Raw genomic sequence first — 57,671 nt, 5'->3', positions numbered from 1 at the left:
GGGAGCAGTAGCTCCTCCGTGGTGATCGGGATGTCCGACGACGTCCTGGCCACCGACCCAGCTTCCGGCTACGACCCAGGATCGTGGCTGCTGTTCAACAACGTCTTCCAGTCGCTGTTGAGCTTTCCCAAGGGCGGAACCGAGCCCGAGCCGGAAGCGGCCAAGGAGTGCGCGTTCACCGACACCGGCACCAAGGTGTACAAATGCACGCTGCAGGACGGTCTGAAGTTCAGCAACGGTGACGCGCTCACCTCGGCGGACGTGAAGTTCTCCTTCGACCGTACGCTGAAGATCAACGACGCTGCCGGTCCGGCGATCATGTTCCCCATGCTCGACCGGGTCGTCACGCCGGACGCCCAGACCGTCGTCTTCCACCTCAAGTACGCCGACGCCACCTTCCCGAGCAAGATCGCCTCCGGCGCCGGCTCGATCGTGGACCACCAGCAGTACGCCACGAACGCGCTCCGCAAGGACAACGAGGCCGTCGGTTCCGGCCCGTACAAGCTCGACTCGTTCAGCCACGACAAGGCCGTCTTCTCGGTCAACCCGAGCTACAAGGGCACCGCCAAGGCCAAGAACACCGGCATCACGCTGCAGTTCTTCCACGGCGACCAGGCGGCCCTGAAGAACTCCCTGCTGAACAAGCAGATCGACGTCGCCTACCGAGGCCTCGCCGCCGACGACATCGCGGAGATCCAGAACGCCTCCGCGAGCAACAGCGGCATCAACGTCGTCGAGGGAACCAGCGCCGAAGTCCAGCACATGGTCTTCAACATGGACGACCCGGTGGCCGGCAAGCCCGGCGTCCGCAAGGCCATCGCCTACCTCCTGGACCGCGACGCCCTCGTCGGCGACGTCTACCAGGACACCGCGACCCCGCTGTACTCGATCGTCCCCTCCGGCGTCACCGGGCACAGCACGTCCTTCTTCGACACCTACGGTGCCCACCCCTCGCGGTCCAAGGCCGCGGCCGCGCTGCGCGCCGAGGGCATCACCGGCAAGGTGAAGCTCACCCTCTGGTCGACCCCGTCGCGCTACGGTCCCGCCACGGACCAGGAGTTCAAGGCGATCGCCAAGCAGCTCAACGCCAGCGGACTGTTCGACGCGAACGTGAAGTCCGTCGCCTACGGCCAGTACGAGCAGGACGTCACCGCCGGCAAGTACGGCGTGTACGTGAAGGGCTGGGTGCCCGACTACCCGGACCCGGACAACTTCACGGCCCCGTTCTTCGGCAAGGGCAACGTGCTGAGCAACAACTACACCAACAGCACGATCACCGGCACCCTCATCCCGAAGACGGCCGCCCAGAGCGACCGCGCCTCGACCGAGGCCGCATACGGCAAGCTCCAGGACCTGGTCGCAGCCGACGTGCCCGTCCTGCCGATCTGGCAGGCCAAGCAGTACGCCGTCGCGCGCGACGGCGTCTACGGCCTCGAGAACTGCCTCGACGCCTCGACCGTGTTCCGCTTCTGGGAGATCTACAAGGGCTGACCGAGCACCGCTCGTGGACGCCGTACGCGAAGGGCGCCCGTTCCTCACCGGAACGGGCGCCCTTCGCGCTGCCTGAAGTGAACCGGTCCAGGACCGGCCCCGAGAACCGGCGCCGCTTACTGCGCCCCGGGACGCACCAGCCCGCTCTCGTACGCGTACACCGCGGCCTGTACCCGGTCACGCAGCCCCAGCTTCGTCAGGACATGCCCCACATGCGTCTTGACCGTCGTCTCACTCACGAACAGATCCGCCGCGATCTCCGCGTTCGACAACCCGCGCGCCACCAGCTTCAGCACCTCGACCTCACGGTCGGTCAGCGTGTGCAACGTGTCCGGAACCGGATCGTCGCCGGACGGCAGATGACCCGCGTACTTGTCGAGCAGCCGGCGCGTGATGCTCGGCGCGAGCATCGCCTCACCCGCCGCGACCACCCGGATCGCCTGCACCAGCTCATTGGCGGGCGCGTCCTTGAGAAGGAAACCACTGGCGCCCGCGCGGAGCGCCTCCACCACGTACTCGTCGAGGTCGAACGTCGTCAGGACGAGGACCTTCGCCGGACCGTCCCGGCCGGGGCCGGTGATCTGCCGGGTCGCCTCGACACCGTCCATCCGCGGCATACGGATGTCCATCAGAACCACATCGGGCTGCAGCGCACGAACCTGATCGAGTGCCTGGAGACCGTCACCGGCCTCGCCGACGACCGCCAGATCCTGCTCCGCCTCCAGAATCATCCGGAAGCCGGTGCGCAGCAGCGGCTGGTCGTCGACCAGTAGGACGCGGATGGCCACGTAAGTCTCCTTCGCTAGTCCGGCCCCATTCTGCCCTGCTCCTAGGCGCCCGACCCGGGCGCCCTGACCGGGAGCGGATATGCCGGGGGAGTACCACCGAATTCCGGACACACGGCCTGGTGGTCGCACCAGCCGCACAGTTTGGTGGGGCGCGGCCGCCACTCACCCGTCTCCGTCGCCTCCCGGATCGCCTCCCACAGAGCGAGCAGCTTGCGCTCCACGCGCTCCAGGTCCGCGATCTCCGGGTCGTACGTCAGTACGTCACCGCTGCCGAGATAGACGAGCTGAAGACGGCGCGGGACCACCCGCTTCAGCCGCCACACCACCAGGGCGTAGAACTTCATCTGGAACAGCGCACCCTCGGCGTACTCGGGCCGGGGCGCCTTCCCCGTCTTGTAGTCGACGATCCGGACCTCGCCCGACGGGGCCACGTCGACCCGGTCGATGATGCCGCGCAGCGTGAGCCCGGAATCCAGCCGCGCCTCGACGAACAGCTCCCGCTCGGCCGGCTCCAGCCGCGTCGGGTCCTCCAGCGTGAACCAGCGCTCCACCAGCCGCTCCGCCTCGGTAAGCCAGCGCGCGAGCCGCTCGCCCTCCGGGTCGTCGGCGAACAGCTCCACGACCTCCGGCTTCGTCTCCCGCAACCGGTCCCACTGGGCGGGAATCAGCGACTTGGCGCGCGGCGCGGTCCGGTCCACGGCCGGGGCGTCGAAGAGCCGCTCGAGAACCGCGTGCACCAGCGTCCCTCTGGTCGCCGCCTCACTCGGCTTCTCGGGCAGCTTGTCGATCACCCGGAACCGGTACAGCAAAGGACACTGCATGAAGTCACTGGCACGCGAGGGCGACAGCGAGGCGGGCGCGCGCGCCACCGCGGGGGCCGGTCCGTCGGCGGCGGCCGCGCCGGCTCCGGCGGCCACGGCCACTTCTTCGGGTACGGCGCCCTCGGTGCTGGTTTCCATGACAACAGACCTTACGGCCCACCACCGACAGTGAACCGGTCCCGGCGGGGCGACGGCACGGAAAACAGGGGGGTGCCGGGGCGGAACGCGCCGCGATGGCCGCATACCATCGACCCCAGACCCTCCTGCTCCGCATGAACCGGGGGCGGGGGACGCTTCGAACGAGGGGACATCGTGGACGAGAGCGGCGGGAGCGGGCAGCCGCGGTCCGGTACGGGCGAGGCGACCGAGCACCACGAGAGGCCCCCGGCCTCCGCGGGTCCGGCCTCCGGCGCACGCCCCGAACCGGCCGGGCCCGAGACCACCACCGGGCCGGCGCCCACGGCCCCCGAACACGACTCCCGGACCGAGACGGACCCCGACGGGGACACCGGCACCCGGACCGAGGCACGGACCCCCGCCCGCCCCGAGGCGGATCACCGCACAGACACTGAGCCGGACGCACACGCGGACGCCGAGGCCGATTCCCACGCGGCGTCCGGGCCCCACGACGCCACCACGCCTCAGGACCTGACCGGTTCCGAGACGCACCCCACGCCCGCTCCGCAGTCCGTGACCCGCACCGGAACCTCCCGCGACCCGCTGACGAAGGCCCCCGCCTCCACCGAGCGCACCGATCACACCACGGGTCACGCCACCGATCGCACAGCCGATCACACCGAGGAGACCGCAGCCCACGGCGGGCCCGCCGAGCCGTCCGACAGCCGGGCCGAGACCCACGGCGAGGAGCCGTCCCTCACCGACCACGACGAACTCCACGGCGCCCACCGGACCCGCGCCCGCACGGGCACCGCCAAGGGACGGCCGCCGCGCCGCGCCAAGGAACCCGGCGGCGGACTGCTCATGGGCCGGCCGTTCGGCGTGCCCGTGTACGTCGCGCCCAGCTGGTTCCTCGTCGCCGCCCTCATCACCTGGGTGTTCGGCGACCAGCTCGACCGCGTCCTGCCCGAACTCGGCGCCGCCCGCTACCTGGTCTCCCTCTTCTTCGCCGTCGCCTTCTACGCCTCCGTACTCGTCCACGAACTCGCCCACACCGTCGCGGCCCTGCGCTTCAAACTGCCGGTCCGCCGGATCCAGCTCCAGTTCTTCGGCGGCGTCTCGGAGATCGAGAAGGAGGCCGAGACCCCCGGCCGGGAGTTCGTCCTCGCCTTCGTCGGCCCGCTGCTCTCCCTCGTCCTGTCCGGCCTCTTCTACCTCGCCATGCTGCCCGTCGAACCCGGCACCGTCCCCGGCGTCCTCCTCGCCGGCCTGATGGTCTCCAACCTCATCGTCGCCGCCTTCAACCTGCTGCCCGGCCTGCCCCTCGACGGCGGCCGGATGCTCCGAGCCGTCGTCTGGAAGATCACCGGCCGGGCGATGAGCGGCACCGTCGCCGCCGCCTGGGTCGGCCGCGCCCTCGCCGTCTGCGTACTGATCGGGCTCCCCCTGCTCACCCAGTCCCAGGCACTCGGCGCCGCCCCCGACAACGTCGGCGGCATGGACACCATCACCGACGCCCTCCTCGCCGCCATCCTCGCGGCCATCATCTGGACCGGCGCCGGCAACAGCCTCCGCATGGCCCGGCTGCGCGAACACCTCCCGGAACTGCGCGCCCGCTCACTCACCCGGCGCGCGGTCCCCGTCGAGACCAGCACCCCGCTCTCCGAAGCCCTGCGCCGCGCCAACGACGTCGGCGCCCGCGCACTGGTCGTCGTCGACGCCGACGGCGAACCACTCTCCCTCGTCCGCGAGGCCGCCATCGTCGGCGTACCCGAGCACCGCCGCCCCTGGGTCGCCGTCAGCGGCCTCGCCCAGGACCTCACCGACGGCATGCGGGTCTCCGCCGAACTCGCCGGCGAGGACCTCCTCGACGCCCTGCGCGCCAGCCCCGCCACCGAGTACCTGGTGGTGGAGGACTCCGGCGAGATCTACGGCGTCCTGTCCGCCGCGGACGTGGAGCGCGCCTTCGTGAAGGCCATGGCCCGGCCCTCCTGACCGTGGTCGGCGGCCCTGCCCGGGACCGGTAGGCTGTTCACATGTCCGAACCGACCGGTGCCGCCCGCAGGCGCGGGCCCTTCAAGGTCGGGGACCAGGTTCAGCTGACCGACCCCAAGGGCCGCCACTACACGTTCACGCTCGAGGCCGGGAAGAACTTTCACACCCACAAGGGTTCCTTCCCCCACGACGAGCTGATCGGTGCTCCCGAGGGCAGCGTTGTCCGCACCACGGGGAACGTCGCCTATCTCGCGCTGCGCCCCCTGCTCCCCGACTACGTCCTGTCCATGCCCCGCGGCGCCGCCGTGGTCTACCCCAAGGACGCGGGGCAGATCCTGGCCTTCGCCGACATCTTCCCCGGCGCCCGCGTCGTGGAAGCGGGAGTCGGCTCCGGCTCGCTCAGCAGCTTCCTGCTGCGCGCCATCGGCGACCAGGGCATGCTGCACTCCTACGAGCGCCGCGAGGACTTCGCCGAGATCGCCCAGCAGAACGTGGAGCGCTACTTCGGCGGACCGCACCCCGCCTGGCAGCTCACCGTCGGCGACCTCCAGGACAACCTGAACGACGCCGACGTCGACCGCGTCATCCTCGACATGCTCGCTCCCTGGGAGTGCCTGGAGGCCGTCTCCAAGGCGCTGGTCCCCGGCGGCATCCTCTGCTGCTACGTGGCGACCACCACCCAGCTCGCGCGGACCGTCGAGTCGATCCGCGAGATCGGCTGCTTCAACGAGCCCACCGCCTGGGAATCGATGATCCGCAACTGGCACATCGAGGGCCTGGCCGTCCGCCCGGACCACCGGATGATCGGCCACACCGGCTTCCTGCTCACCGCCCGCCGCCTCGCGGACGGTGTCGAGCCGCCCATGCGCCGCCGCCGCCCCTCCAAGGGCTCGTACGGCGAGGACTACTCCGGCCCGAACGCCGACGGCGGCACCGCCCGCTGACGTACCCAACGCACCACGACTGTGGCCGAGTTCCCCGAACGTCCCGGGAACTCGGCCACAGTGCTTCTCCGTTGACGCATCATCAGAACCGGTGGACGAACCTGCCCGGCCTGCCGCGGCTCCGGCCGGCAGCCCCGCCGAGTCCGTCGGCAGGCCGCTCGCAAGGCTCCTGACGGGTCATCCGAAAGTCTTCGCGCGATCCCCAGTGCGCGCCGGCAGGCGGCCCGAAGGGTGACAGGCAGGGAGCCGGAGGGTTTGCCGGGAGCCCGCCCGGCGCGCGCCCGCCGTGCAGGCCGAGAGGCCGCAGGGAACACTTCCGGTACGGGTCCGCCAGGAGGAGGGTCCGGGTCCGCCGAGTGCCGCCGGCAGGTGGCCCGGACGTCGGTCGACGGGACTGTCGGCAGTCCCGCTCGCACGCCTGGCGTGCGCCCGGACAGGTCGCGCGGAAGGCAGTCGCAGGGTCTGCCGCGAACCTCCACCGACGCGCCTGCCGAGTGCGCCGGTGGACCGCACGGAAGCCCCCGAAGAGTCCGCCCCGAGCCCGGCAGCAGGTCCGCCCGGCCCACCGGGAAGAGGTACGGAAGGCGGCCTGCGGGCCGACTGAGGAGCAGGGCGCCGCGTCCTCCAGGACTGCCCCCGGCAGCGCTCCCCGCGACCCGGCAGCCCGCCGGGAAGCGGGTACGGAAGATGGTCTGCGGGCCGACCGGGGAGCCGGGCGCCCACCGTCCCCCAGGGCAGGGCTGCCACCCGGCAGCCTTCCCGGTGGTCCAGCAGCCCGCCGGGGGCGGCCTGTGACGGACCGTGGAGCCGGACTCCGTGTCCCCTAGGACTGCCCCAGGCAGCCCAGCAGCACGCCGGAAAGCGGGTACGGAAGGCGGTCTGCGAACGGACCGAGAAGCAGGGCGCTGCGCGTCCTCCAGGACTGCCACCCGGCAGCCCAGCAGCCAGCCCGGAGGCGGGTACGGAAGGCGGACTGCGGATAGGCCGCCGGGAGCCGGGCTCCGCGTCCTCCAGGACCGGCTCCCGGCGGCCCTCCCGGCGGCCCTCCCGGCGGCCCGGACGGGGCCGTGCCAGGATCGTGCCGGAAACTCCGCCGGCACTCTTCACGAGTCCGGACCCCGCCGTTCCACCAGGCTGTGACGTGTGGCACCATGCGGGTCACCCCCACCCCCACCGGCACAGCCCTCGCGGGAGACACTCCTAGTGCAGCAATCCGTTGTCCCGGAACTGGCGCACACGCAGACCAGCCCCATCCAGTGGGTCGCCACGGCCACCGCCATCGCCGGAGTCGTGGCGCTGTCGTCCGTCCTTCACCCCGATCCGGCGAGGGCGGCCCAGCCCGGTGCCGGCCAGAAACCGGCGACGGCCCCGGTGGCCGCCCCCGACCCGACCGGCGTGGACTTCCCGATCACCTGCGGACCCACCAAGGTGCTCGTGCAGAAGAAAGCCTCCGGAGACCTGGACGGCGACGGCCGCCCGGAGACCGTGGCCGTCGTCCGCTGCGACGCCGGCTCGGGCACCCCGCCCAACGGCGTCTACGTCCTCACCCAGGCCGAGGGAGCCAAGCAGCCCCGGGTCGTGGCGACCCTGGTCGATCCCAAGGACCGGCTGAGCGTCACGGACTTCGCGGTGCGCGACGGAGCCGTCACCGCCACTCTCCTCGGCTACTCCTCGGCCGACGTACCCAGTTGCTGCCCGGACCTGAAGGACAACGCCAAGTGGCAGTGGAAGAACGGCGCGTTCATCCGCTCGACACCGTCCGAAGCACGGAGTGTGTGAGCGCGCCCCCGGCGCGAGACCCCGACAAAAGAAAACACCCTCCGCGGCGCGGAGGGTGTGAGGAACCAGGCATCGGGTGACGCGGAGTGCCCGGAAGGTCACTCCGCGTCGGGGCCGAAGACCTCGACCTTGTCCGAAACGCGACGGACGTGGATGCAGTCCCCCGGACACTCCTTCGCCGAGTCCGTCACATCGCGCAGAAGCGGCAGCGGTACGGGCGTTGTGGCGCCCACGGTTTGTAGGAGCTCGTCGTCGGGGCTCTTCACATAGGCCAGGCCGTCAATGTCCAGCTCAAAGACCTCGGGCGCGTACTGGACGCAGATCCCGTCGCCGGTACAGAGATCCTGGTCGATCCAGACCTCAAGCGCCTCGCCGTCGACTCCGGCCTCCTGCTGCACGGTCATTTCTCCTGCCTTTTTCTGCGTCGAGCGGACCGAAGACTGGGGAATCGGGCCAGCTCTGACGGGTGTTGAACACTTCGACCCTACCTCCGCCCGCTTCCCAATCATGTTCGGTGGGTATTCCCCTGGCGTGAGGGAGAGCGCAAGGGTGAAGATCGGACACACCCCGACAGTCTTTGTGATCTAGGGGTTTCAATCGACACCCACCCAGGTAGGGTCTGGAAGCGTCCAGCTCCCCTTGGAGGAGGTGAGGACCGTGGCAGCCCACGACGACGACATGAACCGCGGCATCCGCCCGGGACGAGGGTCCGATGACCCCGCCGGGCAGATTGCCTACCTTGAGCAGGAGATCGCCGTCCTGCGACGCAAGCTCGCCGACTCTCCGCGGCACACGAGGATTCTCGAAGAGCGGATCGTCGAGTTGCAGACGAACCTGGCAGGCGTGTCCGCACAGAACGAGCGGCTCGCCAACACACTCCGTGAGGCCCGCGACCAGATCGTGGCCCTCAAGGAAGAAGTCGACCGGCTCGCACAGCCGCCGGCCGGCTTCGGTGTCTTCCTCACGGCGAACGAGGACGGCACGGCGGACATCTTCACCGGGGGCCGCAAGCTCCGGGTGAACGTCAGCCCCAGCGTGGAGCTCGACGAGCTCAGGCGCGGCCAGGAAGTGATGCTCAACGAAGCTCTCAACGTGGTCGAGGCCATGGAGTACGAGAGCTTGGGCGAGATCGTCACCCTCAAGGAGATCCTGGAGGACGGCGAGCGCGCCCTCGTGCAGGGGCACACCGACGAGGAACGGGTGGTACGGCTCGCAGAGCCGCTCCTGGACGTCAATATCCGTCCCGGGGACGCCCTGCTCCTCGAACCCCGTTCCGGCTATGTCTACGAGATCGTTCCGAAGAGCGAGGTCGAGGAACTCGTCCTCGAAGAGGTCCCGGACATCGGCTACGAGCAGATCGGCGGTCTGGGCGGCCAGATCGAGATGATCCGCGACGCGGTCGAGCTCCCGTACCTCTACCCCGACCTCTTCAAGGAGCACGAACTGCGGCCGCCCAAGGGTGTCCTGCTGTACGGGCCCCCCGGATGCGGAAAGACGCTCATCGCCAAGGCCGTGGCCAACTCGCTGGCCAAGAAGGTCGCCGAAGTGACCGGACAGGCCACCGGCAAGAGCTTCTTCCTCAACATCAAGGGCCCCGAGCTCCTGAACAAGTACGTCGGTGAGACCGAGCGGCAGATCCGGCTCATCTTCCAGCGCGCACGGGAGAAGGCTAGCGAGGGCACCCCCGTCATCGTCTTCTTCGACGAGATGGAGTCCCTCTTCCGCACCCGTGGATCGGGCGTCAGCTCGGACGTGGAGAACACCATCGTCCCGCAGCTGCTCGCCGAGATCGACGGCGTGGAGGGCCTGCAGAACGTGGTGGTGATCGGCGCCTCGAACCGCGAGGACATGATCGACCCCGCCATCCTGCGGCCCGGACGGCTCGACGTGAAGATCAAGATCGAGCGCCCCGACGCCGAAGCGGCGAAGGACATCTTCCAGAAGTACCTCACCGAGCGTCTCCCGCTGCACCCGGAGGACGTGGGAGAGCACGGCGGCGACAGGGCGGCCACCGTCCACGGCATGATCCAGACAGCCGTGGAGCAGATGTACGCCGAATCCGAGGAGAACCGCTTCCTGGAGGTCACCTACGCCAACGGTGACAAGGAAGTCCTTTACTTCAAGGACTTCAATTCCGGCGCCATGATCGAGAACATCGTGGGCCGCGCCAAGAAGATGGCCATCAAGGACTTCCTGGAGCACAGTCAGAAGGGCCTCCGGGTCTCCCACCTCCTCCAGGCATGCGTGGACGAGTTCAAGGAGAACGAGGACCTGCCGAACACAACCAACCCGGACGACTGGGCCAGGATCTCCGGAAAGAAGGGTGAACGGATCGTCTATATCCGTACGCTCATCACCGGAAAGCAGGGCGCGGACACCGGACGCTCCATCGACACGGTGGCCAACACCGGTCAGTACCTGTAAAAGACAGGGCGGCTGCGGGTCCCCTTCACGGGTACCCGCAGCCGACTGCTTTTCAGGACAGGGCTGGACGACAGCAATGACGCAAATGATCTCCCCACCAGTGCAAAGGCGCTCTAGGCTCTTTCGTACCGCCGAGTCGCGCAGTGCGGGGACGGGCACCGCACACGCACCGGAGCGCCAGCGGTACTTGAGCAGCGCCCCCGACCGAGGGCGCCGCCGGGCAAGGAGGGCCGCATGACCGTACGGCGAGTAATGGGCATCGAGACGGAGTACGGGATCTCCGTCCCCGGTCACCCCAACGCCAATGCCATGCTCACCTCGTCCCAGATCGTCAACGCCTACGCGGCGGCGATGCACCGGGCGCGCCGCGCCCGCTGGGACTTCGAGGAGGAGAACCCGCTGCGGGACGCGCGAGGCTTCGACCTCGCCCGGGAGACCGCCGACTCCAGCCAGCTCACCGACGAGGACATCGGCCTGGCCAATGTCATCCTCACCAACGGGGCACGGCTGTACGTCGACCACGCACACCCGGAATACAGCTCCCCCGAAGTCACCAACCCGCGGGACGCCGTCCTGTGGGACAAGGCCGGCGAACGCATCATGGCGGAGGCCGCCGAGCGAGCGGCCCAGCTCCCGGGCGCCCAGCCGATCCACCTCTACAAGAACAACACCGACAACAAGGGCGCCTCGTACGGCACGCACGAGAACTATCTGATGAAGCGGGAGACCCCCTTCTCGGACATCGTGCGGCACCTGACACCGTTCTTCGTCTCACGCCAGGTCGTCACCGGAGCGGGCCGCGTCGGTATCGGCCAGGACGGACACGAGCACGGCTTCCAGCTCAGCCAGCGCGCCGACTACTTCGAGGTCGAGGTGGGCCTGGAGACCACACTCAAGCGCCCCATCATCAACACCCGTGACGAGCCGCACGCCGACGCCGAGAAGTACCGCCGGCTGCACGTGATCATCGGGGACGCGAACCTCTCCGAGATCTCGACCTATCTCAAGCTCGGCACGACGGCGCTGGTCCTCTCCATGATCGAGGACGGCTTCATCGCCGTCGACCTGGCCGTCGACCAGCCCGTACGCACCCTCCACCAGGTCTCCCACGACCCGACCCTCAAGCGACTGGTCACACTCCGCAGCGGACGCACGCTCACCGCGGTCCAGCTCCAGATGGAGTACTTCGAGCTGTCCCGCAAGTACGTCGAGGAGCGCTTCGGGGCGGACGCCGACGAGCAGACCAAGGACGTCCTGCTGCGCTGGGAGGACACCCTGAACCGCCTGGAGAACGACCCGATGAGCCTCTCCGGGGAGCTCGACTGGGTCGCCAAGCGGGAGCTGATGGAGGGCTACCGGCGCCGTGACGGCCTCGACTGGGACGCCGCCCGGCTGCACCTCGTCGACCTCCAGTACGCCGACGTGCGCGCCGAGAAGGGCCTCTACAACCGTCTCGCGGCCCGGGGCAAGATCAAGCGCCTGCTGGACGAGAGCGAGGTCGAGCGGGCCCGCACGACGCCGCCCGAGGACACCCGCGCCTACTTCCGCGGACGCTGCCTGGAACAGTACGCGGACGACGTGGCGGCGGCCTCCTGGGACTCGGTGATCTTCGATCTGCCGGGCCGGGACTCGCTCCAGCGCGTCCCAACCCTGGAGCCGCTTCGCGGAACGCGTAATCACGTCAAGGAGCTCCTGGACCGCTGCCGTACGGCCGAGGACCTGGTCAGGGTCCTGTCGGGCAACTGAGCTTCCGCCCGGACGGCACCGGCCGGACGGGGTGGAATACCGGCGTTACGGGAATCATCGAGGTGGTCCCCGTACGTTGTGGCAACTGCGGGGCCGATGTCGGACCCTGCTTGTAGGGTCTGATCAAGAACGTCGAACCGAGCGGGGTGAGGGTTATGGCGACCAAGGACACCGGCGGCGGACAGCAGAAGGCGACGCGTTCCACCGAGGAGGTCGAGGAACAGTCGCAGGACGCGAAGACGACCGACGACCTCAAGGAACGCCAGGAGAAGCTGAGCGACGACGTCGACTCGGTTCTTGACGAAATTGACGATGTACTCGAGGAAAATGCCGAGGACTTCGTCCGTAGCTTCGTTCAGAAGGGCGGCGAGTAGCCTTCGAATCCGAGGTAGCGGGGGCTTCGGTGTTGGGGAACGAAGAAGGCGTGAAGCGCTGCGTGCGGTGCGGTGAAACCAAGCCGCACGCAGACTTCGCTCGGAAGCGGTCCAATCTGGACGGTCTGCAGCACCGCTGTCGAGATTGCGCGTCTGAGTGTGACCGGAAGCGTCAGCTGAGTCTCGGGCGCAAAGTGCGCCCGCAGATGGAGGTGCCCGAGGGGCACAAGCTCTGCGTCAAACGCGGTGAGGTCAAGCCGTGGAGTGAGTGGCATCGCCATGCAACGGCTTCGGACGGGCTGTCGAAGCGCTGCAAGGTGTGCCGAGCCGCCGATGGCCGCGCGGGACATCTGAAGCGCAGCTACGGCCTCACCGAGGCCCGGCGCGACGAGATGGTCGCCTCTCAAAAGGGGCTCTGCGTGATCTGCTTGAAAGCTCCCGCCATTCATGTGGATCACTGCCACAAGACGGGTAGTGTCCGTGGCGTACTGTGCTTCAACTGCAATTCGGCCATCGGCAAGTTGGGAGATGATCCCGACGCAGTTCGTCGGGCTGCCGCCTACTTGGAAGGATCCCCGTGGAAGCCAACACTCGTAGCACCGGGCGTCTACCGGCTGCCTTCCTGACGCCCGGGTCGTCGTCCTTCATGGACTTCCTGTCCGACCACCAGCCGGAGATGCTCCCCGGCAAGCGGCAACTGCCGCCCGTCCAGGGTGTGATCGAGGCCCCGCACGGCACGACCATCGTCGCCGTCACCTTCGCCGGCGGAGTCGTCCTCGCCGGTGACCGGCGGGCCACGATGGGGAACGTCATCGCCCAGCGTGACATCGAGAAGGTGTTCCCGGCCGACGAGTACTCGGCGGTGGGCATCGCCGGTACGGCCGGCCTCGCCGTCGAGATGGTGAAGCTGTTCCAGCTGGAGCTGGAGCACTTCGAGAAGGTGGAGGGCGCCACGCTCTCCCTGGAGGGCAAGGCGAACCGCCTGTCCACGATGATCCGTTCCAACCTCGGCATGGCCATGCAGGGCCTCGCCGTGGTCCCCCTCTTCGCGGGCTTCGACGTGGACCGCGACCGGGGCCGCATCTTCTCCTACGACGTCACCGGCGGCCGCTCCGAGGAGCACGGCTACGCGGCCACGGGCTCCGGCTCGATCTTCGCGCGCGGTGCCATGAAGAAGCTCTACGCCAAGGACCTGACGGAGAGCCAGGCCACGACGCTGGTCGTCCAGGCCCTGTACGACGCGGCCGACGACGACTCGGCGACCGGTGGTCCCGATGTCGCGCGCCGGATCTACCCGATCGTCACCGTGATCACCGAGAGCGGCTTCCGCCGGCTCACCGACGAGGAGTCCTCCGAGATCGCCCGCGCGATCCTGGAGCGGCGACTCGAGCAGCCCGACGGCCCGCGTGCCGCGCTGCTCTGAGACCGGTCCTCTTTTCCCAGGTGATCCAGTGACTTCGACAGAAAGGGACGGATAGCCGGTGTCGACTCCGTTCTATGTCTCACCCCAGCAGGCGATGGCCGACCGGGCGGAGTATGCCCGCAAGGGCATCGCCCGTGGTCGCAGCCTGGTCGTGCTGCAGTACGCCGACGGCATCGTGTTCGTCGGCGAGAACCCGTCCCGCGCGCTGCACAAGTTCAGCGAGATCTACGACCGGATCGGCTTCGCGGCCGCCGGCAAGTACAACGAGTACGAGAACCTGCGGATCGGTGGTGTGCGTTACGCCGACCTGCGTGGCTACACGTACGACCGGGACGACGTGACGGCCCGTGGTCTCGCCAACGTGTACGCCCAGACGCTGGGCACGATCTTCTCGTCCGCGGCGGAGAAGCCGTACGAGGTGGAGCTGGTGGTCGCCGAGGTCGGCGACACGCCCGACGGTGACCAGATCTACCGGCTGCCGCACGACGGTTCGATCGTGGACGAGCACGGTTCGGTCGCCGTGGGCGGCAATGCCGAGCAGATCAGTACCTATCTGGACACGCAGCACAGGGACGGGATGTCGCTGGCGGCGGCCCTGAAGCTGGCCGTTCAGTCGTTGTCCCGGGAGCCGAACGGTGGCGAGCGGGAGATTCCGGCTGAGCGGCTGGAGGTCGCGGTGCTGGACCGGACGCGCCCGCAGAAGCGGAAGTTCAAGCGGATCGTCGGCCGCCAGCTGTCCCGGCTGCTGGAGGCCGGTGGAGCGGAGACCGCCACGGAGGCCGAGGACGCCGACGACGAGAAGTAGAGGTCGTGGTTCGACCTGAGCCCCCGTGCTTGGGTGCTCGTACGGAAGGGGCCGCCCCGGTGCACGCCGGCGCGGCCCCTTCCGTACGCGGGCTTCGGCCTTACGCCCCCGGGTCCGGTGGGCCGGGGGCGTAAGGGGTGGCGTCTACGCGCCTGGAGGGGCCGTGGAGCCCCGTACGACCAGTTCGACAGGGATGTCCTCCTGGGGCGGTGTGCGGCCGTCCAGGACGGCCAGGAGGGCCTTCATGCCCTGCTCGCCGAAGCGTTCGGCGTCGAGGTGGACCGTCGTGAGTTCCGGGTCGAGGGCGCGGGCCAGGGCGAGGTCGTCCAGGCCGGTGATGGAGATGTCGTCGGGGATGCGCAGGCCGAGGCGGCGGGCTGCCTTGTAGGCGCCGGCGGCCAGTTTGTCGTCGTCGCAGATCACCGCCGTGGGGCGGGGTCCCGGGGCGGAGAGGGCCGTCTGGGCCGCGGCCAGGGCGTCCTCGAAGGAGATGGGCGCCCGGGCGACCCGCAGGCTGGTTCCGGGGACCTCGACGAGGCAGGAGGCCACCTCCCGGGCGCGGACCTCGAAGGTCCAGGACGGGATGTCGGCGGCGAGGTGCAGGAAGCGGCGGTGGCCCAGTTCGAGGAGGTGGCCGGTGACCTGGCGTACGCCGTCGGCGATGTCGAGGTTGACGGTCGCGGCGCCCTGGCTGCCGGCCGGGTCGCTGTCGAGCATGACGAGGGGGAGCTGGTCGCCGCGGATCGCGGTGAGGGCGTCGGCGGCCATGGAGGAGGCGATCACGCCGTCGAGGGCGGCCTGGGCGGAGCCGAAGGGGTCGCGGGCGGGGCCGATGCCCTCGGGGGAGGGGTAGAGGACCACGCCGAAGCCGTGCTGGGCGGCGACGCGGGCCGCGCCGGTGTAGACGCCGGCGAAGAACTCCGTGGTGAGCGCGGGAACCACGAGGAGGACGGTGCGGGTGCGGCCGAGGCGGAGGTTGCGGGCGGCGAGGTTCGGGCGGTAGCCGAGCTCCTGGGCCGCGTCGCGGACGCGTTCCGCCGTGGCCGCGGAGACCCGGCCGCGCCATTTGTCGCCCAGGACCAGGGAGACGGCGGCCTGGGACACCCCGGCGGCCTCGGCGACGTCCCGGCTGGTGGGGCGCGTACTACCTCTTGCCACCGTCGGCCTGCTCCTTCGTCTGGACTCGCGGACAGCGCACATGGTACGTATGGATGGAGACGTTATACGTAACACTTGAACGTCGCGCGCTACAAGAAGGGCACGACATGGCCGCGGGATACCTGGAGATCCTCCGGGCGAGGCACGCCGCCCGGCTGCTCGTCGGCACACTGGTGGGGCGGCTGCCGAACGCCACGGCGGCCATCGCCGTCGTGCTGTTCGTGCGGGCCGAGGGCGGCACGTACAGCCTCGCGGGCGCGCTCGCCGCCGTGTACGGGGTGGCCAACGCGGTGGGGCAGCCGCTGCTCGGCCGCCTCGTGGATCTCTTCGGGCAACCGCGGGTGCAGCTTCCCGCGGCGGTCGTCTCGGCCCTGGGGATGTGCGTCTTCGCCTTCGTCGGGACGGGCCGGCCGGGCCTGGCCTGTGCCGCGATGGCCGTGGCCGGGCTCTTCACGCCTCCCCTGGAGGGCGGCCTGCGGGCGCTGTGGCCCTCCGTGCTGCGCAGGGAGGAGCAGGTGCACACGGCGTACGCGATGGACGCCGTGGCGCAGGAGGTCATGTTCACCGTCGGGCCGTTGTTCGTGACGTTGTGCGTCTCGCTCTGGTCCGCGCGGGCGGCGCTGCTGATCCTGAGCGTCATCGGTGTCCTGGGCGCCCTCTCCGTGGTCCTGTCGCCGCCCTCGCGGGCGTGGCGTTCGGCCCCGCGCGAGGCGCACTGGCTCGGAGCCCTGCGTTCACCCGGGCTGCTGGCCCTGCTCGGGGCCTTCCTGTTCGTCGGGATCGCGCTCGGCTCGATCACGGTCGCCGCGGTGTCGTACGCCGACGCGCACGGCGGGGACGCGGTGTACGGCTGGCTGATGGCGGGCATCGGTCTCGGCGCGCTGTTCGGCGGGGTGGTGTACGGCGCGCGTCGGTGGGGCGGGGCGCCTGAGCGGCGACTGCGGGTGCTCGTCGCCCTTCTGGCGGTGTGTTACGTCCCGCTGACGCTGGTGCCAGGTCCGGTCGCCATGACCGCTCTGGCCGCGCTCGCCGGGGTGTTCCTCGCGCCCTGCATCGCCTGCGCCTTCGTGCTGGTGGACCGGCACGCTCCGGCCGGAACCGTCACCGAGGCTTTTTCCTGGCTTGTGACGACGTTCACCGTCGGCGCGTCGGTCGGAACGGGCCTCGCGGGGCCGGTCGTCGAGGGGGGCGGGGCGGCGCGGGGCTTCGCCGTTCCGGGGGTCGCGGGCGCCGCCGCGCTGGTGGTTCTGCTGGCCACGGGCCGGGTCCTCGCAGCTACCGGGAGGGGTGCGGTCGTTGCGGTCTCATCGGAAAATGATCCAAACCGAGCCGTCGAACCCCGTTTCAGCTCAGGGGATCGGGCGTAATGTTCAGTCATGGACCGCCGCATTTTCGGGCTGGAGAACGAGTACGGCGTCACGTGTACGTTCAGGGGACAGCGCCGCCTGTCTCCCGACGAGGTGGCGCGGTACCTCTTCCGCCGTGTCGTGTCATGGGGCCGCAGCAGCAATGTCTTTCTGCGGAACGGTGCCCGCCTTTATCTCGACGTGGGATCACATCCGGAATACGCGACACCCGAATGTGACAACGTGACGGAGCTCGTCACCCACGACAAGGCCGGCGAGCGCATTCTCGAAGGACTCCTGGTGGACGCCGAACGACGCCTGCACGAGGAAGGAATCGCGGGCGACGTCTATCTGTTCAAGAACAACACCGACTCGGCAGGCAACTCCTACGGATGCCACGAGAACTATCTGGTGGCCCGGCACGGGGAGTTCTCCCGGCTCGCGGACATCCTCATTCCGTTCCTCGTCACGAGGCAGCTGCTGTGCGGTGCCGGCAAGGTGCTGCAGACCCCGCGCGGTGCCGTGTACTGCGTCAGCCAGCGAGCCGAGCACATCTGGGAGGGCGTCAGCTCCGCGACGACCCGCTCCCGGCCCATCATCAACACGCGTGACGAGCCGCACGCGGACGCCGAGCGCTATCGCCGGCTGCATGTCATCGTCGGCGACTCGAACATGTCCGAGACGACCATGCTCCTCAAGGTCGGTGCCACCGACCTCGTGCTGCGCATGATCGAGGCGGGCACCGTCATGCGCGACCTCACGCTGGAGAACCCCATCCGGGCGATCCGCGAGGTCAGCCACGACATCACGGGCCGCCGCAAGGTGCGCCTGGCCAGTGGCCGTGAGGCCTCCGCGCTGGAGGTGCAGCGCGAGTACTACGAGAAGGCCGTGGACTTCGTCGAGCGCCGCGGCATCCGGACCGGAACCGTCGACCAGGTGCTCGAACTGTGGGGCCGGGTGCTCGACTCGATCGAGGCCGAGGACCTCGACCGGATCGGCACCGAGATCGACTGGGTCATGAAGTACCAGCTCATCGAGCGGTACCGGGCCAAGCACAACATGACCATGTCGCACCCCCGGGTCGCGCAGATAGACCTCGCCTACCACGACATCCACCGTCGTCGTGGCCTCTACTACCTGCTGGAGAGGAAGGGACAAGCCGCGCGGATCTGTAACGACTTGAAGATCTTCGAGGGCAAGTCCGTGCCGCCGCAGACCACTCGGGCGCGGCTGCGCGGCGACTTCATCCGGCGTGCTCAGGAGCAGCGCCGGGACTTCACCGTCGACTGGGTGCACCTGAAGCTGAACGACCAGGCGCAGCGCACGGTGTTGTGCAAGGACCCGTTCCGTTCGGTGGACGACCGGGTGGAGAAGCTCATCGCCGGAATGTGAGCCGGTAGTTCCGCGGGTGAAGCGGAACGCAACGCGGGGCGCCGTACGTTTTCCGTACGGCGCCCTTCTCACGTCGTAGAGTTGCGCGCACGCCATCAACCAAGATCGACCGATACGAGGCCTCCACCGTGCGCCGACGCTCACTTCTTCTCTCCGTACCCGCTGGACTGGTCACACTCGCCGGATGCGGTGACGACGGCAAGTCAGACACGGCCAAGTCCAGCAGCAGCCCGTCGCCTTCGGCCTCGGCCGCGGCCTCCGCGCCGCCCCCGCCGAAGATCGTCGACGGTCCGCTGCCGGCGATCACCGCGGGTACGAAGTTCGGTGAGAAGCCGACCGTCGCCAAGGGCACCGGGGAGCCGTCGAAGGACCTCGCGGTCCGGACGGTCATCGCGGGCGGCGGCCAGACGGTCGCGGAGAACGACTACATCCAGGCCAACTACCTGGGTCAGATCTGGGCCACGGCGAAGGTCTTCGACAACTCCTACGACCGCAAGACGCCGCTGGTCATCCAGCTCGCGCAGGGCGGCATCATCGACGGCTGGCGTTATGGCCTGGTGGGCAAGAAGGCCGGCAGCCGCGTCGAGATGTCCGTGCCCCCGACCTGGGGCTACGGCACTCAGGGCAACGCGAAGGCGGGTATCAAGGGCACCGACACGCTGGTGTTCGTCGTCGACATCGAGAACACGTTCAACTCGAAGAGCTCCGCCAAGGGCAAGAACGTCGCGCAGAGCGACGCGGCGCTGCCGAAGGTCGGGACCAATACGGACGGCGCCGCCCCCAAGATCACGGTGCCGAAGTCGAAACCTCCCACGGCGCTCGTGGCGAACTACGTGATCGAGGGCGACGGTGACGTGGTCAAGGCCGACAGCGCTGTCCTGGTGCAGTACGAGGGTGTGCTCTGGGACAGCGGCAAGGAGTTCGACTCGACGTACCAGCGCGGCCAGCTGACGTCGTTCTCGCTGCAGCAGGTCGTGAAGGGCTGGGCGCAGGGGCTGACCGGCAAGAAGGTGGGCAGCCGTGTCCTCATCGTGATCCCGCCGAAGCTGGGCTACGCCGACAACCCGCCGGCCGGCAGCGGTATCAAGAAGGACTCCACGCTCGTCTTCTCCGTCGACATCCTGGCGAAGATGTAAGGCCGTCGGTGATGTAAGACTGTCAGTGTTGCCCATACGTACACAAGCAGGAGCAAAGACGTGAGCATCGAGAAGCCCGAGATCGACTTCCCGGGCGGCGAGCCCCCGGCGGACCTCGAGATCAAGGACATCTGGGAGGGCGACGGCGCCGTCGCCAAGGCCGGCGACCGTGTCAAGGTCCACTACGTGGGCGTGGCCTTCTCCACCGGTGAGGAGTTCGACGCCTCCTGGAACCGCGGCACCCCGCTGGAGTTCAAGCTCGGCGTCGGCCAGGTCATCAGTGGCTGGGACAAGGGCGTGCAGGGCATGAAGGTCGGCGGTCGCCGCCAGCTGGTCATCCCGGCGCACCTCGCGTACGGCGACCGTGGCGCCGGCGGTGCCATCGGGCCCGGCGAGACGCTGATCTTCGTCTGCGACCTGGTCGCGGTCTGAGACCGGCGCCGGACCGCACCCCGGTCCGGTCGTCGGGAGGAACGGATCATGAGGGGCGGATCACGGACAAGGGTCCGGTCCGATCTTCGTACGCCGTGTGATCAGGGTCTGACCGGATCCGATCATCTGGGCCCATGCCTGTCCGGGCATGGGCCCTCGGCTTTTGCCGCGACACTCCGGAGCGGTACGGTCATCGGTCGGAAGCACCATAGGAAGGGCGTCGATGGCCATTGCCAAGGCCGAGCGGCTGATGAACCTCGCACTGTGTCTGCTCGGGACGCGGCGGCCGCTCAGCAAGCGCGAACTCCGCGAGTCCATCGAGGCCTATCTGGAAGCCGGTTCGGACGACTCCTTCAACCGGATGTTCGAGCGCGACAAGGACGATCTGCGCGAACTGGGCCTGGTCATCGAGACGGTGGAGAACCTCGACGGCGAGGTCGGCTACCTCGCCCGCCGCGACAGCAACCGCCTGCCGCCGATCACCCTCGACGCCGAGGAGGCCGCCGCCCTCGGTCTGGCCGCCAAGGTCTGGCAGCAGGCCCGGCTCGCCGGTGCGGCGAGCGGCGCGCTCCAGAAGCTGCGCGCCGCGGGTCTGCCCGAGGACGTGGACCCGTACGGCTCGCATGGCGCCCTGGAGCCGCACATCCCCGTCCACGAGGCCGCCTTCGAGCCTCTGATGCTCGCGTGCCGTGACCGCCGCACGGTCGTCTTCGACTACCGCAAGGCCACCGCCGCGCACCCCGAGACCCGGCATGTCGAACCCTGGGCCCTGGAGTGCTGGCGCGGTCACTGGTATCTCGCGGGCTGGGACCGTGACCGGGCCGCCGAGCGCGTCTTCCGGCTCTCCCGGATCACCGGCAAGGTCCGCGCGCGTGCGGGCCGGTACACGGCCGAGGTGCCCGATGTCGTCACCGTGCGCGAGACGGTCGCCGGCTGGGCGGGGGAGATCACCGACCGCTCGGCGCTGATCCGGCTGCGTTCCGGCTCGGGCTACCCGCTGCGGTCCAAGGCTGTCTCCGTACGGGAACTGGGCGGGGGCTGGGACGAGTTGGAGATTCCGTACGGGCACGGACTGGACGCCTGGCTCGTCGAGTTCGGGCCGGACGTGGTGGTCGTGGAGCCCGCCGAACTGCGGGCCGATGTGGTCGACCGGCTGCGCGCCGTGGCCAAGGGCTGAGGGGAAACGTAAGAAAGTGGCAGGAAAACCGGCCAGGCCCACGAACGCCATCGACCAGACGCGGCGGATGCTCTCCCTGGTGACGTATCTGCGCGAGCGCCCCGGCGCCCGTGTCGGTGATGTCGCCCGTGCCTTCGGGATCACCGAGGACGAGCTGATCTCCGACCTGGACGTGCTGCCGCTGTGCGGGACCAGCTTCCGCGGCGGGGATCTCCTCGACATCGACACCGACGGCGACCGGATCTGGTGGCACAACCCCGACGACGTCGCCGAGCCGCTGCGGATCGCCGCCGACGAGGCGACCGCGCTGCTGGTGGCCGCCCGCGCGGTGTCCACCCTGCCCGGTCTGCGCGAGGGCGACCGGCAGGCGCTGCTGCGGGCCACCGCCAAGGTGGAGGCCGCCTCGGGGGAGGCGGCGGGTGCCAGCTCCCGGCTGTCGGTGACCTTCGAGTCCGAGGGCGGCGTCTTCGCCGACGTGGACCGGGCGATCTCCGAGCGGCGCCGGCTGTGGATCCGCTACTACTCGCCCTCGCGGGACGAGCTCAGCGAACGCGAGATCGACCCGATCCGCCTGGTCAGCGTCGGTCACACGTATGTGGAGGCCTGGTGCCGACGCTCGGAGGCGCGTCGCACCTTCCGGCTCGACCGGGTCGCCGAGATCCGCATCCTGGACGAGCCGTCCGCGCCGCCCGAGGTCGAGCTGCGGGACCTGTCCGAGGGGCTGGTCCAGCCCGCGGCCGAGGATCCCGAGGTGGTCGTCGAGGTCGGTCCCGGCGGGCGCTGGGTCGCCGAGTACTACCCGCACGACAGCGCGGTCGAGCTGCCGGACGGCGGGCTGCGTATCACTCTGCGGACCCCCGATCCCACGTCGCTGCGGCGGCTGGCCCTGCGTCTCGGTGGTGACGGCCGGATCGTCTCGCCGCGGGACCTGGCGGACAGTGCCCGGAGCGCGGCCCGTGAGGCGCTCACCGCCTACGACGGGCCGGACGGGCTCGAAGGGGCCGTGGACAGACCGTACGAGGGGCGGGAGCGAGGGCTTTGAGCACGTCGTCGATGTCTGGTGCGCCGGGAAGGCCGGGCACCTCGGAGAAGCCGGGTGCCGTACGGCGGGCGGGTATCCCGGGTCGCACCGGGGCGTCATCGGGGACGCCGGGACGGACCGAGGTGCCCTCGGGGACGCCGGGCAGGCCCGTTCGTACCGGGGTGCCCTCGGGAGCGCCGGGCAGGCCGGGGCGGGCGGGGCTGCCCTCGGGTGCGCCGGAGATGTCCGTCGGGACGGCCTTCGCGGGGATGCGAAGGGTGGTCGAGGTGATGTTCAAGGCCGCGTGTCCCGACTGCCGGGCCGGCTTCGAGCTCACGCCGGGCGCCCTGCGCCTGGCCATCGGCGTCAGCAGCCGCACCACGTTCTACTCGTTCACCTGCCCCGCGTGCGGTTCCGCCGTCCGCAAGCCGGCGGGAGAACGCATCGTCGAACTGCTCACCGGGGGCGGGGTCCGCACGCTGCGGGTGCACTCCACCCTCTAGGGTCGTCGTCATGTTCTGGCCGATGTTTGCGATCGCCGCGGGTTTTCTGGGAATCACGGTTCTCGGAGTGCTCGCCGTCCGTGTCTTCCTGGAAGCGGAGCGCCTGGGCAGGCAGGTGGCCGACTCCGCGCGCCGTATCGGCACGGCCTCCGACGACCTGGAACGGGCCGCCGTCGGGGCCGCACGCTCTATGGATGCGGTATGAGTCGTTCCATGGATGCGCAATGAGTCACGCCAGCCTGTCAACTTCATGCTCGGGCCAGGTACGCTCAGGGTCGCGGCCCGGAGAATGAGGCGCGGGCCGCGAACTGGGAGTACGCACAGGGATTGCCCCGCGTTCACCCCTGAGCGTTACGATCGCTGACAACACGAGGATCGGACACATGTCCGATCCATCGGACAGCACCCCGACCATGCAGCCTCGGTGAGAAGGTAAACACTTATGTTCGGAAGGCTCGGAGCTCCCGAGATCATTCTCATCCTCGTCGTCATCATCCTGCTGTTCGGCGCGAAGAAGCTTCCGGACATGGCGCGCTCCCTCGGCAAGTCCGCCCGGATCCTCAAGAGCGAGGCGAAGGCGATGAAGGAAGAGGGCAGCGCCCCGGCCCAGGCCGGTTCGCCCAGCACCGACGAGCAGACCCCCGCTCAGCGCACGATCCAGGCCGCTCCCGGCGACGTGACCAGCTCGCGCCCGGTCAACGAGCCGACGGACACGACCCAGCGCTGACGCAGGGCCGGTGACATCCGGCCCGCCGCATGAGATGAGGATGTGGGTTGCTCAAGTCTGCCCGCAACACGGAGAGGGACCCCGAGGGGCGCATGCCCCTCGCGGACCACCTTCGCGAGCTCCGCAACCGGCTCGCGAAGGCGGTGCTGGCCATCGTCTTGGTGACGATAGTCGCGGCCTTCTACTACAACAGCATCATCAACTTCTTCACCAAGCCGGTCCTGGACTCCATCGGGTGTCCGGAGACCTTCGCCGAGCTGGCGAAGCAGCCCAAGAACCATCAGTGCGCGCAGATCACCATCAACGGTCTGCTCGCCCCGTTCACCCTGGCGCTGAAGGTCTCCCTGATGGCGGGCGTCGTGCTCGCCTCGCCGGTCTGGCTCTACCAGCTCTGGGCGTTCGTCGCGCCGGGTCTGCACAAGAGTGAGAAGAAGTACGCGTACGCGTTCGTCGGTACCGGCGTCCCGCTGTTCTTCGGCGGCGCCTTCTTCGCCTACAAGGTGCTTCCCACCACGGCGAAGGTGCTGATGCAGTTCACGCCGAGCGGCGTCAAGAACCTCCTGCCGCTGGACGATCTGCTCGACCTGGTCACGCGCATGGTGGTGGTCTTCGGGCTCTCCTTCGAGCTGCCGCTGCTCCTGGTGATGCTCAACCTCACGGGCATCCTCACCGGTCAGCGCATGCTCGGCTGGTGGCGCGGCATGATCATCGGCATCACGGTGTTCGCCGCCGTCGCCACTCCCAGCACCGACCCGCTGACGATGATGGCGCTCGCCGGGCCGATCTGGATCCTGTACTTCGGTGCGGTCGTCTTCTCGCTGCTCAACGACCGGCGCAAGCGTCGGCGCGATGAGTCAGGACCGGCCGACGACGAGGCCTCCGAGCTCGACCTCAGCCCCGAGGACATCGGCGAGATCGAGACCGTGACGTCCAGCCGGACCCTTCCGGAGCAGGCCAACACGGACCGGGTCAACGGTTATGACGACGTGACCTGACGAAGCCCGGGACCTCGTAGGGTCACCCTGTGACCAGCGAGATCACCCTCTTCGTCAACCCCACCGCGGGCCGCGGCCGGGGCGCCCGAGCGGCGCTGCCGGCCGCTTCCGCTTTGCGCGCCGCGGGATTCTCCGTCCGGACGGTCCTCGGCGACAACGCGGCGGACGCCCTCGCGCGGGCGCGCGAGGCGGTCGCCGGCGGTACCGGCGCCCTCGTCGCGGTCGGCGGTGACGGCATGGCGAACCTCGCCCTCCAGGCGGTCGCCGGGACCCGTACCCCGTTCGGCCTGGTCGCCGCCGGGACCGGCAACGACTTCGCGCGCGCTCTCGGCCTGCCCGTGGGCGACCCGGCGGCCTCGGGACGCCTGATCGCCGACGCCCTGAAGGCCGGCCGGCTGCGCGATGTCGACCTGGGCCGGGTGAACGGCACCTGGTTCGGCACCGTCCTCGCCTCCGGATTCGACTCCCGGGTCAACGACCGCGGGAACCGGATGCGGCTGCCCGTCGGCCGCTTCAAGTACGACGTCGCCATGCTCGCCGAACTGGCCGCCTTCCGGCCCTTCCCGTACCGCATCACGCTGGACGACGGCGAGACCCTGGAGACCGAGGCGACGCTCGTGGCCGTCGGCAACGGATCGTCGTACGGCGGCGGCATGAGGATCTGCCCCGGCGCGGACCTCGGTGACGGCCTCTTCGACATAACCGTGGTCGGGGACTGCACCCGCACGACGCTGCTCAAGATCTTCCCGAGGGTCTACCGGGGCACCCACGTCGACCATCCCGTGGTGAGCGTGCACCGGGCGGCCCGCGTCGAACTCCTCGCCGAGGGCATCACCGGCTACGCCGACGGGGAGCCGCTCGGACCGCTGCCCCTCACAGCGCAGTGCGTACCGGCGGCCGTACGCGTCGCGCTTCCCTGAGCTGCGGGGATCCGAGGTTTCACGGCATCTGATACGGATAATGATCGTCCTCATGTCAGTGGCTCCCGGTAGTCTCGAAAGCACGATGACAGAGGACCTCTCACCGGCCGAGCGGTATGCGGCAGCACGCAGGCGCGCTGCCGAGCAGGCCACCGCGCTCGCCTCCTTCCGCGAGATGTACGACTTCGGCCTCGACCCCTTCCAGATCGAGGCCTGCCAGGCGCTCGAGGCGGGCAAGGGGGTGCTGGTGGCGGCGCCCACCGGCTCGGGCAAGACGATCGTGGGCGAGTTCGCCGTCCACCTCGCCCTCCAGCAGGGCAAGAAGTGCTTCTACACGACACCGATCAAGGCACTCTCCAACCAGAAGTACGCCGACCTGTGCCGCCGCTACGGCGCGGACAAGGTCGGCCTGCTCACCGGCGACAACAGCGTCAACTCCGAGGCACCGGTGGTCGTCATGACCACCGAGGTCCTGCGCAACATGCTGTACGCGGGTTCGCAGACCCTCCTCGGACTCGGCTATGTGGTGATGGACGAGGTGCACTACCTCTCCGACCGCTTCCGCGGCGCCGTCTGGGAGGAAGTGATCATTCACCTCCCCGAGTCGGTGACCCTGGTGTCGCTGTCGGCGACCGTGTCGAACGCGGAGGAGTTCGGTGACTGGCTGGACACCGTGCGCGGCGACACCCAGGTGATCGTCTCCGAGCACCGGCCCGTCCCGCTGTTCCAGCATGTGCTGGCCGGACGACGGATGTACGACCTCTTCGAGGAGGGCGAGGGCCAGCGCAAGGCGGTCAACCCCGACCTCACGCGCATGGCGCGCATGGAGGCGAGCCGTCCGTCGTACCAGGACCGTAAGCGGGGCCGCGCGATGCGCGAGGCCGACCGGGAGCGTGAGCGCAGACAGCGCTCTCGCATCTGGACGCCCGGCCGCCCCGAGGTCATCGAGCGGCTCGAGTCCGAGGGGCTGCTGCCCGCCATCACGTTCATCTTCAGCCGCGCGGCCTGCGAGGCCGCGGTGCAGCAGTGCCTGTACGCCGGTCTGCGGCTGAACGACGACGCGGCGCGGGTGCGCGTCCGTGAACTCGTCGAGGAGCGCACCGCCTCCATCCCGGACGAGGACCTGCACGTCCTCGGCTACTTCGAATGGCTGGAGGGCCTGGAGCGCGGCATCGCGGCCCATCACGCGGGCATGCTGCCCACCTTCAAGGAGGTCGTCGAGGAACTGTTCGTCCGCGGCCTCGTCAAGGCGGTCTTCGCGACGGAGACGCTCGCGCTGGGCATCAACATGCCCGCCCGCTCGGTGGTGTTGGAGAAGCTCGTCAAGTGGAACGGCGAGCAGCACGCCGACATCACCCCCGGCGAGTACACCCAGCTGACCGGCCGCGCCGGCCGCCGCGGCATCGACGTCGAGGGCCACGCGGTCGTGCTGTGGCAGCGCGGGTTCAGCCCCGAGCACCTCGCGGGACTCGCGGGCACCCGCACCTATCCGCTGCGCTCCAGTTTCAAGCCGTCGTACAACATGGCGGTGAACCTGGTCGAGCAGTTCGGGCGGCACCGCTCGCGCGAGCTGCTTGAGACGTCCTTCGCGCAGTTCCAGGCCGACAAGTCGGTCGTCGGGATCTCCCGGCAGGTGCAGCGCAACGAGGAGGGTCTTGAGGGCTACAAGGAGTCGATGACCTGTCACCTAGGGGACTTCGACGCGTACATGGCGCTGCGCCGCGACCTCAAGGACCGCGAGACCGAGCTGGCCCGGCAGGGCATGTCGGAGCGCCGTGCCGAGGCGGCCGTCGCCCTGGAGAAACTGAAGCCGGGTGACGTGATCCATGTGCCGACCGGCAAGTACGCGGGGCTCGCGCTGGTGCTGGACCCGGGGCTGCCCGCCGGCCGGTCGAACGGCCACCGGGGCTTCGAGCAGCACGACGGCCCGCGCCCGCTGGTGCTCACCGCCGAGCGTCAGGTGAAGCGGCTGGCCTCGATGGACTTCCCGGTGCCGGTCGAGGCGCTCGACCGGATGCGCATCCCCAAGTCGTTCAACCCGCGCTCGCCGCAGTCCCGTCGGGACCTGGCGTCCGCCCTGCGCACCAAGGCCGGGCACATCGTCCCGGACCGGCACCGCAAGAAGCGCGCCGAGGCCGCCGACGACCGTGAGATCGCCCGGCTGCGCACGGCGATCCGCGCGCACCCCTGCCACGGTTGCAACGACCGTGAGGACCACGCCCGTTGGGCCGAGCGCTACCACCGACTGCAGCGCGACACCTCGCAGTTGGAGCGTCGTATCGAGGGCCGGACGAACACCATCGCCCGCACCTTCGACCGGATCGTCGCCCTCCTCACGGAGTTGGACTATCTGCGCTCCGACGAGGTGACCGAGCACGGCAAGCGGCTCGCCCGCCTGTACGGCGAACTCGACCTGCTGGCCAGCGAATGTCTGCGCGCCGGCGTCTGGGACGGGCTCTCCCCGGCCGAACTCGCGGCCTGCGTCTCGGCGTTGGTGTACGAGTCCCGGGTCGCCGACGACGCGATGGCGCCGAAGGTGCCGTCCGGCAAGGCGAAGGCCGCGCTCGGCGAGATGGTGCGCATCTGGGGCCGTCTCGACGCGCTGGAGGAGGACTTCGGGATCAACCAGACCGAGGGCGTCGGCCAGCGCGAGCCGGACCTCGGCTTCGCCTGGGCCGCCCACGAGTGGGCGTCCGGCAAGGGCCTCGACGAGGTGCTGCGCGAGGCGGAGATGCCGGCCGGTGACTTCGTGCGCTGGTGCAAGCAGGTCATCGACGTCCTCGGCCAGATCGCGGCCGCCGCCCCCGTCTCGGGCAGCGGGAACTCGACGGTCGCGAAGAACGCCCGCAAGGCGGTGGAGGCCTTGCTGCGAGGAGTGGTGGCCTACTCGTCGGTGGGCTGAGGCCCACTCCCAGCGGTGCGCCGTCACTCCACCGGGGGCGGCGCGCCGTCGGCCGTCGGCTCAGTCCGGCGTCCCGCTGACCGGGCGTTCCGCCGCCCACCCGTCCCAGTGAACAGGCGTTCCACCGGCCGCGTCCCGGTGACCGGTCGACCGGTGACCGGGCGTTCCGCCGACCGCAGGCCCCGGCGCCCCGGCGGCTGTCACCCATGACGGTGGTCGCGCCGAGGGGCTGCCTCATGCGATGCGGGCACGGTCGGCTGGCGGCTGCGCCCCGGGCCGCGGCCGGGCTGGCCGGTGGCTCTGCGGGAACGCGGTGGCCCGGCCACCTGGTGGCTGTACGGGCACGTGGTCGCCGCGCCGCATGGTGGTTGTGCCCCCGGTCCGCGGCGGGGCTGCCTGGTGGCAGTACGGGTACGCGGTCGCCGCGCCGCGAGGCGGCTGTGCCTGTGGGCGGTGGTTGCGTCGACTGGGGCTGTGCCCGCGGGCTGTGGTCGTGTCGGCCGACCGTCTGTCTGCGCAGAGGCCCCTGGCGTGACGTTCGTCAGGTGGCCGTTTGTTCCGCGGCTGGGTCTTCCGGCGGAGTGGCCTCAGCGGCTCCGGCTGTTCACGTACGTGCGCCAGCCGCCGTATTCCGTGATGTCGGGTGCGCCGTCCAGTGCGCCGGGTTCGCACAGGAAACCGGGCGCGCTGCCGCCGTCGGCCAGTTCGACGCTGCCCAGTGTCATCGGGCGGGGGAGCGCCGCCAGCAGGCGTCCGAGGCCGTCGGCGGGGAGGCTCCACACCTCGGTCTCGACGGCGGCGCCGCCCGCGCCGACATGGACGAGGCCCGGCTTCGGCGGGCTGGTGGCCAGGGCGTGCAGGCGGTACACGGGGGCGGTGGTGGTCGTACGGTCGAGGCGGGCGCCCAGGGACAGCAGTTGCGGATTGAGCGGCTGGCCGGACAGATGCGCCCCCACCACGGCGAGGCGGGTCTCCGGCTCCAGCGAGCGGGCGATCCGTGCGAGCCGTTCGTCGGTGAACGCACGTCCGATCAGCATCACGCCGAAGGGGAGTCCGGCGGGCGTCCGCCCGGCCGGAACGGCGACGGCCGCCAGGTCGAAGAGGTTCGTGGAGTTGGTGAAGCGGCCCAGACGGGCGTTGGCGCCCAGCGGGTCGGCGGCCACCTCGGCGAGCGTGGGATGGCCGGGGGCGGTGGGCAGGAGCAGCGCGTCCGCGTCGGCGAGTTCGGCGAGCGCCCGGGTGCGCAGGGAGGCCAGCCGCTCCTGGTCGGCGTACAGCCGGTGGGCCGGGACGTCCCGGGCACGGGTGATGATCCCCGCGACGGTCGGGTCGAGACCGGCACCGCCCTCGGCGGTCAGCTTGTCGACAAAGCTCCCCACCGCCGCGTAGCGCTCGGCGACGAACGCGCCCTCGTAGAGCATCGCGGCGGCCTCGGTGAACGGGGTGAGGTCGAGGGTGCGGACCTCGGCCCCCGCCGCGACGAGTTGGTGCGCCGCCGCTTCGTACGCCTCGGCCCAGCCCTCGTCCAGTTCGCCGAGCTGTGCCGTCGGCGGGACGGCGACGCGCCAGGGGCCGGGGGCGCGCGGGGGGAGTGCGGGGAGTTCGCGTCCGGAGGGGGACGCCATGTACGCGAGGGCCTGTTCGGCTTCCGGGAGGGTGCGGGCGAACACGGTCACGCAGTCCAGGGAGGCACAGGCGGGGACGACACCGGTCGTCGGTACCAGGCCGCGGGTCGGCTTCAGGCCGACGATGCCGTTGAACGCGGCGGGGACGCGGCCGGAGCCGGCGGTGTCCGTGCCGAGGGCGAGGTCGACGACGCCGAGGGCCACCGCCACGGCCGATCCCGAGCTGGAGCCGCCGCTGATCCGTTCCGGGGCCAGGGCGTTCCGGACGGCGCCGTGGGGGGAGCGGGTGCCGACCAGGCCGGTGGCGAACTGGTCGAGGTTCGTGGTGCCGAGGACGACGGCTCCGGCCGCGCGCAGGCGGGCGACCGCCGGGGCGTCGTCCTTTGGGGTGTACGCGTAGGCCGGGCAGCCGGCGGTGGTCGGCAGGCCCGCGACGTCGATGTTGCCCTTCACGGCGAGGAGCTTGCCGGCGAGCGGGAGGTGCTCGCCGGCGGCGATCCGGGCGTCCACGGCACGCGCTTCGTTCTCGGCCTCCGGCCGGGGGCGCAGGTCGATCCAGATCTCGGGGCGGTCCACGGCCTCGATACGGGCGTACGCCATGCGGACTCGGGTGAGGGCGGACATCGGAACTCCTTGTGCGGGGTGCGGGTGCGGGCCCGGTGCTGTGGCGGCGTGGTTCGTGCGGGTGGCAGTGAGGGATGGGGTCAGGATGCCGACGGTTCCAGGGGCGCGAGCACCAGCAGTGCCGTGCCCGCCTCCACCTGGTCGCCCGGTTTGGTGAGGATCCGCTGGACCGTGCCGTCGATCGGGGCGGGCACCCGTGACTCCATCTTCATGGCCTCCAGGGCGAGCAGCGGCTGCCCCGCCGTCACCCGCTCGCCCGGCTCCACGTTGAGCTGCCACACCGACGCGGCGAACTCGGCCTCGATCAGCCGGCCACCCGCCGGGACACTCACCTCGACAGCCGGAGCCGGTGGTGCCCCCACCGCCTCCGCGCGGGTGAACTCGCCCGCCGCTTCCCAGGCATCGCGCTCGGCGGAGAACGCGCCGCCCTGCCGGGACCTGAACTCCGCGACGGACTCGGCGTTCTCGGCGAGGAAGTCCTCGTACGCGGCGAGCGAGAAGGTGCCCTCCTCGATGCGCGGCACGAAGCGGCCGGAGATGATGTCGGCCCGCAGCTCAAGGAGTTCGTCCGCCTCCACCGGGTACCACTTGATCCGGTCGAAGAAGCGCAGCAGCCAGGGCGAGCCCGGCTCGAACGCGCCGCGCTGCTGCCAGCCCGACCACACCTGGGTCGTACGGCCGACGAACTGGTAGCCGCCGGGGCCCTCCATGCCGTAGACGCAGAGGTAGGCGCCGCCGATGCCGACCGAGTTCTCGGCGGTCCAGGTGCGGGCCGGGTTGTACTTGGTGGTGACCAGACGATGGCGGGGGTCCAGCGGGGTGGCCACCGGCGCGCCGAGGTAGACGTCGCCCAGGCCGAGGACCAGGTACTCGGCGTCGAAGACCGTGCGGTACACGTCGTCCACCGAGTCCAGGCCGTTCACGCGGCGGATGAACTCGATGTTCCACGGGCACCAGGGGGCGTCGTCGCGGACACCCGCCATGTAGCGGGCGATGGCCTCGCGGGTGGCGGGGTCGTCCCAGGACAGCGGGAGATGGACGGTCCGCGAGGGAACGACGAGCTGGTCGCTCGGGGGGAGCGCGCGGACCGTCCGCCGTACCACGTCAAGGAGTTCGCGCTGGGGGAGGCGGCGCGGGTCCGCCTGGATCTGGAGCGAGCGGATGCCCGGCGTCAGGTCGGTGACGCCGTCGAGATCCGCCTCCGTCACCGCCTCCATCAGGGCGTGGACCCGCATGCGCAGGGCCAGGTCCAGTTGCATGGGCCCGAACTCGACGAGCAGGTTGTCGTCGCCGCTGCGGCGGTACGTCACATCGCCGTCCCGGGCGAGCACGCCGCCGTCGACGATCGCGGGCCGCGCCGAACCGTCGTCGGCGAGCGGCGCGAAGCGCACGGTGTCGCCGGGGCGGAACTGGCCGAGCTTCCAGCGCTCGGTGCTGACGACGGTCGCGGGACAGACGAAGCCGCCGAGGGAGGGGCCGTCCGGGCCGAGCAGCACCGGCATGTCGCCGGTGTAGTCGACGGCCCCGACCGAGTAGGGCGTGTCGTGGATGTTGGACGGGTGCAGGCCCGCCTCGCCGCCGTCCGTGCGGGCCCAGCGGGGCTTCGGTCCGATGAGCCGCACGCCGGTGCGCGCCGAGTTGAAGTGGACCTTCCAGTCGGCGGCGTAGAAGTCGTGGATGTCGTCCTCGGTGAAGAACTCCGGTGCGGCATGCGGCCCTTCGAGGGCGCCGACCCGCCACGCGGCCGTGAACCCGGGACGCTCGCCGGGCGGCACGGGTGCTCCGAGCGCGGTGACCGCGCCGCCGTGCAGGACGTCGCCGGTCCGCAGGGTCCGGCCCCCGTGGCCGCCGAACCGGCCGAGCGTGAAGGTGGAGGCGCTGCCGAGGAACGCGGGCACGTCCAGGCCGCCGCCCGCGAACAGCACATAGGTGCGCAGGCCGTGTTCGGTGGGCGCGCCCACCTCCAGCACCGCCCCGGCCGGCACGGTCACCGGCTCCCACTGGGCGACGGGCGAGCCGTCCACCGTGACCGGCGCTGGGGCACCGGTGACGCAGACCGTCGTGGCGTGGGTGAACCTCAACGCCGGTCCCTGCAGGGTGCATTCGAGGCCCGGCGTGCCCTCGGGGTTGCCGAGCGCACGGTTGCCGAGCCGGAAGGAGAGGTCGTCCATCGGGCCGCACGGCGGTACCCCGACCTGCCAGTAGCCGGTGCGGCCGGGCCAGTCCTGCACGGTGGTGAGCGTGCCGCCGGACACGACCTCGACGCGCGGGGTGGGATCCGTGACACCCGCGAGGGTGGCCGTCGAGTGCGCCGCCCGCCGGAAGGACGGTTCGGCGAGCGCGGCCCGCACCAGACCGAGGTTGGTCTCGATGCCGTCCACCCGCGTTCTGGCCAGTGCCTCGTCGAGCCGCTCCAGGGCGTGCGCCCGGTCAGGGCCGTACGCGATGATCTTCGCGAGCATCGGGTCGTACGACGTGGTCACCTCGGTACCCGTCTCGACCCAGCCGTCCACGCGGACGCCGCCGGGGAACTCCACCCTCGTCAACAGGCCCGCGCTCGGGCGGTGTTCGCGCGAGGGGTCCTCGGCGTACACCCGTGCCTCGACGGCGTGACCGCGGGGTGCCCCCGGATCCCGTACGACCTCGGACTCGCCCCGGGCGAGGCGCAGCATCCAGCCGACCAGGTCGACGCCGTAGATCTCCTCGGTGACCGGATGTTCCACCTGGAGACGGGTGTTGACCTCCAGGAAGTACGCCTCCTCGCGGGCGGCGTCGTAGACGAACTCGACGGTCCCGGCCGAGCGGTAGCCGACCGAGGCGCACAACTCGCGTGCCGCGGAGGCCAGTCGGTCGCGGACGGCGGAGGGCAGGCCCGGGGCGGGCGCCTCCTCCAGGACCTTCTGGTTGCGGCGCTGGAGCGAGCAGTCGCGGTCGCCGAAGGTGACGACCCGGCCCCGGCCGTCACCGAAGACCTGCACCTCGACATGACGGGCGTGTTCGACCAGACGTTCCAGGAAGACCCCGGCAGAGGAGAAGGAGGCCGCCGCGACGCGCTGCACCCGGTCCCAGGCCTCGGTCAGTTCAGCGGCGGATCGACAGGCCGACATACCGATGCCGCCGCCCCCTCCGGTGGCCTTGAGCATCACCGGGTAGCCGATGCGCCCGGCCGCCTCCAGCGCCTCGGGAAGGCCGGCGAGCAGCCCGGTGCCCGGCGCCAGCGGCACGCCCGCGGCCTCGGCCGCCGCCCGTGCCGTGTGCTTGGCGCCGAACAGCTCCAGCTGCTCCGGCGTCGGCCCGACGAACACGATCCCGGCGTCCTCGCAGCGCCGTGCGAACGCCGCGTCCTCGGACAGGAAGCCGTATCCGGGGTGGATGGCCCCGGCCCCGGTGTCCTTGGCCGCCTTCAGGACCAGGTCGCCGTCGAGGTAGGACTCCTTCGCGGGGGCCGGGCCGAGTCGTACGGCCTCGTCGGCGAGCCGGACGTGGGGCGCCGCGCGGTCGGCGTCGGAGTACACGGCGACGGTGCGCAGGCCCAGTTCGCGGGCCGTCCGGATGATCCGGACGGCGATCTCGCCGCGGTTGGCGATCAGCAGGGTGTCGAAGGTCATGCGGACGCCCCGATCGTCATCGCGACCGCCGTCGGTTCGAAGCCGTTGCACGGGTTGTTGATCTGGGGGCAGTTGGAGACCAGCACGATCACATCGCGTTCGGCGCGCAGGGTCAGCCGCAGTCCCGGCGCGGAGATGCCGTCGACGATGCCGAGGGTGCCGTCCTTCTCGACCGGCACGTTCATGTACCAGTTGATGTTCGAGACGAGATCGCGCTTGCCGAGGCCGTAACGGGCGCCCTCCGCGAGGAAGTTGTCCACGCAGGCGTGCTGGGACCAGGTGTGGTGCCCGTAGCGCAGGGTGTTCGACTCCTTGGAGCAGGCGCCGCCGACCGTGTCGTGCCGGCCGACCTCGTCCTCGACGACCGTCATCAGCGGGGTGTGCTCGCTGGACATCAGCACACTGCCCGTGGTCAGGAAGATGTTCCCCTGCGCCTGGATGGTGTCGGGCGCGCTGTAGCGGACGGCGGTGTCCTCGGCGTCGTACACCAGGAAGTCGACGGCCTGGTTGCCGTGCAGATCGGTGACGGTGAGCGTCTGGCCGGTGCGGACGACGGCGGACCAGGCGGCCCTGGCCGGGACGGTGACGTGCGTCATGCGAGCCCCCTCGTGGCAAGGAATTCGGCGGTGTTCAGGAACGCGCGGCGGCCCTCGGGGGTGGCCTCCCATAGCGGGTCGCCCGCCGCGGTGGCCCGTGCGCGCCAGGCCAGCACCTCCAGCGGGGTGCTCGTGTAGGCGGGGCGCGGATCGGCCGGGTGCGGCACGTTCGCGATCAGCACGGTGACGTCCTGCTCGGCGCGCAGGGTGACGCTGCCGCCGGCGCCGGCCGAGCCGGTGAAGTCCACCGATCCGTCGTCGCGGATCTCCACGCCCTGGAAGAAGGAGAGCGAGGGCGGCAGATCGCGGGGCCCGAGTCCGTTCTTGGCGGCGGCCAGTTTGAACAGTTCGCGTCCGGCCGGGGACGTGGACTGCGGAGTTCCGTCCCCGTACCGCTCGGTGTTGCGTACGAGCGTGGAGGTGCCGCACAGCGCGTCGTGCCGTCCGGAGGAGTCGGCGACCACCGAGGCCAGCACCCGGCCCTGGTCGGAGAGGAGCAACTGCCCCCGGTTCAGGTAGGCGTTCCATTGGACCTTGACGGTGTCGGCGACGTTCAGGCGCTCCCACGGGCGGTCCGCGACGTACAGCAGCAGGTGTGCGCAGGCGTCGCCGGTGAGGTCGGTCAGGCGCAGTTCGGTGCCCCGGGCCAGCACCTTGTGCGTGTAGTTGCCGCCCGCCACGGTCTCCGCCCACACCAGATGGCCCGCCTCGCAGGGCGGCGCAGGCCAGTCGCCCGCGGGGACCACGGGCATGGCCTCCGCGCGGGTGCCCTGCTGGGCGCGGGCGTGGTCGCGTGCTCCGTAGGTGGTCGCTGTCGCCATCGCGGGTCCTCCGGCTCCTGGGTTATTTCTGTCGCCCGACAGAAATTAGGGGCGGGGTGGGTCGCGGCCATGTCCCGTGTGTTGCCGGGCGGTTACCTGTCCCTCACGGAGGGTTCGCCGCCAGGGGCGGCCGGGTCCGGGAGCCGTCGCCCGGTGCACGTCGCGCGCCTCGCGGCGCCCCGTCGGCGCACGGCGTGTGTGCGAGGATCGAACGCATGGGAACGGGTGGCGGGCGACGGGTCGGCAGGCCTCGGGCCGCGCAGCGGCCGGACAGCGGGCTGACGCCACGCGCCGAACTGCTCGACGCCGCGGCCGAGTTGTTCACGACCCGGGGATACGCGGCCACCACCACCCGCGCCGTCGCCGAGCGGGCGGGCATGCGGCAGGCGTCCATGTACCACTACGTGTCCGGCAAGGAGGAGCTGCTCGCCGAGCTCCTGGAGTCCACGGTCACACCGTCGCTGGCGTTCGCCCGCGAGCTCCTCGCCGACGACGCGGCGCCCGCGGAGGGCCGGCTGTGGGAGCTGTGCCGCACCGACGTGGAGGTGCTGTGCGGGGGCCCGCACAACCTCGGCGGTCTCTATCTGCTGCCCGAGGTGCGCACCGAGCGCTTCGCCGGCTTCCATGCCGTACGCGCCGAACTCAAGGACACCTACCGTCAGTTGCTCGCCGCCACGGCGGCCGGCGGCGCGCTCGCCAAGAGTGAGCTGGATCTGCGGACGGATCTGCTGTTCGGGCTGATCGAGGGGGTCATCCTCGTGCACCGCTCCGATCCGCAGCGCCCGGTGTCCGCCTTCGCCGAGGCCACGGCGGACGCGGCGCTGCGCATCGCCGGAGTCTGAGCTCTCACCGCCGCTCCGTCCTGGCCGACCGCGGTTCTCGTATGCCCGCACGCCATCACGCACCGTGTGCGAACGGAGGCTCAGCGTGCAAATGGGGCTGAGGGTACTCCAGTCTTATGGGCGGTTTCAGGCGCTTGCTGAATATGACACAGCGTTGATCCGGTCGGACTAAGCTCGCCCGCAGCGCACCGAGTTGAGATGTATTCGTGCGCTTGTTCCCAAAAGTTCCGAAGATCTCGTTTGATCCATGCCGATCCGTGCCGTTTCCCCCACAAACCTCCCCCACCCCCAGCCGACTTGTCTCAGAGGGCATACATGGTGAGTGTTCAATCGCCTCCCGGTGACAGTGAACTTCCCTACGCGCGCGTGTTGTTGCTGCCGGCCATACTGATGGCGGCGGCGACCGGCGCCGCCGTCGCCGCGGTGACGGAGCCGGCCCGGGGCGCGGTCGCCCTGTGCGGCGGCTTCGCCACCCTGCTGGTGATCGCGATCGGCGGCGAGGCCGTCCGCCGCGGCCGTGTGGCCCGTGACCTGCGGGCCGGCTTCGTGCGCCGCGCCGCCGCCCTGGAACAGCGCATCGCCGCGCACGACCAGGAGATCGTGCGCCTCACCCGGGAGATCCTTCCGTACGCGATCGACCGGTTGCACGACGGAGATTCCCCCTCGGACATCGTTCGCACCCTGGGCCGCGACGACCCGGAGCTCCATGAAATCCCCAAGTCCCAGAAGGACTTGCTGAAGAAACTGCTCAAGATCGTCGACGCCGAGGAGTCGATGCGCGACGCCGCGCAGCGCTCCTTCGTCAACATCGCCCGGCGCGTCCAGGCCATCGTCCACCAGCAGAACAACGAACTCCGCGAGATGGAGGAGGACCACGGGCGCAACCCCGAGGTCTTCGACGACCTGCTGCGCATCGACCACGGCACCGCGCTGATCGGCCGGCTCGCCGACTCCATCGCCGTACTCGGCGGAGGCCGCCCCGGACGCCAATGGCCGGAGCCCGTACCGCTGTTCAGCGTGCTGCGCGGCGCGATGTCGCGCATCCTGGAGTACCGGCGCATCGAGCTGCACAACATCGTCGACATCGCCGTCGACGGCGTGTCCGTCGAACCGCTCATCCACGCCCTGGCCGAGCTTCTGGACAACGCCACCCGGTACTCGCCGCCGCACACCAAGGTGCACGTCACCGCCATCGAGGTGCAGACCGGCATCGCCATCGAGATCGAGGACGGCGGCGTCAGCCTCAGCGACGAGTCCCGCGGCAAGATCGAGGAGCTGCTCCGGCTGGCCGCGGCGGGCGTCGACCCGAACGTCATGGGCCAGGCACCCCGGCTCGGCATGGCCGTCGTCGGACGACTCGCGCAGATGTACAGCATGCAGATCTCGCTGCGGCAGTCCGCGTACGGCGGTGTCCGCGCCGTCCTCGTCGCACCGCGCGCCATGCTCACCACCGACTTCGCCCCCGGTCTCGCGCACGGCATCGGAGTCAACTCCGTGGCCGGTATCGACAACGGCGGGGTCGAGGGCCCGGCGCGCAAGCCCAAGAAGCGCCGGCCGACCACGGGCCCCCGCATCCCCTCGTCGAGCGGCGACCTCCGCGAGGACGATGTCCCCGTGGTCACGGAATGGACGCCGGGCGGTCTGCCGCAGCGCCGCAGCCGGGTCAAGGTCCCGCTCAGCCAGCGGTACGCCGAGGCGGCGCGCGCCGAGCGGGAGGCCGCCGAGGCCGCAGGCACCTCGTCGTTGTGGGAGCCCGACCCCGAACCGCAGGAGAAGGAGCCCGAACCCGGGTTGTGGGTCGAGGCGTTCATGAACGGACTCAAGGGCGACCCGGACCCGACCGCACTCAGCACGGACAACCAGCAGGCCCCTGCCGAGGCCGACGACGAGGGGGACCTCAAGTGATCCAGCAACGAGCCAACTTCGACTGGATGCTCAAGGATCTCGCCGACGGAGTGCCGGGCATCCAGCAGATCGTGGTGCTCTCCGCCGACGGACTGCGCATCGCCCGCTACGGCGGTGACCCGGACGCGGCCGACCGGGTCGCCGCGGCCTGCGCGGGCCTGCAGAGCCTGGCCGGAGCCGTCGCGGGCGAGATCCCCAGGAGCGACGGCCGGATGCGGATGGTCATCATCGAGATCAACGGCGGCTACTTCTACCTGATGTCGGCCGGAGCCAACGCCTATCTCGCCGTGCTCGCCAACCAGACCGCGGAACCCGGGCTGATGAGCAACCGCATGCGCGACCTCGTCGTACGGATCGGCGCCCATCTGACGAGCCCGCCGCGGCGCAACGGGCAGACCGTATGACTCCTCCGCAACGCCGGCGGCGCCAACCCAAGGAGCGGCCCCCGGAACCTCCCGCAGCGGCTTCCCCCCTCGCGGCCCCGGAAGGCCCCGAGGGGGAGGAGGGCCAGGACGAACCGAAGAACCCCGAGCGGCTGTACGTGCTCACGGGCGGCGGTGAGGGCGGCGACCGGGCCGAACTCGACCTGGTCACCCTGGTCGTGGTGAGCGCCGCCGAGCCGCCGCCCGCCACCCAGCCGGAGACGTCCGCGCTGCTGCGCCTGTGCAAGGCCCCTTTGTCCGTGGCCGAGATCTCGGCCTATCTCAATCTGCCGTTCAGCGTGGTGACCGTCCTGCTCACCGAGCTGCTGACGGCCGAACTGGTCCAGGCGCGCGCTCCGATCGTCCGTCAGGCGCTCCCCGACCGTTCCCTCCTCGAAGCGGTGATGCATGGACTTCAAAAGCTCTGACACCATCACGGGCCCTCGTGCCGAGGACCACCTGCCGCACACCGCGCAGGCGGCGGTGAAGATCGTGATCGTGGGCGGCTTCGGAGTCGGCAAGACGACCATGGTGGGCTCCGTCAGCGAGATCAAGCCGCTGACGACCGAGGAGACCATGACGCAGGCCGGCATCGGAGTCGACGACAACTACGGTTCCGAGACCAAGACGGCCACCACCGTGGCCATGGACTTCGGCCGCATCTCCATCACGGACCAACTGGTGCTCTACCTCTTCGGCACACCCGGCCAGGAACGCTTCTGGTTCCTGTGGAACGGTCTGTTCGAGGGAGCCCTCGGCGCGGTCGTCCTGATCGACACCCGCCGTCTGGAAGTCAGTTTCGACGTGATCGGCCGCCTGGAGGAGCGCGGCGTTCCGTTCGTCGTCGCGATAAACGACTTCCCCGACGCGCCCCGGTACCCGGTCGAGGACCTGCGGGCCGCGCTCGACCTCGCCGAGGAGATCCCGATCGTGAAGTGCGACGCCCGCCGCAGGGCCTCGAGCCGCGACACCCTGATGACTCTGATGCGGTTCCTGCATTCCCTGGCGATGACTTCGGCGCGCGTCTGAACGCCGTACGGTGAACGGCATCCGTACGCCAACTCCCCATCCATAGAACGTATTTGAGCTTCGGAGCGATCATTGTGACGACCGAATCCCATTTCCCCGTCGGTACGGAAGAACCCGCGTTCGGCACCCCGCCCCCCGGCTGCCCCGCCCACGCGATCGGCCCCGGCGTAGGTCCGGGCGGTCTGCGCCGCCTGTACGGGCCCGAGGCGGAGGACCTGGGCACGCTGTACGAGAAGCTCCGTGCCGAACACGGCGCCGTCGCACCCGTGTTGCTGCACAACGACGTGCCGATCTGGGTGGTCCTCGGCCACGCCGAGAACCTGCACATGGTCAGCACGCCCTCGCACTACGCGCGCGACAGCCGGCTGTGGACCGCAGTCAAGGACGGCACGGCGGGCGCCGACCACCCGCTCGCCCCGCACATCGCCTGGCAGCCCATCTGCTCCCACGCCGAGGGCGACGAGCACCTGCGGCTGCGCGGAGCCGTCACCGGCGCCATGTCGACCATCGACTTCCGCAGCCTGCGGCGCTACATCAACCGCGCGACGCAGCGCCTGGTCAACGCGTTCTGCGAGCTCGGCGAGGCCGATCTGGTGGGACAGTTCGCCGAGCATCTGCCGATGTCCGTGCTCTGCGAGATCATCGGCATGCCCGAGGACTACAACGACCGCATGGTGCAGGCCACCCGTGACCTGCTCAAGGGCACCGACACCGCGATCGCCAGCAACGAGTACGTCATGAGCGTGCTGACACAGCACACCCTGCGCCGCCGTGCCGAGCCCGAGGAGGACTTCACCAGCCATCTGATCAATCACCCGGCCCGCCTCACCGACGACGAGGTGGCCCAGCATCTGCGGCTCGTCCTGCTCGCCGCGTACGAGGCGACCGCCAACCTGATCGCCAATGTGCTGCGCATGCTGCTCACCGACCCGCGTTTTCGTGCCCAGTTGAACGGCGGGCAGATGACCGTGCCCGAGGCGGTCGAGCAGTCCCTGTGGAACGAGCCGCCGTTCAGCGCCGTCCTCGGCTACTTCGCCAAGCAGGAGACGGAACTCGGCGGTCAGCGCATCCGCAAGGGCGACGGACTGCTGTTCGGGATCGCGCCGGGCAACGTCGACCCCCGGATCCGTCCCGACCTGGCCGCCAGCATGCAGGGCAACCGCTCTCATCTCGCCTTCGGCGGCGGTCCCCACGAGTGCCCGGGTCAGGACATCGGCCGCGCCATCGCCGATGTCGGCGTCGACGCCCTGCTGTTGCGGCTGCCGGACGTCGAACTCGACTGCGACGAGGGCGACCTGCGCTGGCGGGGATCCATGTCGTCGCGCCACCTCGTCGATCTGCCCGTGCGATTCGAGCCCAAGCCGACCCAGGACGTCACGCAACGGCCCTCGGTCCGCGCGCTGCCCGCCCAGCGGTCCCACTGGCAGGTCACCACCGACGCCGCGGCACCGGCCGCGCCCGCACCGCGGCCGGTGGCCCCCGAACCCGTCCCGGCCGCTCCCCGGCCCGTCCGCGGCCCGGGCGCCTGGCAGCGCTTCCTGCGCTGGTGGCGCGGCTACTGATCCCCGGCGGTCCGGGCCGACCAGGCGTCGTACGAGGACCACGCCTCCAGTACCCGTTCACTGACGAACCGATGGGCCCCTCCGGTGACCGGATCGGTGAACTCCAGAGTCCGCGCCAGCAGTTGCAGCGGACGCCGGAAGTCGCCGGCCGGCACCGGACCGGTCACCACCGGATACAGCGGATCGCCGAGAATGGGCACGCCCAACGCGCTCATGTGCACCCGGAGTTGATGGGTCTGGCCGGTACGGGGAGTCAGCCGGTAGCGCCCAAGACCCTCCCGGCGCTCCACCAGTTCGATCCCGCTGACCGCGTTCGGCTCGCCCGCCACCTCGCGCGCGGCCATCACCCCGCGTTCCTTGAGGATGCGGCTGGTGACCGTGCGCGGCAGAGCGAGAGCGGAGTCGTACGGCGCCACGGCCTCGTACTCCTTGCCGACCAGCCGGTCGCGGAACAGCGACTGGTACGCGCCGCGTTCCCCGGGCCGCACGGTGAACAGCACGAGCCCGGCGGTCAGCCGGTCGAGGCGGTGCGCGGCGCCCAGCTCCGGCAGGTCCAGCTCCCGGCGCAGCCGGGCGAGGGCTGTCTCCGCCACATGGCTGCCGCGCGGTGTGGTGGCGAGGAAGTGCGGCTTGTCGGCGACGACGATGTGCTCGTCCCGGTACACCACGTCCAGCGGGAACGGCACCGGCTCCTCGTCCGGCAGCTCCCGGTGGAACCACAGGAACATCCCCGGCGCGTAGGCCGCCTCGGCGGTCAGCGGCCGTCCGTCCTCGCCGACGATCAGCCCCTCGCCGATCATCGCGTCGATGACCCCGTCGCCCGCCGCGAGCCGCTCCACCAGATACTCCCGCACGGTGGACCGGCTCCCCTCCCGCGGCAGTCTGATCCGCACGGGGTCGACCCCGTGGCGCTGCGGGAGGGGAGAGGGCGGGATCCGGGGCTTGCGTCTCACCTGGTCAAGCGTACGAGGCCGGGACCACCTCGGGAGCCTCCGCCACCGTCGCCCGCGCCCTGAAGGCCCGGTACCCCGCGCCCGCGACCAGCGTCACCCCGAGGAACAGCAGGGTGAACCAGCGGAAGTACCAGTGCCCGCCCGCCGGGTCGTACACCGCGGCGCGCGGCCACGCGAGGTTGACGGTCATGAAGAGGCCGTAGACGAGGGCGAGCGCGTTGACGGGGACGCCCCAGCGGCCGAGGGAGAAGAGCGGGGCGCCCGTCTCGTCGGTGCCGTCCGCGGTGAACTGCCCGCGCAGCCGGCGCACCAGCAGCGGCCCGGTGACCATCGCGTACGCCAGGTACAGCATCACGATGCAGGTGGTGCCGATCGCCAGGAACGCGTCCGGCGAGGCGAAGTTCAGGAGCAGCAGGGCGGCCGCGAGGACGCCGACGACCAGGGCGGGGGCGACCGGCATACCGGTGCGCGGGTCGACCTTCGCGAGACGGCCGGAGAAGGGGAGCCGGCGGTCGCGGGCCATCGAGAAGAGCATGCGGCAGGCGGCGGTCTGGATCGCCAGGGTCGCCACCGCGATGGCCACCACCACGTCGGCGAGCAGCGCCCGGCCGACCCCGTCGCCGAGGCTGCTGGTCAGGACGTAGCTCAGGCCGTCGACGCCGAGGCGGCCGTCGGTCAGGCTCGGGGCGGCGAGCAGTCCGCCGAGCACGATCAGCCCGCCGAGCAGGCCGGCCGCGCCGAGCGCGGTGAGGATCGTACGGGGCGCGATGCGCCGCGGGTGGTGGGTCTCCTCGCTCATCTCGCCGGCGCTGTCGAAGCCGATCATCACGTAGGCGGCCATGAACGAGCCCACCATCAGTGCCCCGAACAGGCCGCTGCCGCCCTGGCCGGTGTGGAAGGTGATGCCGGGGGAGCGCTCGGAGTGGGTGAGCAGCAGCACGATGATCAGGACGGCGCCGATGATCTCGGCGGTGACGCCGATCCGGTTGATCGCGGACATCACCCGGTTGTCGAGGACGTTCACCAGCGTGGTCAGGACGAGCAGGACGACGCCGAGGACGGCCGCGTTGGCCGCGCCGTCGGGGCTGGTGGGGGCCGGATCGCTGCCGACCAGCTGGAAGCCGGACCAGATCGCGGGCAGCACCATCTGCAGGGCGAGCGCCGCCGCGGCGACCACGACGATCTGTCCGATCACCATGATCCAGCCGGCGAACCAGCCGAACGAGAGGTTCGACAGGCGCGAGGACCACTGGTAGATCGCGCCGGAGATCGGGTAGCGCGCGGCGAGTTCCGCGAAGCACGCGGCGACCGCCAGCTGGCCGATCAGCACGGCCGGCCAGGTCCAGAAGAAGACCGGGCCGCCGAACGCGTACCCGAAGGCGAAGAACTGGAAGACGGTCGTGAGGACGGAGATGAAGGAGAACCCGGCGGCGAACGAGGCGTACCGGCCGAGGCTGCGGTGCAGCTCCTGGCGGTAGCCGAACTCGGTCAGGGAGCGGTCGTCGGAGGACTCCGGCGGATCGGGGCGTACGTCGGAGGGGGCGGTGGTGGTCACGGCGGCACCTGCCTTCGGCGCGGAAGGGAGAGGGATTCTCAGGAATTCCTGTCGGGTGACAGAAATTAGGGAGACCCTGTTTCACCCGCGTGACGCGGCCGTGTCGGCGGCGGGCCTAAGTCCTCACGTGCTCGCCGTTGCCGCCTCGACGCGACGCATTGCGTGACCGATCTGCGGCCGGGCGCGATGAGATGACTGAGTGGCACTCCGGCCTGATGGCCGTCCCGGCGCGCGAGCACCCGGTCTTCGAGGCCGAGCTCCCGGTGACGGGGGTGCCGCCTCCCCGCGGGGTCGTACGGCGCCTGGAAAGGGGGGAGCCGACGTGCGGTGGGAGCGTGCCAGGGGCGAGCGGCCGGTCTCACTCGCGGGGGTGGCTGGTCCGGTCCCGGGGCGGTGGCCGGTCCGCCTCACGGGCGGCCGTCCGCCGGGTTGCCCGTACGTACGTGAGGAGGCGGCCCGCGTGACGCGGGCCGCCTCCTGATGACGTACGGGGTGGTGAGCCGGCGTCAGGCCGACGCCTCCTGCTCCGCCTCCACCTGGGCGTTCCACGCGCGCTTCGCCGCCTGCCAGCCGTCCTCGTTGTGGCCGAGGCGCCAGTAGCCGGAGATGGACAGGTCGTCGCGCGGAATCCCGCGCTCGACCCGCAGCAGCCCCCGCAGCTCCTTCACGAAGCCCGCCTCGCCGTGCACGAACGCGTGCACCCGGCCCTCCGGGAACTCCAGCGCTCGTACGGCCTCCACCAGGGCTGTGCCGACGGGCCGGTCGCCGCGGTGCAGCCAGACGACCTCCGCGTCGGAGTCGATCTTCTGCTCCTCCTCGGGCCCGGCGACCTCGACGAAGGCGCGGACGACCGCGGCGTCGGGCAGCGACTCCAGGGCGGCTGCGATCGCGGGCAGCGCGCTCTCGTCACCGGCGAGCAGATGCCAGTCGGCGCTCGTGTCGGGCGCGTAGGCGCCACCGGGACCCATGAACCGGACGACCTCGCCCGGCCGCACCCGCAGGGCCCACGGCCCGGCGAGTCCCTCGTCCCCGTGCACCACGAAGTCCAGGGTCAGCTCGCGTACTTCGGGGTCCCAGGCGCGCACGGTGTACGTCCGGGTCACCGGCCACTGCTCCCGCGGGAACTCCTCGCGGATGCGCTCCAGGTCGAAGGGCTCGGGATAGGTGACACCCGGGGGGCCGAACAGCAGCTTCACGTAATGGTCGGTGCTGGTGCCCGTGGCGAAGTCCGCCAGAAGGTCGCCTCCCAGTACCACCCGTTGCATGTGGGGGGTCAGCCGCTCGGTCCGCACGACCTTCGCGGAGTGGGGCTTCCGGGGCTTGCGTTCCGGGCGCTCTGCCATGACTGCCTCCTGATTCGCATGCTTAGGCTTACCTAAGTTAGCACCCCTTCCTCTGTGGCACCTAGGGCCGAAGTGGTATCCGTCATGTCAGAAGCGCTCAGCTATGCCTCCAGCGTGGTGAGCAGGCGGTGCAACGAGCCGCCCAGGCCCCAGCGCGCGGCCAGTTCGTCCAGCGCGGCGGGATGGCGCGGCGCGTGCGGCAGCGCCGTGTCCACCTCGGGCAGCGGCACGTCCCCGGCCACCTTGACGACGGTCGGAGCCACGGCGAGGTACGGCCGGGACTCGTCGAGCCGCTTGCGCTGAGAGGGCGTCAGCTTGGCCTTGGGGTCGTCGACCGCGGCCATGATCCCGGCCAGGTCGCCGAACTCGGCGAGCAGTTTGGCGGCCGTCTTCTCCCCGATGCCGGGCACTCCGGGCAGTCCGTCGCTCGGGTCGCCCCGCAGGGTTGCCAGAGCCGCGTACCCCGGACCGTCCACGCCGTACTTCTCGCGCAGCCAGGCCTCGTCGGTGAGCTGGAGCGTGCCGACACCCTTGAGGGGATAGAGCACGCGCACCCCCCGCTCGTCGTCGACGAGTTGATACAGGTCACGGTCACCGGTGACGATGTCGACCGGGCCCGTGGCGCGTCCGGTGAACGTGCCGATCACGTCGTCCGCCTCGTACCGCTCGACCCCCACGCGCGCGATGCCCAGCGCGTCCAGGACGTCCTCGATGACGGGCACCTGCGGGGAGAGCGTGTCCGGCACCTCCTCCTCGTCCGGGCCGGTCTCGGTCTCCACCGCGACCCGGTGCGCCTTGTACGACGGGATCAGATCGACCCGCCACTGGGGGCGCCAGTCCGCGTCCATGCAGGCCACCAGATCGTCCGGGCGGTGGTCCTTGACCAGGCGGTCGATGAACTCCAGCAGCCCGCGCACGGCGTTCACCGGTGTGCCGTCCGGGGCCTTCACGGAATCCGGCACGCCGAAATAGGCGCGGAAGTACAGCGAGGCGGTGTCGAGAAGCATGAGTCGTCGAGTCTGCGTCGTCACGTTCCGCATCATGCCGTACGCCACTGACAGTGACCTGGACCACTCCCGTGTTTGCTCCGTGTAAGCGGGGGCAGGCGCCGCCTCTGAACGGACCCGGTTGTGCATTCAACCGTCACCAGCCGTCGGGAACGTCGAAACCGTTGGTCCAACCCGTTCCCCGCGTTCGAACGAGAGGCACACGTGTCATCCAGGCTTGAGGCCGACCATCTGTACAAGGTGTTCGGAAGACGATCGGAAGCGGCCGTGGAGCGGCTCCGTCAGGGGGCCGACCGTGAGGAACTGCGCGCCGACGGCACCACCGCCGCCGTGATCGACGCGTCCTTCACGGTGGAACCGGGGCAGATCTTCGTCGTCATGGGCCTGTCCGGATCCGGCAAGTCCACGCTGCTGCGCATGCTGAACGGACTGCTGGAGCCCACCGCGGGACGTGTGCGCTTCGACGGCCAGGACCTCACCGCGCTCAGCGCGCGCGAACTGCGCGAGGTGCGCTCCCGGAAGATCAGCATGGTCTTCCAGCACTTCGCGCTGTTCCCGCACCGCAGCGTGCTGGAGAACGCCGGCTACGGCCTGGAGGTCCAGGGCGTACCGGCCGCCGAGCGCAGGGAACGGGCGGCCACGGCACTGGAACTCGCCGGACTCGCCGGCTGGGAGAAGTCCTGGCCCGACGAGCTGTCCGGCGGGATGCAGCAGCGTGTGGGGCTCGCCCGCGCGCTCGCCACCGACGCCGATCTGCTGCTCATGGACGAGTCGTTCAGCGCGCTCGACCCGCTGATCCGCCGCGACATGCAGGACCAGCTGATCGAGCTCCAGAAGAAGCTCAAGAAGACCATCGTCTTCATCACGCACGATCTCAACGAGGCCATGCGCCTCGGCGACCGGATCGCCGTGATGCGCGACGGCCGTATCGTCCAGACCGGCACCGCCGAGGACATCCTCGTGCGGCCCGCCGACGACTACGTCGCCTCCTTCACCCAGGACGTCGACCGCTCGCGGGTACTGACCGCGGGCGCCGTCATGGACACCGGGATACGCGGCGACGAGGCCGACTGCTCCTGCGAGACCGCCACACCGGACACGCCCTTCGTGGACCTCTGCGCCATCAGCGCCCGTCTCTCCCACCCGGTCGCGGTCGTCGACAAGCAGCACACCCTCGTCGGGGTCGTCCCCCGGCAGCGGCTCGTCGGCTTCCTCGGCGACGAGCAGGGCGCCCCGGTCCGGTGCGCGACCTCGCGTGACGAGGCGGTGAGGGCCGGTGCCTAGGATCCCCTTCGGCGACTGGGTCAACAGCGCGGTCGACTGGCTGCTGAACCACATGGCCTGGCTCTTCGACTTCCTCAAGACCGTCTTCTCGGGCACCTACGACGGCATCGACGCGGTCCTCCAGGCGCCCCAACCACTGCTCCTCGCCGGTATCTTCGCCGTCATCGCCTTCTGGCTGCGCGGTACCTCCGCGGGTCTCCTCACCTTCGCCGGATTCGCCTTCATCGACTCCCTCGAACTGTGGGAGGACGCGATGGTGACCCTCTCACTGGTCCTCGTCGCGACCCTCATCGCGCTCGTCGTCTCCGTGCCCGTGGGCATCTGGGCGGCCCGCTCCGACCGGGTCAGCGGCATCGTCCGGCCCGTGCTCGACTTCATGCAGACGCTGCCCGCGATGATCTACCTCATCCCGGCGATCCTGTTCTTCGGCACCGGTGCCCCGGCCGGCATCGTCGCCACCCTGATCTTCGCGCTGGCCCCCGGTGTCCGCATGACCGAGCTGGGCATCCGCCAGGTCGACAAGGACCTGGTCGAGGCCGCCGACGCGTTCGGCACCACCCCGCGCGACACCCTGCTGCGCATCCAGCTCCCGCTCGCGCTGCCCACCGTCATGGCGGGCGTCAACCAGGTCATCATGCTGGGCCTGTCCATGGCCGCCATCGCGGGCATGGTCGGCACCGGCGGTCTCGGCGGCGATGTCAACGAGGCCATCGGCCAGCTGAACGTCGGCCTCGGCTCCGAAGCCGGCGTCGCCATCGTCATCCTCGCGATCTACCTGGACCGCATGACCGGCGCGCTGGGCACCCAGGTCTCCCCGCTCGGCCGCCGCGCCGCCGCCAGGGCGCGCGCCGCGCAGGGCCTGAGGATCTGGTCGTACCGCCCCCGTCCCGTCGTCGCCATGGCGGGCGTCGTCGTCCTCGCCCTGGTCGCGGGCGGCATGGGAATCCTCGGCGGTGCCGGCTCGACCTCCACCGCGGCCGACGGCGACAACGTCGGCCAGGGCAAGAAGGTCACCATCGGCTACATCCCCTGGGACGAGGGCGTCGCCTCCACCTTCCTCTGGAAGGAGATCCTGGAGGAGCGCGGCTACCAGGTCGACGTCAAGCAGTTCGACGCCGGCCCGCTCTACACCTCGCTCGCCCAGGGCGACGTCGACTTCGAGACCGACTCCTGGCTGCCGACCACGCACGCCCAGTACTGGAAGAAGTACGGGAAGCAGCTCGACGACCTGGGCTCCTGGTACGGCCCGACGTCCCTGGAGCTGTCGGTGCCCGCCTACATGAAGGGCATCGACTCGCTGGAGGACCTCAAGGGCAAGGCCGGCACCTTCGGCGGCAGGATCACCGGCATCGAGTCCAGCGCCGGAATGATGGGCCTGCTCAAGAGCAAGGTGCTCAAGGCGTACGGGCTCGACAAGGAGTACAAGGTCGTCGACAGCTCCACGCCCGCGATGCTGGCCGAGCTGAAGCGCGCGTACGCCAGGAAGGCGCCGATCGTCGCCACCCTGTGGTCGCCGCACTGGGCCTACAGCGAGTACAGGCTGAAGAAGCTCAAGGACCCCAAGGGCGCCTGGGGCAAGGGCGACGGCGTGCACACCCTCTCCCGCAAGGGCTTCGCCCAGGACAACCCGGTCGTCGGCCGGTGGCTGAAGAACTTCAGGATGACCGAGAAGCAGCTCACCGGTCTCGAAGCCGAGATCAACAAGGGCGGCAAGGGCAAGCAGCAGGACGCGGTGCGCGGCTGGCTGAAGAAGAACCCCGGAGTCGTCGACAAACTGGCTCCGGTCAAGGGTTCCGCGTCCGCCGCCCCGGCGGAGGCGAAGCGCCCGCTGGACGTCGCCTGGTTCCCCTGGGACGAGGACGTCGCCGTCACCTACCTCTGGAAGAACGTCCTGGCCCGGCGCGGCTACACGCTGAACCTCAAGCAGATGGACGTCGGCCCGGTCTACACCGGCCTGGCCTCCGGCGACCTCGACCTCGACTTCGACGCCTGGCTGCCGTACGCCCAGTCCAACTACTGGGAGCAGCACAAGAACGACCTGAAGGACCTGGGCACCTGGTACAAGCCGACCTCCCTGGAGATCGCCGTCCCGTCGTACGTGAAGGACGTGAAGTCCCTCTCCGACCTCAAGGGCAGGAGCAAGACGTTCGGCGGGAGGATCATCGGCATCGAGCCGGGCACCGGTGAGATGAACCTCCTCAAGAACAAGGTGCTTCCCGGCTACGGCCTCGACAAGGAGTACAAGGTCGTCGACGGCTCGACTCCCGCGATGCTGGCCGAGCTGAAGCGCGCGTACGCCAAGAAGGAGCCGGTCGCGGTCGTCCTGTGGTCGCCGCACTGGGCGTACAGCGAGTACGAGCTCACCAAGCTCACCGACGGCAAGAACCTGTTCGGCGAGGGCAACACGATCCGGACGATTTCCAGCGCGAAGTTCCCGGGTCGGTACCCGAAGCTCACCGAGTGGATCAGGAAGTTCAGGATGAGCGAGAGCGAACTCGGCAGCCTGGAGAGCGAGATCAAGCGGCGCGGACAGGGGCACGAGGAGGAAGCCGTCGCCGGGTGGCTCAAGGAGCACCCGGACATGGTGCGGCGGATGACTCCGCGGTAGGAGGCGAGCCGTTCACCCCGAGGAGTGGCGCGCGGTTCGGCCCGAGGCGCGGCCAGGGGCAGCGGTTCCACTCCGAGTGTGGTGAGCGGTTCACTCCGAGGGGTGGTCCTCGTCGTACGGGTTCTCTTGACCCGCGCGGCGCGGGCCACCCCTCGCGGCGTTCCCGGGGCCGGTGAACTCCGCCCCGTCCGGGCGGATGCCGGTCCGCACGCGCGGGCGGCGACGCGTGGGGTCACGTACTGGCGTACGAGAGAGATCCGGACAACCGTGACGCGGTCCGTGACCGCACTCTCCCGACGCGGTTCCGGCCCCCGGCGTTGACGGCGCGTTCGACGGGCCGGCCGCCTCCCGCGCACCGCTCCGAGGACGCGCCGCACATCAGCTCCGTGCGCGCAGGCACGGCCGAACCCGTCGGCCACCGCGGTCCGCGGCGCGACGTGGACCGTCAACTGCGTACCGGAACAACGGACTTCGGGCTCCGATATCGCCGCCTGCGGGTCCCGACGGGCATTCCGCCCTGGTGATCGGCCCTTTCGCCTCGTGCGAGGGGGCCGCGGCGCCAGGCGCGCGACGGCTCGCGCGGTGGCGCGAACTGTAACCCTCACACTCCCTCGATGTGACAGCGATGTGACGGGTCCATGAAACGGTTTGCCGAACATGCGTAGGGTGCAAACAACTCTTCAGAAGCAGCGGACCGGAAATCCGGGCGGTTCGCGGACCGACGACGCGAGGGAGGGAGCCGGAGCCATGGGCGACCACAAAGAACAGCCCCTTCGGGTGGGTGCGGCCGTACGGCGACGGCGTCGGGCACTGCGGCTCACCCTCGCCGTCGTGGCCGAGCGCAGTGGCCTGTCGGTGCCCTTTCTCAGCCAGGTGGAGAACGAGCGGGCACGGCCCAGCAGAAGTTCCCTGGAGAGAGTCGCCGACGCCCTCGGCACCACCGCCGTCGAACTGCTCGCCGCCGCCGACCCGGCGTGCAGTGTCGACGTCGTGCGCGCCGACGCCGGTGCCGAGTTCACTCCCGAAGCCCACGCGCGCCCCCTGGTGCGCGGTCACCACCAGCTGCACGCCACCGAGTTCACCGGCGACCACGAAGAGGGCCGCGAACTCCAGCACCGCAACGACAAGTTGATGTACGTCGCCGACGGCGCCGTCGAGGTCGAGGCGGAGGGACGTGCCCATCGCCTGGGGCGCGGCGACACCCTCTATCTGACCGGCGGGGTGCGGCACCGCTGGCGCGCCACCGTGCCGGACACCCGGGTGGTCGTCGTCGAGGTCGCCGACCACATCGACGCGGTGGAGGACCGGCACAACTTCGGCAAGCGCTGAGCGGCACGGCCGGGGACGGCTCGCCCCGGGACGGTGCGGGAGGAGACGGCTCGCGAGAGGATGGCGGGGGAGAGAGCTGCGCGGGAGAGGCGGACGGGTATGCGGGTGGTGTCCCTCGTGCCCTCGCTGACGGAGGCCGTCGCGGTGTCCGTGCCCGCCGTCCTGGTCGGCGCGACCGACTGGTGCAGTCATCCGGCGGACCTCGACGTCACGCGGGTCGGGGGCACCAAGAACCCCGACGTCGACGCCGTCGTACGGCTCGCGCCCGACCTCGTCGTCGCCAACGAGGAGGAGAACCGGGAGCCCGACCTGACCGCCCTGCGGGAGGCGGGGATCGAGGTCCTGGTCACCGAGGTGCGGGACGTTCCGGGGGCGCTTCGTGAACTGGACCGGGTGCTCGGCGCGTGCGGCGCGCGCAGTCGTCCGCGCTGGCTGGACGCGGCGGAGGCCGCGTGGTCGGAACCGGCCGCTCCCGCCCGCCGTACGAGCGCGATCGTGCCGATCTGGCGGCGGCCCTGGATGGTGCTGGGCCGCGACACCTTCGCGGGTGACGTCCTCGCCAGGCTCGGCGTCGACAACATCTACGCGCACCACGAGGACCGCTACCCCCGCGTCCCGCTCGCCGAGCTGACCGCGGCGGCCCCGGACCTCGTGGTGCTCCCCGACGAGCCGTACCGCTTCACCGCCGACGACGGCCCCGAGGCCTTCCCGGGGGTGCCCCACGCCCTCGTCGACGGCCGCCTGCTGACCTGGTACGGCCCGTCACTGGCCGAGGCCCCGGCACGGCTCAGCGAGGCGCTGCGAGCTGCCGACCGCTGACCGGGCCGCCGGACCGAGGTCCCCGGCCGGGAGTTCCGGTCCGGCGGCGGTGTCCGTTCAGTCCTCGGGCCGCTCGGGCGCCAGCAGCTCCCGGAGTTCGTCCATCGCCTCCCGGAGCCGGTCGGCGAACGTCCGCATCTGGCCGGCGACCGCCAACGGCGTGCTCAGGTAGAGGTTGAACCGCTCGGGAAGCAGCACGTAGGCGACACCGATGCACTGGCTGCTGGTCGACCCGAAGCCGAAGTACTGGATGTTGACGGACGGCGCGGAGCTCGTGCTCAGGTAGTCGTCCCGCATGGTCAGCCAGCCCGGGGACCGGTACAGCGCGGGCTGCTCGGTCACCCCGAGCTCGGCTCCGCGCCGCCGCTGGATCAGCTCCAGCTCCCACAGGTGCTGCTCCGGCACCTGCCCGGCCTGGCACGCCTTCGCGCGCGCCACATGGGCCTGGGTGGCCGCCCGGAACGCGGCGCGCCGGGCGTCCGCGTCCGCTGCCGGGTCCTCCATCGCCGCCACGAAAGCCACCATCTCGGTGGTGACGACGCGCATCGCCTCGGTCCGCCCGTGCCGGTACTGCCGGGTGGCGATCGACTCGTACGTGGCGCCCAGGAGTCCCTTGGCGCGCTGGTGGGCGAGCTGGTAGGCGGCCTGGACGAACGCGTCCGGCGAGACCCCCAGCTCCTTGGCCGCGCCGCTGCCGAAGTCCGTGAACGACAACGTGCTGGTCGCGGTGTTCTCCCCGTACGCCGCGAACGCGTCGGCGGCGGAGCGCGCCCGCTCCCGCAGCGCGTCGTCCAGTTCGAACACGATCGGCTCCAGCACCGGGATCCCCTGGGAGCGGGCTCCGGACTGCCGGGACTGCTCCTCGGCCGGGGTGTCGAGCAGGGCGTCGGTGAAGCTGAGGATCGTGGTCCCGTCCAACTCGCAGTGCTCGACGTTGATGCCCGCCCGTCCGTCGGCGAAGACGACGAAGGACACGGCCTTGTCGAACCAGCGGTTGCCTCGGTCGCCGTACAGCAGCTGGTCGCAGGCGTCCTGGACGTCCGCGGGGGCGAAGTCCTCCAGAGCGACGCAGAACAGGGCGGTCTCGACCGTGTCGAGGGCGTCGGCGTTGCGGGGGTGGCAGGCGAGAAGGGACTCCCGGGCCGTTGCCCACTCGGCGCGGGCCATGGTGGTGAGGTGGCCCACCGAGGTGTCCGCGCCGGCCGGGTCGGCCTTCATCACGGCGCGCAGCCCCGCCTCGATGTCGTCCAGGCTGTGCGGGACACCGTCCGGCCCCAGCACGTCCAGCCGGAACATGCCGCCCCGGAAGAACACCACCACGTGCCGGGCCTCGGACGGGCCGGGCCACTCCTCGGTGTAGGGGGCGCGGACGGTGTCCTGCTGCCCTCCGGGGATACGTGTGCTGGAGAACAGGAACTTGTTCTGCACCATCGACTGGGGTGCTCCGCGCTGCACCACCGGTGGGATCAGCCCCTGATCGAGCTGCCGCTTGTGGTTGAGGGCCCCGGCGACGAGCCCGGCCGCCCGCTCCACCTGCGCCTGGCCGGAGTCCTTGAACAGGAAGAAGAAGTTGGCGTTGAGGGCGATCCGGTCCCGGCGGCCCAGGTACCGGTACGGCCAGAAGGTGTCGAGCCAGCTGTGCACGCCCTGCGCGGCGTCGTATTCCTCCAGCGCGGCATGCAGCACCCGGCCGGGGCCACCGGGCCGGAGGAAGGCGGTGACCTCCGCCTCGGTCGCCGACCGCTCGTCGGCGGTCAGCAGCGGCGTACACCACGCGAGAAACCTCTCGCAGCTCGCGTCCAGCGTGGGCAGCGGCACGCGCGGGAGACTGTCCTCCTGGGCGAAGGTCGCGTTGCCTGAGGCGTCCTGACTGGTATTCAACTCTGTTCTCGATTCGGATCGTCGGTACCTGTGATGTCGTACGGCCGGGAAAGGTAGAGCTGTGCGTACAGCCAGCCTTCCGCCTCCAGGCCCCGTGGATCCACCCCTGCGGCCGACATGCTGTCGAGCACGAGCGCCTGCTCCCGCGGGGAGGCGAACCGTCGCTGTCTGAACACCTCGTCGACGCGGACGGTCCGGTAGCCCAGACTCGCCAACGCGCGCTCGACGGGGTCGAACGGGAACATCCGCAGCACGAAGTGCGCCATCCAGGGCCGGCGTATGCCCTGCGCCCGGACGACTCTCGTGAGCGTCCGCTCGGTGACGTACCCGACGCAGCCCGTCGAGATCACCAGGTCCGTACCCGAGAGCCCGGCGCGCTGTCGCGGTGTGGGCTCGTGCTCCTCCAGGTCGGCGTGCACCACGTCGTCGAGGAACCCGGCCTCGAGTGCGTAGGACAGAGCGCTGCCGGAGGTGTCGAGGCCGACGAAGCGGATCGCCCGCGGGGGTCGGCGCGACCGAGCCAGCTCCCGGTCGCGGGCCAGCAGAGCCTCGCGGCTCTCACCCGCACGCTCCTCGTCGCCGTAGCGCGCGTACAGCTCGTCCATGGTCGCGTCGTACTTCAGCAGGGCGGCGTTGATTCCGTACGAGCAGCCGATGTCCAGCACCTTCGGTACCGCGACCTGCTGGGACTCCTGGTACTCCGTGATGATCTTGGCGAAGTAGGGCTTGGCCTGCTGCGGAACGCCGTAGTCGAGCGGGCGCAGCGCCCTGAAATAGGTTCGCGGATCGGGCTGGTCGTAGATGTGGTCGAGTGAGACTTTTCCGGTCACGTCGAAACGCACAGGGCTTACTCCTCCGTGGGATCGCGCAGGGGGAAACGGCCTACGGTGACTACGCGTTCTCGTCGGCCGCTAGTCCAGGAGCCGGTCGCCGCGGACCGCCCGGCCCTCGGCCGCCAGGTGCTCGGGCAGCACCCGGCCGAAGAGCTGCCGGGTCCGTTCCACGCTCCCGATGACGCCGGGGCGCTCGCTGTAGGCGAATATCGCGGAGTGGCGCGCGACCTCGCCGCGTACCGGGCTCACTCGGTGCAGCGAGTAGCGGCCTTTGAACAACTGCAGGTCACCCGGTTGCAGGGGGAGGCGCCGGGTCAACCGTTCGCCCCGGCCGTCCACCACGTCCCGGACGTCGCCGAAATTCTCGTCCTGCGCGGTCCGGATGTTCGGGCAGTACTCGAAGACGCCGCCGGCCTGCGCCTGCTGGGTGAGCATGCTCACGGTGAACTCGTTGGTGTCGAAGTGCCAGGGGTGCTCCATGCCCGGCGCGATGACGTTGAGAACCAGCCCGGAGAGCGGGTCCGCCAGCTCGTGCAGCTCCGGCAGTTCGAAGCAGCGGGCGACGAAGTGCCGGAACACCGTGTCGGAGTAGAGCCGGCTGATGAGGGAGTCCGGGGGGATGCGGTCCCGCGCGACGAACGCGTTGCCCCGCTCGAAGGTCTTCCGGCCCGGATGGTCCTCCGGCAGCCCCGAGTCCACCGCGATGTTGTAGACGTTCACCGTCTCGACGTCGTGGTGCGCCCGGGGGGCGATGGCCGAGCACTCCTGCCGCAGCACATCGCGCAGCGACGGGCGGACGAAGTCCGGCAGCACGGTGCAGCCGAGAGTCAACAGGTCGCGCCGGGCACGGGAGACCACGGCCTGTCCCCGGGCGCTCGCGAGTTCCGACAGGGGATAGCGAGCCGTGTCGACCACCTGATCAAGCGTCAGGGCTTCCAAAGAGCGCATTCGATCCTCTCCACGTGCGGGCGGCCCCTCTCGTCGGTTCCCTCGCCGGCCCGCGGTTCCACCTCTTACGCACACACGGGACGAGCGACGCGATCCCTGCGGTCGGCCGGACCTCACTCTCGGCTTATCGGTAACTCGGCTGGCAAGAAAGGCACTTGAAGTTCCCACCGTGACGCCGTGTTGTCTGTGACGCGTCACACTGCCCAACTGTGAGCTCCAGCATGCCTTCGCGGGTTCGGCACGGGCCGGTCGTCGCGCGGGAGCCGGGGGCCGGTGAACCCTGTGCGAGGGTCGGTGGCAGCCGCGAGGGGCTACGTTCGCGAAGGCGCTGCGAGCGGCACGAGCTTGAGTCGGAGGAGCAGGTCAGCTCAGGTTTCGACTCTCCTCATGGGTGCATGGCGGAGCAGTGAGCCCTTTCCAGCCTCAGGTTGAGGCGTGGTGAAGGACGACGACGGCCTTCACGATGTCGGTGATCCGGTTGGTGCTGCAGCGGAGCCTGCGTAGCGGGCGCCAGCCTTTCAGGACGGCCATGGCCTGCTCGCCGAGGCACCGGATTTCGGCGTGGGTGCTGTTGTGCCGTCGCTTCCAGCGCTTGAGCCGGCGGCCCCGGAAAGGTACGCGGACATGGCGGCCGGCCCCTTTGGTACGCCTTGTCCGCCCGGCACTTCAGCCCTGCCGCCCGCGAGCGCGTCGATGACGCCGTGTTCGCGCGCGGCGGTCAGGTCGTGGGTGGAGCCGGGCAGGGCCGGGTGTCGGCGGCGATCCGGTCGATGGGCAGGAGGGTGCCGTCCAGGATCACGTACGCCTTCGTCCGGACGGTCGTCATTACCTCGGCCAGGGTCTGCGCCTGGGCGGCCGGCACTTCGACGGCCTCACGTATGCGGCGGTAGACGGTCGCGGAGACTGCCTGGCCGACATCGGCGTGCTGCGGGCCGAGCCGGGCGTGTCCGGCCCGGTGGCTTCCGATCCGACGGTCTCCCGGCTCGTCGACGCGCTCCCCGCTTCCGGTCCGAAGGCCCTTGCGACCTGAGCCTGTTCTCTGTTGCCGTGCGGATCGTGAGCACCGGCCGCCACCGCCTGCCGGCCCGGTGGCCACGGACGGGTCCGTTCGCATGGGCTAAGGCTTTCGGGTGCTTCTGCTACGTGATCATGAGACCCGGCGCGCCAGTGCACGTTTCGGCATATTCCCAACTAATCTCCCAGAATTGTAAAAGTCGATCTTTCGTAGATCGCACCCACTCACTCCATCGGAGATGACATGCGCAAGCTTCGCAACGTTGCCGTCCTGATCGCCGCGATCGGCAGCATCGGACTCGTGGGCGGCACGGCCCACGCCGGTGACGGCGGCGAGTTCACCGTCAAGCAGCACTCCGCCTGCAAGTCGCACGACCTGAACGTGGACGTCCTCGGCCAGGTCGGCCTGCTCAACGGCCTGGGCGGCAACCTGCTGGGCGGCGAGGGCAACCCTGGTGCCCAGGCCACCTCCGTCGGCTCCACCGCGGGCTGCAGCAACAGCGCCTTCTGAAGTACTGGCCGACGCGGAGTCACCGGCCGATAGATGGTCCCGGGGGGGGGGGGGGGGGGGGGGGGGGGGGGGGGGGGGGGGGGGGGGGGGGGGGGGGGGGGGGGGGGGGGGGGGGGGGGGGGGGGAGGGGGGGGGG

At 70.4% G+C, this 57,671-nt stretch carries 48 protein-coding genes and 1 pseudogene (1 of these 49 running past the window's edge); 33 read left to right on the top strand and 16 right to left on the bottom strand.

Annotation, left to right across the window (positions count from 1 at the left end):
* On the top strand, positions 1 to 1,491 hold the 3' portion of the coding sequence (locus ACZ6KY_RS25035; protein ID WP_469312515.1) for an ABC transporter substrate-binding protein. The gene continues 93 nt to the left of window position 1, outside the view; only the last 1,491 of its 1,584 coding nucleotides appear in the window; its start codon lies beyond the left edge, outside the window; the stop codon is at positions 1,489 to 1,491.
* A gap of 116 nt (positions 1,492 to 1,607) precedes the next feature.
* Here the strand turns inward: ACZ6KY_RS25035 and ACZ6KY_RS25030 are convergent, their stop codons facing one another.
* Positions 1,608 to 2,279, bottom strand: coding sequence for a response regulator (locus ACZ6KY_RS25030; RefSeq protein WP_469312514.1), 672 nt, complete (start codon positions 2,277 to 2,279; stop codon positions 1,608 to 1,610).
* Between the two features lie 41 nt (positions 2,280 to 2,320).
* Positions 2,321 to 3,238: a RecB family exonuclease gene (locus ACZ6KY_RS25025; protein ID WP_469312513.1), complete on the bottom strand. Its 918-nt coding sequence runs from the start codon at positions 3,236 to 3,238 to the stop codon at positions 2,321 to 2,323.
* 174 nt (positions 3,239 to 3,412) lie between these two features.
* Between ACZ6KY_RS25025 and ACZ6KY_RS25020 the strand changes: the two genes are divergently transcribed.
* The 3 genes from ACZ6KY_RS25020 (at position 3,413) to ACZ6KY_RS25010 (ending at position 7,935) form a co-directional block, all read left to right on the top strand.
* On the top strand, positions 3,413 to 5,212 hold the full coding sequence (locus ACZ6KY_RS25020) for a site-2 protease family protein (protein ID WP_469312512.1): 1,800 nt from the start codon (positions 3,413 to 3,415) through the stop codon (positions 5,210 to 5,212).
* Positions 5,213 to 5,253: 41 nt separating this feature from the next.
* Entirely contained in the window at positions 5,254 to 6,156 is a 903-nt protein-coding gene (locus tag ACZ6KY_RS25015; protein WP_469312511.1) for a tRNA (adenine-N1)-methyltransferase, read from the top strand.
* A 1,203-nt stretch (positions 6,157 to 7,359) separates the two neighbouring features.
* On the top strand, positions 7,360 to 7,935 hold the full coding sequence (locus tag ACZ6KY_RS25010; protein ID WP_469312510.1) for a hypothetical protein: 576 nt from the start codon (positions 7,360 to 7,362) through the stop codon (positions 7,933 to 7,935).
* A 98-nt stretch (positions 7,936 to 8,033) separates the two neighbouring features.
* Here ACZ6KY_RS25010 and ACZ6KY_RS25005 read toward each other — a convergent pair whose 3' ends face one another.
* Positions 8,034 to 8,339, bottom strand: a complete 306-nt coding sequence (locus ACZ6KY_RS25005) for a ferredoxin (RefSeq protein ID WP_401333784.1) — start codon at positions 8,337 to 8,339, stop codon at positions 8,034 to 8,036.
* A 253-nt stretch (positions 8,340 to 8,592) separates the two neighbouring features.
* Here ACZ6KY_RS25005 and arc point away from each other — a divergent pair, with 253 nt between their 5' ends.
* From arc to prcA, 6 genes are all read left to right on the top strand, one after another.
* Complete coding sequence (arc, locus tag ACZ6KY_RS25000; protein ID WP_469312509.1) at positions 8,593 to 10,359, top strand: proteasome ATPase; 1,767 nt, start codon at positions 8,593 to 8,595, stop codon at positions 10,357 to 10,359.
* Positions 10,360 to 10,593: 234 nt separating this feature from the next.
* On the top strand, positions 10,594 to 12,105 hold the full coding sequence (gene dop / locus ACZ6KY_RS24995) for a depupylase/deamidase Dop (protein ID WP_469312508.1): 1,512 nt from the start codon (positions 10,594 to 10,596) through the stop codon (positions 12,103 to 12,105).
* A 155-nt stretch (positions 12,106 to 12,260) separates the two neighbouring features.
* Positions 12,261 to 12,479 carry a ubiquitin-like protein Pup gene (locus ACZ6KY_RS24990; protein ID WP_469312507.1) on the top strand — a complete coding sequence of 73 codons (219 nt, stop codon included), beginning with the start codon at positions 12,261 to 12,263 and terminating at the stop codon, positions 12,477 to 12,479.
* 32 nt (positions 12,480 to 12,511) lie between these two features.
* Positions 12,512 to 13,105 (top strand): endonuclease VII domain-containing protein, encoded by a 594-nt coding sequence (locus ACZ6KY_RS24985; protein ID WP_469312609.1) that lies wholly within the window; start codon positions 12,512 to 12,514, stop codon positions 13,103 to 13,105.
* A complete protein-coding gene (gene prcB / locus ACZ6KY_RS24980) occupies positions 13,057 to 13,902 on the top strand; it encodes a proteasome subunit beta (RefSeq protein WP_328556496.1) in 846 nt (281 codons plus the stop codon). The genes ACZ6KY_RS24985 and prcB overlap by 49 nt, the downstream gene beginning before the upstream one ends.
* A 58-nt stretch (positions 13,903 to 13,960) precedes the next feature.
* Complete coding sequence (gene prcA / locus ACZ6KY_RS24975) at positions 13,961 to 14,707, top strand: proteasome subunit alpha (protein WP_328556497.1); 747 nt, start codon at positions 13,961 to 13,963, stop codon at positions 14,705 to 14,707.
* 144 nt (positions 14,708 to 14,851) lie between these two features.
* Here the strand turns inward: prcA and ACZ6KY_RS24970 are convergent, their stop codons facing one another.
* Positions 14,852 to 15,865 (bottom strand): LacI family DNA-binding transcriptional regulator, encoded by a 1,014-nt coding sequence (locus tag ACZ6KY_RS24970; RefSeq protein WP_469312506.1) that lies wholly within the window; start codon positions 15,863 to 15,865, stop codon positions 14,852 to 14,854.
* Between the two features lie 107 nt (positions 15,866 to 15,972).
* On the opposite strand from ACZ6KY_RS24970, the gene ACZ6KY_RS24965 reads away from it, so the two are divergent.
* The 12 genes from ACZ6KY_RS24965 (at position 15,973) to ACZ6KY_RS24910 (ending at position 28,416) form a co-directional block, all read left to right on the top strand.
* The gene (locus tag ACZ6KY_RS24965) at positions 15,973 to 17,232 is read left to right on the top strand and encodes an MFS transporter (RefSeq protein WP_469312505.1); all 1,260 of its coding nucleotides are present in this window, start codon (positions 15,973 to 15,975) and stop codon (positions 17,230 to 17,232) included.
* Positions 17,233 to 17,241: 9 nt separating this feature from the next.
* Positions 17,242 to 18,603 (top strand): Pup--protein ligase, encoded by a 1,362-nt coding sequence (gene pafA / locus ACZ6KY_RS24960; RefSeq protein ID WP_355769317.1) that lies wholly within the window; start codon positions 17,242 to 17,244, stop codon positions 18,601 to 18,603.
* Positions 18,604 to 18,731: 128 nt separating this feature from the next.
* Positions 18,732 to 19,739, top strand: a complete 1,008-nt coding sequence (locus tag ACZ6KY_RS24955) for an FKBP-type peptidyl-prolyl cis-trans isomerase (protein WP_469312504.1) — start codon at positions 18,732 to 18,734, stop codon at positions 19,737 to 19,739.
* 60 nt (positions 19,740 to 19,799) lie between these two features.
* Positions 19,800 to 20,171, top strand: a complete 372-nt coding sequence (locus tag ACZ6KY_RS24950) for an FKBP-type peptidyl-prolyl cis-trans isomerase (RefSeq protein WP_469312503.1) — start codon at positions 19,800 to 19,802, stop codon at positions 20,169 to 20,171.
* A gap of 223 nt (positions 20,172 to 20,394) precedes the next feature.
* Positions 20,395 to 21,348, top strand: coding sequence for a helix-turn-helix transcriptional regulator (locus ACZ6KY_RS24945; RefSeq protein ID WP_469312502.1), 954 nt, complete (start codon positions 20,395 to 20,397; stop codon positions 21,346 to 21,348).
* A gap of 16 nt (positions 21,349 to 21,364) precedes the next feature.
* Complete coding sequence (locus ACZ6KY_RS24940; RefSeq protein ID WP_469312501.1) at positions 21,365 to 22,390, top strand: helix-turn-helix transcriptional regulator; 1,026 nt, start codon at positions 21,365 to 21,367, stop codon at positions 22,388 to 22,390.
* Between the two features lie 221 nt (positions 22,391 to 22,611).
* Complete coding sequence (locus tag ACZ6KY_RS24935; protein WP_469312500.1) at positions 22,612 to 22,872, top strand: hypothetical protein; 261 nt, start codon at positions 22,612 to 22,614, stop codon at positions 22,870 to 22,872.
* A 10-nt stretch (positions 22,873 to 22,882) separates the two neighbouring features.
* Positions 22,883 to 23,077, top strand: coding sequence for a hypothetical protein (locus ACZ6KY_RS24930; RefSeq protein ID WP_355839826.1), 195 nt, complete (start codon positions 22,883 to 22,885; stop codon positions 23,075 to 23,077).
* Between the two features lie 237 nt (positions 23,078 to 23,314).
* Positions 23,315 to 23,599: a Sec-independent protein translocase subunit TatA gene (gene tatA, locus ACZ6KY_RS24925; RefSeq protein ID WP_469312499.1), complete on the top strand. Its 285-nt coding sequence runs from the start codon at positions 23,315 to 23,317 to the stop codon at positions 23,597 to 23,599.
* Positions 23,600 to 23,646: 47 nt separating this feature from the next.
* Positions 23,647 to 24,594, top strand: coding sequence for a twin-arginine translocase subunit TatC (tatC, locus tag ACZ6KY_RS24920; protein WP_469312498.1), 948 nt, complete (start codon positions 23,647 to 23,649; stop codon positions 24,592 to 24,594).
* A 29-nt stretch (positions 24,595 to 24,623) separates the two neighbouring features.
* Positions 24,624 to 25,514, top strand: coding sequence for a diacylglycerol kinase (locus ACZ6KY_RS24915; RefSeq protein ID WP_469312497.1), 891 nt, complete (start codon positions 24,624 to 24,626; stop codon positions 25,512 to 25,514).
* A gap of 40 nt (positions 25,515 to 25,554) precedes the next feature.
* Entirely contained in the window at positions 25,555 to 28,416 is a 2,862-nt protein-coding gene (locus ACZ6KY_RS24910; protein ID WP_469312496.1) for a DEAD/DEAH box helicase, read from the top strand.
* Positions 28,417 to 29,003: 587 nt separating this feature from the next.
* Here the strand turns inward: ACZ6KY_RS24910 and atzF are convergent.
* The 4 genes from atzF to ACZ6KY_RS24890 all read right to left on the bottom strand — a co-directional run bounded on the left by atzF (position 29,004) and on the right by ACZ6KY_RS24890 (position 35,690).
* Positions 29,004 to 30,665 (bottom strand): allophanate hydrolase, encoded by a 1,662-nt coding sequence (gene atzF / locus ACZ6KY_RS24905; RefSeq protein ID WP_469312495.1) that lies wholly within the window; start codon positions 30,663 to 30,665, stop codon positions 29,004 to 29,006.
* Between the two features lie 80 nt (positions 30,666 to 30,745).
* The gene (locus ACZ6KY_RS24900) at positions 30,746 to 34,273 is read right to left on the bottom strand and encodes a 5-oxoprolinase/urea amidolyase family protein (protein ID WP_469312494.1); all 3,528 of its coding nucleotides are present in this window, start codon (positions 34,271 to 34,273) and stop codon (positions 30,746 to 30,748) included.
* Positions 34,270 to 34,869, bottom strand: coding sequence for an urea amidolyase associated protein UAAP2 (locus ACZ6KY_RS24895; RefSeq protein ID WP_469312493.1), 600 nt, complete (start codon positions 34,867 to 34,869; stop codon positions 34,270 to 34,272). The genes ACZ6KY_RS24900 and ACZ6KY_RS24895 overlap by 4 nt, the downstream gene beginning before the upstream one ends.
* The gene (locus tag ACZ6KY_RS24890; RefSeq protein ID WP_469312492.1) at positions 34,866 to 35,690 is read right to left on the bottom strand and encodes an urea amidolyase associated protein UAAP1; all 825 of its coding nucleotides are present in this window, start codon (positions 35,688 to 35,690) and stop codon (positions 34,866 to 34,868) included. The genes ACZ6KY_RS24895 and ACZ6KY_RS24890 overlap by 4 nt, the downstream gene beginning before the upstream one ends.
* Positions 35,691 to 35,905: 215 nt before the next feature.
* On the opposite strand from ACZ6KY_RS24890, the gene ACZ6KY_RS24885 reads away from it, so the two are divergent.
* The 6 genes from ACZ6KY_RS24885 (at position 35,906) to ACZ6KY_RS24860 (ending at position 41,450) form a co-directional block, all read left to right on the top strand.
* Entirely contained in the window at positions 35,906 to 36,532 is a 627-nt protein-coding gene (locus tag ACZ6KY_RS24885) for a TetR/AcrR family transcriptional regulator (protein ID WP_355839808.1), read from the top strand.
* Positions 36,533 to 36,847: 315 nt separating this feature from the next.
* Complete coding sequence (locus ACZ6KY_RS24880; RefSeq protein ID WP_469312491.1) at positions 36,848 to 38,437, top strand: sensor histidine kinase; 1,590 nt, start codon at positions 36,848 to 36,850, stop codon at positions 38,435 to 38,437.
* Positions 38,434 to 38,841 carry a roadblock/LC7 domain-containing protein gene (locus ACZ6KY_RS24875; RefSeq protein ID WP_469312490.1) on the top strand — a complete coding sequence of 136 codons (408 nt, stop codon included), beginning with the start codon at positions 38,434 to 38,436 and terminating at the stop codon, positions 38,839 to 38,841. Before ACZ6KY_RS24880 ends, ACZ6KY_RS24875 begins: the two co-directional genes overlap by 4 nt.
* Positions 38,838 to 39,287, top strand: a complete 450-nt coding sequence (locus ACZ6KY_RS24870; RefSeq protein WP_469312489.1) for a DUF742 domain-containing protein — start codon at positions 38,838 to 38,840, stop codon at positions 39,285 to 39,287. The genes ACZ6KY_RS24875 and ACZ6KY_RS24870 overlap by 4 nt, the downstream gene beginning before the upstream one ends.
* Complete coding sequence (locus ACZ6KY_RS24865; RefSeq protein WP_266756785.1) at positions 39,268 to 39,888, top strand: GTP-binding protein; 621 nt, start codon at positions 39,268 to 39,270, stop codon at positions 39,886 to 39,888. Before ACZ6KY_RS24870 ends, ACZ6KY_RS24865 begins: the two co-directional genes overlap by 20 nt.
* Positions 39,889 to 39,962: 74 nt before the next feature.
* Complete coding sequence (locus tag ACZ6KY_RS24860) at positions 39,963 to 41,450, top strand: cytochrome P450 (RefSeq protein WP_469312488.1); 1,488 nt, start codon at positions 39,963 to 39,965, stop codon at positions 41,448 to 41,450.
* Here ACZ6KY_RS24860 and ACZ6KY_RS24855 read toward each other — a convergent pair.
* The 4 genes from ACZ6KY_RS24855 to ACZ6KY_RS24840 all read right to left on the bottom strand — a co-directional run bounded on the left by ACZ6KY_RS24855 (position 41,444) and on the right by ACZ6KY_RS24840 (position 46,341).
* On the bottom strand, positions 41,444 to 42,403 hold the full coding sequence (locus ACZ6KY_RS24855) for an RluA family pseudouridine synthase (protein WP_469312487.1): 960 nt from the start codon (positions 42,401 to 42,403) through the stop codon (positions 41,444 to 41,446). The genes ACZ6KY_RS24860 and ACZ6KY_RS24855 overlap by 7 nt on opposite strands.
* A gap of 4 nt (positions 42,404 to 42,407) precedes the next feature.
* Complete coding sequence (locus ACZ6KY_RS24850; protein WP_469312486.1) at positions 42,408 to 43,958, bottom strand: amino acid permease; 1,551 nt, start codon at positions 43,956 to 43,958, stop codon at positions 42,408 to 42,410.
* Positions 43,959 to 44,464: 506 nt separating this feature from the next.
* Complete coding sequence (locus ACZ6KY_RS24845; protein ID WP_469312485.1) at positions 44,465 to 45,301, bottom strand: siderophore-interacting protein; 837 nt, start codon at positions 45,299 to 45,301, stop codon at positions 44,465 to 44,467.
* A gap of 101 nt (positions 45,302 to 45,402) precedes the next feature.
* Positions 45,403 to 46,341 carry a 5'-3' exonuclease gene (locus tag ACZ6KY_RS24840; RefSeq protein ID WP_469312608.1) on the bottom strand — a complete coding sequence of 313 codons (939 nt, stop codon included), beginning with the start codon at positions 46,339 to 46,341 and terminating at the stop codon, positions 45,403 to 45,405.
* Positions 46,342 to 46,512: 171 nt separating this feature from the next.
* On the opposite strand from ACZ6KY_RS24840, the gene ACZ6KY_RS24835 reads away from it, so the two are divergent.
* From ACZ6KY_RS24835 to ACZ6KY_RS24820, 4 genes are all read left to right on the top strand, one after another.
* The gene (locus ACZ6KY_RS24835; RefSeq protein ID WP_469312484.1) at positions 46,513 to 47,592 is read left to right on the top strand and encodes a quaternary amine ABC transporter ATP-binding protein; all 1,080 of its coding nucleotides are present in this window, start codon (positions 46,513 to 46,515) and stop codon (positions 47,590 to 47,592) included.
* The gene (locus ACZ6KY_RS24830; protein WP_469312483.1) at positions 47,585 to 50,200 is read left to right on the top strand and encodes an ABC transporter permease/substrate binding protein; all 2,616 of its coding nucleotides are present in this window, start codon (positions 47,585 to 47,587) and stop codon (positions 50,198 to 50,200) included. Before ACZ6KY_RS24835 ends, ACZ6KY_RS24830 begins: the two co-directional genes overlap by 8 nt.
* A 747-nt stretch (positions 50,201 to 50,947) precedes the next feature.
* The gene (locus ACZ6KY_RS24825) at positions 50,948 to 51,529 is read left to right on the top strand and encodes a helix-turn-helix domain-containing protein (protein ID WP_469312482.1); all 582 of its coding nucleotides are present in this window, start codon (positions 50,948 to 50,950) and stop codon (positions 51,527 to 51,529) included.
* A 99-nt stretch (positions 51,530 to 51,628) separates the two neighbouring features.
* Positions 51,629 to 52,348, top strand: coding sequence for a helical backbone metal receptor (locus tag ACZ6KY_RS24820; protein WP_469312481.1), 720 nt, complete (start codon positions 51,629 to 51,631; stop codon positions 52,346 to 52,348).
* 57 nt (positions 52,349 to 52,405) lie between these two features.
* Here ACZ6KY_RS24820 and ACZ6KY_RS24815 read toward each other — a convergent pair whose 3' ends face one another.
* The 4 genes and pseudogenes from ACZ6KY_RS24815 to ACZ6KY_RS24800 all read right to left on the bottom strand — a co-directional run.
* A complete protein-coding gene (locus tag ACZ6KY_RS24815) occupies positions 52,406 to 54,229 on the bottom strand; it encodes a choline/carnitine O-acyltransferase (protein WP_469312480.1) in 1,824 nt (607 codons plus the stop codon).
* On the bottom strand, positions 54,226 to 55,071 hold the full coding sequence (locus tag ACZ6KY_RS24810) for a class I SAM-dependent methyltransferase (RefSeq protein ID WP_469312479.1): 846 nt from the start codon (positions 55,069 to 55,071) through the stop codon (positions 54,226 to 54,228). Before ACZ6KY_RS24810 ends, ACZ6KY_RS24815 begins: the two co-directional genes overlap by 4 nt.
* Positions 55,072 to 55,140: 69 nt before the next feature.
* Positions 55,141 to 56,010, bottom strand: a complete 870-nt coding sequence (locus ACZ6KY_RS24805; protein WP_469312478.1) for a HalD/BesD family halogenase — start codon at positions 56,008 to 56,010, stop codon at positions 55,141 to 55,143.
* 423 nt (positions 56,011 to 56,433) lie between these two features.
* Positions 56,434 to 56,956, bottom strand: a pseudogene (locus ACZ6KY_RS24800) (transposase family protein); the annotation flags it as partial.
* A 312-nt stretch (positions 56,957 to 57,268) separates the two neighbouring features.
* On the opposite strand from ACZ6KY_RS24800, the gene ACZ6KY_RS24795 reads away from it, so the two are divergent.
* Positions 57,269 to 57,535: a hypothetical protein gene (locus ACZ6KY_RS24795; RefSeq protein WP_469312477.1), complete on the top strand. Its 267-nt coding sequence runs from the start codon at positions 57,269 to 57,271 to the stop codon at positions 57,533 to 57,535.
* Positions 57,536 to 57,671: the final 136 nt, after the last annotated feature.

The organism is Streptomyces sp. NPDC042002, assembly GCF_055588305.1.
This window is presented reverse-complemented; position numbering and strand designations above follow the sequence as displayed.

Bases quoted from the DNA above. Each gene is read 5' to 3' on its own strand.
- ACZ6KY_RS25025 (WP_469312513.1), bottom strand. From the start codon at position 3,238: ATGGAAACCAGCACCGAGGGCGCCGTACCCGAAGAAGTGGCCGTGGCC.
- ACZ6KY_RS25015 (WP_469312511.1), top strand. From the start codon at position 5,254: ATGTCCGAACCGACCGGTGCCGCCCGCAGGCGCGGGCCCTTCAAGGTC.
- ACZ6KY_RS25005 (WP_401333784.1), bottom strand. From the start codon at position 8,339: ATGACCGTGCAGCAGGAGGCCGGAGTCGACGGCGAGGCGCTTGAGGTC.
- dop (WP_469312508.1), top strand. From the start codon at position 10,594: ATGACCGTACGGCGAGTAATGGGCATCGAGACGGAGTACGGGATCTCC.
- ACZ6KY_RS24990 (WP_469312507.1), top strand. From the start codon at position 12,261: ATGGCGACCAAGGACACCGGCGGCGGACAGCAGAAGGCGACGCGTTCC.
- ACZ6KY_RS24965 (WP_469312505.1), top strand. From the start codon at position 15,973: ATGGCCGCGGGATACCTGGAGATCCTCCGGGCGAGGCACGCCGCCCGG.
- pafA (WP_355769317.1), top strand. From the start codon at position 17,242: ATGGACCGCCGCATTTTCGGGCTGGAGAACGAGTACGGCGTCACGTGT.
- ACZ6KY_RS24945 (WP_469312502.1), top strand. From the start codon at position 20,395: ATGGCCATTGCCAAGGCCGAGCGGCTGATGAACCTCGCACTGTGTCTG.
- ACZ6KY_RS24935 (WP_469312500.1), top strand. From the start codon at position 22,612: ATGTCCGTCGGGACGGCCTTCGCGGGGATGCGAAGGGTGGTCGAGGTG.
- ACZ6KY_RS24930 (WP_355839826.1), top strand. From the start codon at position 22,883: ATGTTCTGGCCGATGTTTGCGATCGCCGCGGGTTTTCTGGGAATCACG.
- tatA (WP_469312499.1), top strand. From the start codon at position 23,315: ATGTTCGGAAGGCTCGGAGCTCCCGAGATCATTCTCATCCTCGTCGTC.
- ACZ6KY_RS24910 (WP_469312496.1), top strand. From the start codon at position 25,555: ATGATCGTCCTCATGTCAGTGGCTCCCGGTAGTCTCGAAAGCACGATG.
- atzF (WP_469312495.1), bottom strand. From the start codon at position 30,665: ATGTCCGCCCTCACCCGAGTCCGCATGGCGTACGCCCGTATCGAGGCC.
- ACZ6KY_RS24900 (WP_469312494.1), bottom strand. From the start codon at position 34,273: ATGACCTTCGACACCCTGCTGATCGCCAACCGCGGCGAGATCGCCGTC.
- ACZ6KY_RS24895 (WP_469312493.1), bottom strand. From the start codon at position 34,869: ATGACGCACGTCACCGTCCCGGCCAGGGCCGCCTGGTCCGCCGTCGTC.
- ACZ6KY_RS24890 (WP_469312492.1), bottom strand. From the start codon at position 35,690: ATGGCGACAGCGACCACCTACGGAGCACGCGACCACGCCCGCGCCCAG.
- ACZ6KY_RS24885 (WP_355839808.1), top strand. From the start codon at position 35,906: ATGGGAACGGGTGGCGGGCGACGGGTCGGCAGGCCTCGGGCCGCGCAG.
- ACZ6KY_RS24880 (WP_469312491.1), top strand. From the start codon at position 36,848: ATGGTGAGTGTTCAATCGCCTCCCGGTGACAGTGAACTTCCCTACGCG.
- ACZ6KY_RS24870 (WP_469312489.1), top strand. From the start codon at position 38,838: ATGACTCCTCCGCAACGCCGGCGGCGCCAACCCAAGGAGCGGCCCCCG.
- ACZ6KY_RS24865 (WP_266756785.1), top strand. From the start codon at position 39,268: ATGGACTTCAAAAGCTCTGACACCATCACGGGCCCTCGTGCCGAGGAC.
- ACZ6KY_RS24845 (WP_469312485.1), bottom strand. From the start codon at position 45,301: ATGGCAGAGCGCCCGGAACGCAAGCCCCGGAAGCCCCACTCCGCGAAG.
- ACZ6KY_RS24840 (WP_469312608.1), bottom strand. From the start codon at position 46,341: ATGCGGAACGTGACGACGCAGACTCGACGACTCATGCTTCTCGACACC.
- ACZ6KY_RS24825 (WP_469312482.1), top strand. From the start codon at position 50,948: ATGGGCGACCACAAAGAACAGCCCCTTCGGGTGGGTGCGGCCGTACGG.
- ACZ6KY_RS24820 (WP_469312481.1), top strand. From the start codon at position 51,629: ATGCGGGTGGTGTCCCTCGTGCCCTCGCTGACGGAGGCCGTCGCGGTG.
- ACZ6KY_RS24805 (WP_469312478.1), bottom strand. From the start codon at position 56,010: ATGCGCTCTTTGGAAGCCCTGACGCTTGATCAGGTGGTCGACACGGCT.
- ACZ6KY_RS24795 (WP_469312477.1), top strand. From the start codon at position 57,269: ATGCGCAAGCTTCGCAACGTTGCCGTCCTGATCGCCGCGATCGGCAGC.